The sequence below is a fragment of the Streptomyces sp. NPDC047072 genome (assembly GCF_040643855.1).
Lineage (GTDB): Bacteria > Actinomycetota > Actinomycetes > Streptomycetales > Streptomycetaceae > Streptomyces.
The window spans coordinates 1-56,972 of record NZ_JBEYVC010000037.1; the positions used below are offsets into that span (position 1 = coordinate 1).

General features: G+C 70.4%; 50 protein-coding genes and 2 pseudogenes (1 of these 52 running past the window's edge). 19 read left to right on the forward strand and 33 right to left on the reverse strand.

Annotation, left to right across the window (positions count from 1 at the left end; translation table 11 throughout):
* The 4 genes from ABZ896_RS18220 to ABZ896_RS18235 form a co-directional block, all read right to left on the reverse strand.
* The coding region (locus tag ABZ896_RS18220; protein ID WP_360929385.1) for a hypothetical protein at positions 1-5,253 on the reverse strand (5,253 nt) is incomplete at its 3' end.
* Positions 5,254-5,658: 405 nt separating this feature from the next.
* Positions 5,659-7,359: a methylmalonyl-CoA mutase family protein gene (locus ABZ896_RS18225; protein ID WP_360929388.1), complete on the reverse strand. Its 1,701-nt coding sequence runs from the start codon at positions 7,357-7,359 to the stop codon at positions 5,659-5,661.
* Positions 7,360-7,433: 74 nt separating this feature from the next.
* Entirely contained in the window at positions 7,434-7,772 is a 339-nt protein-coding gene (locus ABZ896_RS18230; RefSeq protein ID WP_360929391.1) for a DUF3817 domain-containing protein, read from the reverse strand.
* A gap of 43 nt (positions 7,773-7,815) precedes the next feature.
* Positions 7,816-8,325, reverse strand: a complete 510-nt coding sequence (locus tag ABZ896_RS18235; protein WP_360929394.1) for a MarR family transcriptional regulator — start codon at positions 8,323-8,325, stop codon at positions 7,816-7,818.
* A gap of 145 nt (positions 8,326-8,470) precedes the next feature.
* On the opposite strand from ABZ896_RS18235, the gene ABZ896_RS18240 reads away from it, so the two are divergent.
* Positions 8,471-9,460 (forward strand): glycoside hydrolase family 6 protein, encoded by a 990-nt coding sequence (locus ABZ896_RS18240; RefSeq protein WP_360929397.1) that lies wholly within the window; start codon positions 8,471-8,473, stop codon positions 9,458-9,460.
* A gap of 7 nt (positions 9,461-9,467) precedes the next feature.
* On the opposite strand, the gene ABZ896_RS18245 is transcribed toward ABZ896_RS18240, so the two are convergent.
* The 4 genes from ABZ896_RS18245 to ABZ896_RS18260 form a co-directional block, all read right to left on the reverse strand.
* Positions 9,468-11,423 (reverse strand): kelch motif-containing protein, encoded by a 1,956-nt coding sequence (locus ABZ896_RS18245; protein ID WP_360929400.1) that lies wholly within the window; start codon positions 11,421-11,423, stop codon positions 9,468-9,470.
* Between the two features lie 3 nt (positions 11,424-11,426).
* Complete coding sequence (locus ABZ896_RS18250) at positions 11,427-13,193, reverse strand: cellulose synthase catalytic subunit (RefSeq protein WP_360929402.1); 1,767 nt, start codon at positions 13,191-13,193, stop codon at positions 11,427-11,429.
* Between the two features lie 136 nt (positions 13,194-13,329).
* Positions 13,330-13,623, reverse strand: coding sequence for an MTH1187 family thiamine-binding protein (locus ABZ896_RS18255; RefSeq protein ID WP_360929404.1), 294 nt, complete (start codon positions 13,621-13,623; stop codon positions 13,330-13,332).
* Entirely contained in the window at positions 13,620-13,970 is a 351-nt protein-coding gene (locus tag ABZ896_RS18260; RefSeq protein ID WP_360929407.1) for a DUF3817 domain-containing protein, read from the reverse strand. Before ABZ896_RS18260 ends, ABZ896_RS18255 begins: the two co-directional genes overlap by 4 nt.
* A gap of 123 nt (positions 13,971-14,093) precedes the next feature.
* On the opposite strand from ABZ896_RS18260, the gene ABZ896_RS18265 reads away from it, so the two are divergent.
* The 5 genes from ABZ896_RS18265 to ABZ896_RS18285 all read left to right on the forward strand — a co-directional run bounded on the left by ABZ896_RS18265 (position 14,094) and on the right by ABZ896_RS18285 (position 17,143).
* Positions 14,094-14,408, forward strand: a complete 315-nt coding sequence (locus ABZ896_RS18265; RefSeq protein WP_360929409.1) for a DUF6191 domain-containing protein — start codon at positions 14,094-14,096, stop codon at positions 14,406-14,408.
* Between the two features lie 87 nt (positions 14,409-14,495).
* The gene (locus ABZ896_RS18270) at positions 14,496-15,128 is read left to right on the forward strand and encodes an AIM24 family protein (protein WP_360929538.1); all 633 of its coding nucleotides are present in this window, start codon (positions 14,496-14,498) and stop codon (positions 15,126-15,128) included.
* A gap of 1 nt (position 15,129) precedes the next feature.
* The gene (locus tag ABZ896_RS18275; RefSeq protein ID WP_360929412.1) at positions 15,130-15,780 is read left to right on the forward strand and encodes an AIM24 family protein; all 651 of its coding nucleotides are present in this window, start codon (positions 15,130-15,132) and stop codon (positions 15,778-15,780) included.
* Positions 15,777-16,574, forward strand: a complete 798-nt coding sequence (locus tag ABZ896_RS18280) for an AIM24 family protein (protein WP_360929415.1) — start codon at positions 15,777-15,779, stop codon at positions 16,572-16,574. Before ABZ896_RS18275 ends, ABZ896_RS18280 begins: the two co-directional genes overlap by 4 nt.
* A gap of 92 nt (positions 16,575-16,666) precedes the next feature.
* Positions 16,667-17,143: a MarR family transcriptional regulator gene (locus ABZ896_RS18285; protein WP_360929418.1), complete on the forward strand. Its 477-nt coding sequence runs from the start codon at positions 16,667-16,669 to the stop codon at positions 17,141-17,143.
* A 20-nt stretch (positions 17,144-17,163) separates the two neighbouring features.
* On the opposite strand, the gene ABZ896_RS18290 is transcribed toward ABZ896_RS18285, so the two are convergent.
* Together ABZ896_RS18290 and ABZ896_RS18295 are read right to left on the reverse strand one after the other, a co-directional pair.
* Complete coding sequence (locus tag ABZ896_RS18290; RefSeq protein WP_360929421.1) at positions 17,164-18,549, reverse strand: HAMP domain-containing sensor histidine kinase; 1,386 nt, start codon at positions 18,547-18,549, stop codon at positions 17,164-17,166.
* Entirely contained in the window at positions 18,546-19,214 is a 669-nt protein-coding gene (locus ABZ896_RS18295; RefSeq protein WP_360929424.1) for a response regulator transcription factor, read from the reverse strand. The genes ABZ896_RS18290 and ABZ896_RS18295 overlap by 4 nt, the downstream gene beginning before the upstream one ends.
* Before the next feature lie 126 nt (positions 19,215-19,340).
* On the opposite strand from ABZ896_RS18295, the gene ABZ896_RS18300 reads away from it, so the two are divergent.
* Positions 19,341-19,901 (forward strand): PepSY domain-containing protein, encoded by a 561-nt coding sequence (locus tag ABZ896_RS18300; protein WP_360929427.1) that lies wholly within the window; start codon positions 19,341-19,343, stop codon positions 19,899-19,901.
* 8 nt (positions 19,902-19,909) lie between these two features.
* On the opposite strand, the gene ABZ896_RS18305 is transcribed toward ABZ896_RS18300, so the two are convergent.
* The 3 genes from ABZ896_RS18305 to ABZ896_RS18315 all read right to left on the reverse strand — a co-directional run bounded on the left by ABZ896_RS18305 (position 19,910) and on the right by ABZ896_RS18315 (position 23,469).
* Positions 19,910-21,121 (reverse strand): MFS transporter, encoded by a 1,212-nt coding sequence (locus ABZ896_RS18305; protein ID WP_360929430.1) that lies wholly within the window; start codon positions 21,119-21,121, stop codon positions 19,910-19,912.
* 155 nt (positions 21,122-21,276) lie between these two features.
* A complete protein-coding gene (gene meaB, locus ABZ896_RS18310; RefSeq protein WP_360929433.1) occupies positions 21,277-22,233 on the reverse strand; it encodes a methylmalonyl Co-A mutase-associated GTPase MeaB in 957 nt (318 codons plus the stop codon).
* A 33-nt stretch (positions 22,234-22,266) separates the two neighbouring features.
* The gene (locus tag ABZ896_RS18315) at positions 22,267-23,469 is read right to left on the reverse strand and encodes an acetyl-CoA C-acetyltransferase (protein ID WP_360929436.1); all 1,203 of its coding nucleotides are present in this window, start codon (positions 23,467-23,469) and stop codon (positions 22,267-22,269) included.
* Positions 23,470-23,617: 148 nt separating this feature from the next.
* Here ABZ896_RS18315 and mce point away from each other — a divergent pair, with 148 nt between their 5' ends.
* The 7 genes from mce (at position 23,618) to ABZ896_RS18350 (ending at position 34,072) form a co-directional block, all read left to right on the forward strand.
* Positions 23,618-24,058, forward strand: a complete 441-nt coding sequence (gene mce, locus ABZ896_RS18320) for a methylmalonyl-CoA epimerase (protein WP_360929439.1) — start codon at positions 23,618-23,620, stop codon at positions 24,056-24,058.
* 380 nt (positions 24,059-24,438) lie between these two features.
* Entirely contained in the window at positions 24,439-28,317 is a 3,879-nt protein-coding gene (scy, locus tag ABZ896_RS18325; RefSeq protein WP_360929442.1) for a polarized growth protein Scy, read from the forward strand.
* A 182-nt stretch (positions 28,318-28,499) separates the two neighbouring features.
* A complete protein-coding gene (locus tag ABZ896_RS18330; protein WP_360929444.1) occupies positions 28,500-29,435 on the forward strand; it encodes a cellulose-binding protein in 936 nt (311 codons plus the stop codon).
* Positions 29,436-29,612: 177 nt separating this feature from the next.
* Positions 29,613-30,569 (forward strand): ABC transporter ATP-binding protein, encoded by a 957-nt coding sequence (locus tag ABZ896_RS18335; protein ID WP_360929447.1) that lies wholly within the window; start codon positions 29,613-29,615, stop codon positions 30,567-30,569.
* Positions 30,570-30,571: 2 nt separating this feature from the next.
* Positions 30,572-31,342, forward strand: coding sequence for an ABC transporter permease (locus ABZ896_RS18340; RefSeq protein WP_360929450.1), 771 nt, complete (start codon positions 30,572-30,574; stop codon positions 31,340-31,342).
* A 112-nt stretch (positions 31,343-31,454) separates the two neighbouring features.
* Positions 31,455-33,143 (forward strand): ATP-binding cassette domain-containing protein, encoded by a 1,689-nt coding sequence (locus tag ABZ896_RS18345; RefSeq protein ID WP_360929453.1) that lies wholly within the window; start codon positions 31,455-31,457, stop codon positions 33,141-33,143.
* Entirely contained in the window at positions 33,140-34,072 is a 933-nt protein-coding gene (locus ABZ896_RS18350) for an ABC transporter permease (protein ID WP_360929455.1), read from the forward strand. The genes ABZ896_RS18345 and ABZ896_RS18350 overlap by 4 nt, the downstream gene beginning before the upstream one ends.
* 19 nt (positions 34,073-34,091) lie before the next feature.
* Here ABZ896_RS18350 and ABZ896_RS18355 read toward each other — a convergent pair whose 3' ends face one another.
* On the reverse strand, positions 34,092-34,433 hold the full coding sequence (locus ABZ896_RS18355) for an ATP/GTP-binding protein (RefSeq protein ID WP_360929458.1): 342 nt from the start codon (positions 34,431-34,433) through the stop codon (positions 34,092-34,094).
* 222 nt (positions 34,434-34,655) lie between these two features.
* Here ABZ896_RS18355 and ABZ896_RS18360 point away from each other — a divergent pair, with 222 nt between their 5' ends.
* Positions 34,656-35,684 carry an LLM class flavin-dependent oxidoreductase gene (locus tag ABZ896_RS18360; RefSeq protein ID WP_360929461.1) on the forward strand — a complete coding sequence of 343 codons (1,029 nt, stop codon included), beginning with the start codon at positions 34,656-34,658 and terminating at the stop codon, positions 35,682-35,684.
* A gap of 72 nt (positions 35,685-35,756) precedes the next feature.
* Here the strand turns inward: ABZ896_RS18360 and ABZ896_RS18365 are convergent, their stop codons facing one another.
* Positions 35,757-36,149, reverse strand: a complete 393-nt coding sequence (locus tag ABZ896_RS18365; protein ID WP_360929464.1) for an SCO5389 family protein — start codon at positions 36,147-36,149, stop codon at positions 35,757-35,759.
* Between the two features lie 256 nt (positions 36,150-36,405).
* Between ABZ896_RS18365 and nucS the strand changes: the two genes are divergently transcribed.
* Positions 36,406-37,089: an endonuclease NucS gene (gene nucS / locus ABZ896_RS18370; protein ID WP_360929465.1), complete on the forward strand. Its 684-nt coding sequence runs from the start codon at positions 36,406-36,408 to the stop codon at positions 37,087-37,089.
* 75 nt (positions 37,090-37,164) lie between these two features.
* Here nucS and ABZ896_RS18375 read toward each other — a convergent pair whose 3' ends face one another.
* The 4 genes and pseudogenes from ABZ896_RS18375 to ABZ896_RS18390 all read right to left on the reverse strand — a co-directional run.
* A complete protein-coding gene (locus tag ABZ896_RS18375; protein ID WP_360929468.1) occupies positions 37,165-39,684 on the reverse strand; it encodes an ATP-binding protein in 2,520 nt (839 codons plus the stop codon).
* Positions 39,685-39,895: 211 nt separating this feature from the next.
* Positions 39,896-40,219, reverse strand: coding sequence for an STAS domain-containing protein (locus ABZ896_RS18380; RefSeq protein ID WP_360929471.1), 324 nt, complete (start codon positions 40,217-40,219; stop codon positions 39,896-39,898).
* A 162-nt stretch (positions 40,220-40,381) separates the two neighbouring features.
* Entirely contained in the window at positions 40,382-41,230 is an 849-nt protein-coding gene (locus ABZ896_RS18385; RefSeq protein WP_360929473.1) for a 3-hydroxyacyl-CoA dehydrogenase family protein, read from the reverse strand.
* A gap of 137 nt (positions 41,231-41,367) precedes the next feature.
* Positions 41,368-41,557: pseudogene (locus ABZ896_RS18390) on the reverse strand (TetR/AcrR family transcriptional regulator); the annotation flags it as partial.
* Between the two features lie 378 nt (positions 41,558-41,935).
* Between ABZ896_RS18390 and ABZ896_RS18395 the strand changes: the two are divergent.
* From ABZ896_RS18395 to ABZ896_RS18405, 3 genes and pseudogenes are all read left to right on the forward strand, one after another.
* Positions 41,936-42,034, forward strand: a pseudogene (locus ABZ896_RS18395) (ABC transporter permease); the annotation flags it as partial.
* 13 nt (positions 42,035-42,047) lie between these two features.
* On the forward strand, positions 42,048-42,620 hold the full coding sequence (locus ABZ896_RS18400) for a cob(I)yrinic acid a,c-diamide adenosyltransferase (RefSeq protein WP_360929475.1): 573 nt from the start codon (positions 42,048-42,050) through the stop codon (positions 42,618-42,620).
* A gap of 184 nt (positions 42,621-42,804) precedes the next feature.
* A complete protein-coding gene (locus tag ABZ896_RS18405) occupies positions 42,805-44,628 on the forward strand; it encodes a glycoside hydrolase family 18 chitinase (protein WP_360929541.1) in 1,824 nt (607 codons plus the stop codon).
* A 3-nt stretch (positions 44,629-44,631) separates the two neighbouring features.
* Here ABZ896_RS18405 and ABZ896_RS18410 read toward each other — a convergent pair whose 3' ends face one another.
* The 14 genes from ABZ896_RS18410 to ABZ896_RS18475 form a co-directional block, all read right to left on the reverse strand.
* Positions 44,632-45,078, reverse strand: coding sequence for a DUF2550 domain-containing protein (locus ABZ896_RS18410; protein WP_360929478.1), 447 nt, complete (start codon positions 45,076-45,078; stop codon positions 44,632-44,634).
* Positions 45,079-45,220: 142 nt separating this feature from the next.
* On the reverse strand, positions 45,221-45,595 hold the full coding sequence (locus ABZ896_RS18415; protein ID WP_360929481.1) for a F0F1 ATP synthase subunit epsilon: 375 nt from the start codon (positions 45,593-45,595) through the stop codon (positions 45,221-45,223).
* A 129-nt stretch (positions 45,596-45,724) separates the two neighbouring features.
* Positions 45,725-47,161, reverse strand: coding sequence for a F0F1 ATP synthase subunit beta (gene atpD, locus ABZ896_RS18420; RefSeq protein ID WP_360929484.1), 1,437 nt, complete (start codon positions 47,159-47,161; stop codon positions 45,725-45,727).
* Complete coding sequence (locus ABZ896_RS18425) at positions 47,161-48,078, reverse strand: F0F1 ATP synthase subunit gamma (protein ID WP_360929486.1); 918 nt, start codon at positions 48,076-48,078, stop codon at positions 47,161-47,163. Before ABZ896_RS18425 ends, atpD begins: the two co-directional genes overlap by 1 nt.
* A 21-nt stretch (positions 48,079-48,099) precedes the next feature.
* Complete coding sequence (gene atpA, locus ABZ896_RS18430) at positions 48,100-49,689, reverse strand: F0F1 ATP synthase subunit alpha (RefSeq protein WP_360929488.1); 1,590 nt, start codon at positions 49,687-49,689, stop codon at positions 48,100-48,102.
* 126 nt (positions 49,690-49,815) lie between these two features.
* Positions 49,816-50,631 (reverse strand): F0F1 ATP synthase subunit delta, encoded by an 816-nt coding sequence (locus tag ABZ896_RS18435; RefSeq protein ID WP_360929491.1) that lies wholly within the window; start codon positions 50,629-50,631, stop codon positions 49,816-49,818.
* Complete coding sequence (locus ABZ896_RS18440) at positions 50,628-51,176, reverse strand: F0F1 ATP synthase subunit B (protein ID WP_360929494.1); 549 nt, start codon at positions 51,174-51,176, stop codon at positions 50,628-50,630. Before ABZ896_RS18440 ends, ABZ896_RS18435 begins: the two co-directional genes overlap by 4 nt.
* Positions 51,177-51,215: 39 nt before the next feature.
* On the reverse strand, positions 51,216-51,452 hold the full coding sequence (locus ABZ896_RS18445; protein WP_186284969.1) for a F0F1 ATP synthase subunit C: 237 nt from the start codon (positions 51,450-51,452) through the stop codon (positions 51,216-51,218).
* Between the two features lie 76 nt (positions 51,453-51,528).
* Positions 51,529-52,299 (reverse strand): F0F1 ATP synthase subunit A, encoded by a 771-nt coding sequence (gene atpB, locus ABZ896_RS18450; protein WP_360929544.1) that lies wholly within the window; start codon positions 52,297-52,299, stop codon positions 51,529-51,531.
* Between the two features lie 273 nt (positions 52,300-52,572).
* Positions 52,573-52,986, reverse strand: coding sequence for a hypothetical protein (locus ABZ896_RS18455; RefSeq protein WP_360929498.1), 414 nt, complete (start codon positions 52,984-52,986; stop codon positions 52,573-52,575).
* A 309-nt stretch (positions 52,987-53,295) separates the two neighbouring features.
* Complete coding sequence (locus ABZ896_RS18460; RefSeq protein WP_360929501.1) at positions 53,296-54,594, reverse strand: MraY family glycosyltransferase; 1,299 nt, start codon at positions 54,592-54,594, stop codon at positions 53,296-53,298.
* 129 nt (positions 54,595-54,723) lie between these two features.
* Positions 54,724-55,965 carry a serine hydroxymethyltransferase gene (gene glyA, locus ABZ896_RS18465; protein ID WP_360929504.1) on the reverse strand — a complete coding sequence of 414 codons (1,242 nt, stop codon included), beginning with the start codon at positions 55,963-55,965 and terminating at the stop codon, positions 54,724-54,726.
* A gap of 119 nt (positions 55,966-56,084) precedes the next feature.
* On the reverse strand, positions 56,085-56,765 hold the full coding sequence (locus ABZ896_RS18470; RefSeq protein WP_360929507.1) for a protein-tyrosine-phosphatase: 681 nt from the start codon (positions 56,763-56,765) through the stop codon (positions 56,085-56,087).
* Positions 56,762-56,972, reverse strand: partial view of an L-threonylcarbamoyladenylate synthase gene (locus tag ABZ896_RS18475; RefSeq protein WP_360929509.1) — the final stretch only. It continues 437 nt past the right edge of the window; only the last 211 of its 648 coding nucleotides appear in the window; its start codon lies off the right edge, out of view; it ends in the stop codon at positions 56,762-56,764. Before ABZ896_RS18475 ends, ABZ896_RS18470 begins: the two co-directional genes overlap by 4 nt.

A 56,972-nucleotide genomic window follows, 5' to 3' on the forward strand; every position in this document is an offset into this window, starting at 1 on the left:
GGCATCGCTTCCGAATCTCTGGAGGACATCGAGCCGTTGGGAGAGATCTCCCGGCGACGGGCCGAGGCCATCCTGGCTGACAGCCGTACGCTGTGCCTGGGTCGCCGCCTCGCGCGCGTTGACGGCGGCGGCCGTGGCCGCGTTCGCCGACGCGCGGGCGTTGGTGGCCGCCGTGGTGGCGGTGTCCGCGGCCGAGCGGGCGTCGGTGGCGGCGGCACGGGACGCCGTGGCCGCCTCCGTCCCCTCGTCGGCGGCGGCGTTCGCCTCCAGGGCCTCGGCCTTCGCGATCAGCGAGTCGCGCCGCTGCTCCGCCTCCAGGGCGTTGTCGCGAGCGGCGACGGCATCCTTCTCTGCCTGTTCGGCCACCTTCCGCTTGTCGGAGGCGACCGTGCCGGACGCCTCGGCCGAGTCGCGGGCATCGCTCGCGATCCGGCCCTGGGCGACGGCGTCGGCCTCGTGGCCGGCGGCGATGTCCCGCTCACGCTCGGCGGTGGCCCGGTAGGCCGCCGCGTTGGCGCGCTCCAGCTCGGCGACGGCGCGGGTCCGCTGCGCGTCGGCGGCGGCCTGGCGGGCCTTCTCCTCCTCGCGGGCCGCGTCCTCCTTGGCCTTCTTCGCGATGGCCGCGTTGTTGGCGGCGGAAGTGGCGTACGCGTCGGCGCTGTCGGCGGCGGCCTTCGCCTGGGCGGCGGCCTCCTGGGCGGCGATGCGGCGGAACTCGGTGTTGATCGCGTGCGCCTCGGTCTTCGCCAGCGCCAGCAGCGCCTGCGAGGTGGAGACCGTGGCGTTGGCCGCGTTCAGGGCCGTCTCCGTCGCCTTGGCGGCGGCGGTCGCGGCGGCCCCGGAGGCCCGGGCGACCTGCACCGACTGCTGGGCGTACATCAGACCTCGGCCGCGCGGCACTTCGGCCGCGTCCGCGATGTCGTACGCCTGCTTCTGCGCGGTCACCGCACGCGTGGCGGCGGTCGCAGCGGCCGTGGCCTGCTGCTTGGCCGTGGTGACCAGTGCCTGCACCTTGCCCCGGGCGCGGGCCAGGTCCGTGTTGGCCTGGTCGAAGAGCGCCTTCTTGGGCTTGAGGATGCTCTTCGGGTCGGCTTCGAGCTCGTCGTGCCAGTACTTATGCCAGAGCAGGATCTGCTCGGCGAGCCATGCCTGGCCGATCGCCTCGATCATGGTGTCGGTCGCCACGCGGGTGGCCGCCGCGGCGTCCGCTTCCGCCTGGAGGATCGCGGCACGCGGGGCGGCCTGGGCGGCGTACTCCGCGTCCCACTCGGCGGTCGCAGTGGAGAGGACCGCGCCCAGGGCGTTGTTCGGGTCGACCGGGTCCTGGTGGTCACAGGACGACCAGGCCTGCTTGAGGTTCTCGACCTCGTGGCGGAACTCGGCCGAGTCCGCGGCCGGAGCCTCACTCAGGAAGCCACCGTGCCGGAGGTACGAGGCGACGTCCGTGGCGGTCGTGCCGCCGGCGAACCTCGTCTGCTTGACGGCCGTGTCGCGGAGCATCTGGTCCGCGGCCCAGTCGTTCCAGATGGCCTGGCCGCGGTTCTCCTCGGTGATCTGGCGGGCTCGCGCGACGGTCTCCGCGCTCGCGTTGCTGTGCCCGTCCCAGCCGAGACGGCCCGCGAGTTCCTCCTGCGTGAACAGGGTGAACTGAAGGACCTCCGCGTCGAACTTCGGCGCGTGCAGCGAGATCTCGTCGCTGAACGAGCTGAGTGCGTACGGGCGGTTGGCGTCCTCCAGACCAGAGGTACGGGCGTACGAGGCCTGCCCGTAGGCGATGCCCGCGGTACGGTCCTTGTCGCGGGCCTGGCCCAGCGGTTCCAGTCCGATCAGGCCGCTGTCGCCGACGATGGTGTGCAGTTGCTCGGCCGTACCAGTCAGGCCCTCGATGGCCTTGGCCTTCATGTTGGCGCCGCCCACGTGCAGGGCGACACCGGCGATGCACTGCTCCCTACGGGGCGTGCTGCGCTTGTCGCTGATGAGCTGGGTCAGCTCGACCAGCTTGGCCCGGCCCGAGTAGGCGTCCAGGAAGATCTGCCGGATTCCGGTGCTGACCTTCTCGATGGCCTCGGCGAGGGCGGGGATCCGGCCGACGGTCCCCACGGAGGACGCGATGTCGACGAGGGACCACAGGCAGTCCTCGGTGCCGCCCAGGGCCAGGCACTGCTTGACCTTGGCGGTGCCGAACTCGTCGAGGAGGATCTGCCCGCCGTTGGCGGCGGTCCACTCCACGACGTCGACCGAGACCGCGGCGAGCGCGTCCTGGTAGGCGTCGAGGCAGGTCTGACCACAGGCGTCCAGGAGGATCTGCTTCTCCTGCGCGCCCAGCACGGCCCAGTTGGCGGACCCGCCCTCGATGGGCGTGTTGCCGTCCTTGAGAGCGTCCTGCCGCTCGGCCTCGTTCTGTTCGCGCTGTTCCTGTTCGGCCTGGGCGGCGGCGTCCTCGGCCGCGTTGCTGTCGGCGTCGGCGTCGGCCGCCTTCGCCTCGGCGTCCTTGGCGTTCTGCTCGGCCTCGGTCGCCTCGTTCGCGGCATCGCTCGCGGCACCGGCCGCCCGTGAAGCGGCTTCCTCGGCCTGCGCCGCACTGCGCTCGGCCTCGGTGGCCTCGCGGTCGGCCTGCGTGGCCTCGGTCTCCGCCTCACCCGCGGTGTTGCGGGCGCTGAGGGCGTCGGCACCGGCCTGCTGGGCATAACCGGAGGCGGACTCGGCTGCCTTCTGGGCGGACTTCTGCGCGTTCTGTGCCTCGGTCGCGGACGCCTGGGCACGGGCCACGGCTTGCGTTGCGCGGACCGAGTCCGCCGCCGCCTGCGCGGCGGCTTCGGCGGCCAACTTGGCGTCTCCGAGCGCCTGTTCGGCCGCCTGCTGCGCGGCCTCGGCTGCGTCCGCGGCCTCGGCCGCCTTCGCCTCCGCTGCCGCGGCCTGCTGCTCGGCCAGGGTCTTCGACTTCTGTCCGACGAGTACGGCGAACGCGGCGGACGCGTCCTTCTCCTGGTACGGGGTGCCGATGGCCACGGCCTCGTTGGCGGCGGCGATGGCCTGGCCCGCACTGTCCCGGGCGGCCAGTGCAGCCTGTCCGGCGGCGTAGGCGCGACCGGTCGCCGTGGCGGCCGTGGTGACGGCGGACGCGGCCTCGATACCGGCGGCGGAGGACTCCTCGGCGGCCTTCTTCGCCGACTCGGTGGCGTTCTCCGAGGCGGTGGCGGCGTTGTCGGCGCGCAGGGCGGCGTCCTGGGCCGCGTCGAGGGCCTTGGCGGCGGCGGAGTGCGCGTTCGCGGCGGCACCGGTCGCCTTCAGGTACGAGGACCACGCCTCGTCGGCGCTCGCCTGGGCACGCTCGGCGGCTGCTTCCGCCTTGGTGGCGGCGGAACGGGCTGCGACCGCGGCGGTCTTGGCCTCGTCGGCGGCGGTCTGCGCGGCGGTGGCGGCGCTCGTGGCCTCGGAGGCGGCCGTACGGGCCTTGTCTGCGGCCTCGCGGGTCTCGGCCGCGGCTGCGGTGCCCTCGGCTGCCGTCGCGGCTGCCTGGAGTGCGGCAGCGCGGGCGGCGGTGGCCTGCTTCTTCTGGAGGGCGGCCGCGGCGGTGGAGCGCGCGGTGGCCGCAGCCTTGGCCTTGGCGTCGGCGGCGGTCCGCTTCTCCTTGGCCGTGGCTGCCGTCGTCGTGGCGGCCGACTTGGCCTCCTCGGCGGCGGTCTGCTTCGTGGCAGCCTCGCCCTCGGCCTGCTGAGCCTTGGCACGCTCGGCGGCAGCGCTGACACGGGAGGCGACAGCCGTGGCCTTCTCCAGCTCGGCAGTGGCGCGCTGCGTCTGCGCGGTGGCCGCTGCCTCGCGGGCTTCGTCGCTCTGCTTCTCGGCGGTGGCCTGAGCGCTCTTCGCCTCGGCGGCGCTGTCCGCGGCAGCCTTAGCCTCGCTGTCCGCGGTGTCGGCAGCGGCCTTCGCCTGCGCGGCCGCCTCCTCGGCGGCGATCCGGCGGAACTCCGTGTTCACCGCGTGCGACTGGGTCTGCGCCTTGGCCAGCAGGGTGTCGCTGTCGGCGACGGTGGCCTTGGCGGCTTCCAGTGCGGTACGGGTCGCCTTGGCGGCGGCCTCGGCGGCCGCGCTGGAGGCGCGGGCGACCTGGACCGACTGCTGGGCGTACATCAGCCCGCGTCCGCGCGGCACGTCGGTGGCGTCGGCGATGCCCCACGCCTCCTGCTGCGCGGTCGCCGCCTTCTGGGCCGCGGTGGCGGCGGCAGCGGCGTGCTGCTCGGCCGAGGCGACCAGCGCGGGAATCTTGTTCCGGGCGGCGGCGAGGTCGGCGTCGGCCTTGTCGTAGAACGCCTGGTCCGGTTGGTTGAGGGCACCCGGGTCGGTGGCGATCCGGTCCTGCCAGTACTTGCGCCAGGTCAGGATCTGCTCGGCGAGCCACGCCTGACCGATGGCCTCGATCATGTCGTCGGTGGCTTCACGGGTGGCGGTGGCAGCGTCCGCCTCCGCCTGGATGATCGTGGCGCGGGAGGCAGCTTGGGAGGCGTACTCCAGCTCCCACTCGCCCATCGCGGTCGTCACCGGGCCGTTGAGCACGCGCCGGAGGTCGACCGGGTTCTGGTAGTCACAGGCCGCCCAGGCCTGCTTGAGGTCCTCGACGACGATCCGGTACTGCGCGGACCCCTCGGCGGGCGCCTCCTTCAGGAAGCCGCCATGCTTGAGATAGAGGGCGATGTCACTGGCCGTGGTCCCGCCGGAGAACTGCTTCTGGTTGACGGCGGAGTCCGCCAGCATGTCGTCGGCGGCCCAGTTCTCCGCCCACTCGTACTCTTCCTCGTTCTCCGCTGTGATCTCGCGGGCCCGAGCGATCGCCTCGGTACTGGCGTTGCTGTGCCCCTCCCAGCCGAGCCGACCCGCCAACTCCTCCTGGGTGAAGAGGGTGAACTGCCGTACGTCCGCGTCGAACTCCGGCGGATCCCACAGCATGTCGTCGCTGGCATAAGCCGATTGGACGTACGGCGTGTTGGCGGCATCCAGCGCCGTGGTGCGGGCATTGGAAGCGTCCCGGTAGGCGATGGAGGCTTCCTTGTCCGCATCCGCTGCCTGTCCAATGGGCTCCAGCCCGATCATGCCGCTGTCGCCAACCAGGGCATGCAACTCCGTGGCGGTGCCCGTCAGACCTTCGATGGCCTTGGACTTCATGTTCGCGCCGCCGTAATGCAGCGCCACGGCTACCAGGCACCGGTCGAGCCGTTGCCGTTCACCGATGCTGTTCCGGAAGAGCCCGTCATCCACTTCGGGCTCTGTGTCCGCCGTGGCCGGTACGGCCTGAACCACACCCATCAACACGGCGGCCGCGGTGAGGAGGGCTGTCCCGCTGACGCCCCTCGTCACCGCCTCGCGCAAGCGTCGTCGGCGTCTGCCCACGTCTCTGAACGATGGCATGTCCGTCTGCCCAACAATCTCTTCGACGTTCGGCAGCACAAACCATGGGCATGACAGACGTCGGTTGTCGCCACAGCGACTCCCCCGTGCGGCATGCGCCGGAGCTCGCCCCCCATGAGCACGCGCCGCCGCTAACTCGACGACGCTCTCACGGGGTGATCTTCACGGGAAGGTCAAAGAATTCTCATGAACCCCTCAGAGCGCACCACTAACGGACAAAAAGATTCAACGCTTGATCACATCGTTACCTAATGCCTAGAACCCGGCCGGCTCCGTATACGTCCCCCACTCCTCCCTGAGCACCCCGCAGATCTCCCCCAGCGTCGCCTCCGCGCGGACCGCGTCCAGCATGGGAGGGAGCATGTTGGAGCCGTCGCGGGCTGCCGTGAGCATCGCGGTCAGGGCTGTGGTCACCGCGGTCTCGTCGCGGGCGGACTTGCGGTCCGCCAGTACGCGCACCTGCTCCCGCTCCACCTCGTGGCTGACCCGCAGGATCTCCAGGTCGCCGGTGACCGAGCCGGTGTGGACGTTGACGCCGACGACCCGCTTGTCGCCCTTCTCCAGGGACTGCTGGTAGCGGAAGGCGGACTCGGCGATCTCGCCGGTGAACCAGCCGTCCTCGATGCCGCGCAGGATGCCGGAGGTGACGGGACCGATGGGATGCTTCCCGTCGGGGTGGGCGCGCAGGCCCCGCTCCTTGATCTGCTCGAAGATCTTCTCCGCGTCCGCCTCGATCCGGTCCGTCAGCTGCTCGACGTACCACGAACCGCCCAGCGGATCCGCCACGTTGGCGACCCCGGTCTCCTCCATCAGCACCTGCTGGGTGCGCAGCGCGATCTCCGCGGCCCGCTCGGAGGGGAGCGCGAGGGTCTCGTCGAGGGCGTTGGTGTGCAGGGAGTTGGTGCCGCCCAGGACGGCCGCCAGCGCCTCCACCGCCGTACGCACCACGTTGTTGTACGGCTGTTGCGCGGTCAGGGAGACCCCGGCGGTCTGCGTGTGGAAGCGCAGCCACTGCGCCTTCTCGGACCGCGCGCCGTACACGTCCCGCATCCAGCGGGCCCAAATGCGGCGCGCCGCGCGGAACTTGGCGATCTCCTCGAAGAAGTCGACGTGCGCGTCGAAGAAGAAGGAGAGCCCCGGGGCGAAGACGTCGACGTCCAGGCCTCGGGACAGGCCCAGTTCGACGTACCCGAAGCCGTCCGCGAGCGTGTACGCCAGCTCCTGCGCGGCCGTCGAGCCGGCCTCGCGGATGTGGTAGCCGGAGACGGACAGCGGCTTGTAGGCGGGGATGCCGGCGGCGCAGTACTCCATGAGGTCGCCGATCAGGCGCAGATGGGGCTCGGGTTGGAAGAGCCACTCCTTCTGCGCGATGTACTCCTTGAAGATGTCCGTCTGGAGCGTGCCGTTGAGGACGGCGGGGTCCACGCCCTGGCGTTCGGCGGCGACGAGGTACATGCAGAAGACGGGGACGGCCGGGCCGCTGATCGTCATGGAGGTGGTGACGTCGCCCAGCGGGATGTCCTTGAACAGGACCTCCATGTCGGCGGCGGAGTCGATGGCCACCCCGCAGTGCCCGACCTCGCCGAGCGAGCGCGGGTCGTCGGAGTCGCGGCCCATCAGGGTCGGCATGTCGAAGGCGACCGACAGGCCTCCGCCACCGCCCGCGAGGATCATCTTGTAGCGCTCATTGGTCTGCTCGGCGTTCCCGAACCCGGCGAACTGCCGGATGGTCCAGGTGCGCCCGCGGTAGCCGGTCGGGTACAGGCCGCGCGTGAAGGGGTACTCCCCCGGCCACCCGATCCGCTCGAAGCCGTCGTAGGCGTCCCCTGGCCGTGGCCCGTACACCGGCTCCACGGGGTCCCCCGAGAGCGTGGTGAAGTCCGCCTCCCGCTTGCGCGAGGCGTCGTACCGGGCCTGCCAGCGGCGGCGGCCCTCTTCGATGGCGTCAGCGTCCATACCTTCGAATTTACTAGGACGTCCTAGTAAATGTCGATGGACAACCGCCGTACGCGACTCGTACGGCGGTGGGGTTACGCCTTGACCGGCTCCGGAGACGCGTCCACGATCTTGCCCTCCAGCTCGCGGCTGATCTTCCGCTCGACGATGAACGCGGCCGTCGGAATCGTCCCCGCCAACAACACCCAGACCTGCTTGAGGATGGGCCAGCGCGCCTTGGAGCCCAGGTCGAAGGCGAAGACGAGGTAGACCACGTACAGCCAGCCGTGCGCGATGGCGACGACGCGGGTGACGTCCGCGGCACCGTCGATGTCCAGGCCGTACTTGGCGATCATGCTCAGACACAGCAGGACCAGCAGCACACCGGTGACATAGGCCAGGACGCGGTAGCGGGTCAGCACGCTCTTTTTCATGCCTACGAGCGTAACCACGCGTTCCGGGCGATCTTCTCGCGGGTCAGCTCTCGTCGAAGTCCTTCGCCGCCACCCTCAGGGGCCGCAGCATCGCGAAGATCTCCGCGCACTCCTCCGCGTCGTAGACGCCCAGCCCGAAGTCCATCGCCATGAGATCGCGGGTCGCGGCCTCGACCGCCTCGCGGCCCTTGTCGGTGATGGAGGCGAGCGTGCCGCGGCCGTCGTTGGGGTTGGGGCGCTTGTCGACCAGGCCGGACCTCACCAGGCGGTCCACGGTGTTCGTCACGGACGTGGGATGCACCATCAGCCGCTCGCCGATCTTCGACATCGGCAGCTCGCCCGCCTTGGAGAAGTTCAGCAGCACCAGCGCCTCGTAGCGCGCGAACGTCAGCCCGTACGGCTTCACCACCGCGTCGACCTCGCCGAGCAGGATCTGGTGGGCGCGCATGATCGAGGTGATCGCGGCCATGGACGGCACGTTTCCCCAGCGCTGCTTCCAGAGCTCGTCGGCGCGGGCGATGGGGTCGAAGGGAAGACTGAGCGGCTTCGGCACGGCATCGACCTTACCGGCCGGTCACATGCTGGTCAGCCCCGTCTCGCCTTTCGGTCGGGGCGGCCCGGCCATGTCTATTCCGTGGCGTTTCATTACGTTATGCAACTATTGGTCACCGACCGTCACTCTCGCGCAAGGGAGCAGCATGTCCCGGCTGACCCACACCCTCGCCGCCCTCGCGGTCCTCGGGCTCGCGGCGGGCTGCTCGTCCGCCCCCGGTGTCGACGAGGCCTCCGTCGCCGGCGCCGCCTCGAAGAGCCCGGGGGCCGGTGCCCGCTTCTGGGTCGACCCGGCGAGCTCCGCCGCCGAGCAGATCGAGCTGTGGCGGCGGCAGGGCCGTACGAAGGACGCGGCGCTGCTGAAGCGGATCGCCGACGAGCCGGTCGCGCTGTGGCCGGCCGGCGAGCTCGACCCGACGGCGACCGTGAAGGCGGCGACGGCGGCCGCGGCGCACGAGGGGCGTACGGCGCTCTTCGTGGCGTACAACATCCCGCACCGGGACTGCGGCCAGCACTCCGCGGGCGGGGCGGCGGACGCGGACGCCTACCGGGCCTGGATCGGGCAGTTCGCCGCGGCCCTCGGTGACGCGCGGGCGCTGGTGGTGCTGGAGCCGGACGCGGTGGCCCACATCGTGGACGGCTGTACGCCCGAGGAGGACGCGGGCGAGCGCGAGCAGCTGCTCGGCGAGGCGATCGCCCGTCTCAAGGAGCAGCCGCACACCAAGGTGTACCTGGACGCGGGCAACCCGGCCTGGATCCGCGAGCCGTGGAAGCTGGTCGAGCCGCTCAAGCGCTCCGGCATCGAGCGGGCCGACGGCTTCTCCCTGAACGTCTCCAACTTCCAGACGGACGCGGCGACGAGGAAGTACGGCCTCCAGCTCTCCGGCGACCTCGGCGGCAAGCACTTCGTCGTGGACAGCAGCCGCAACGGCAACGGGCCGCTGCCCGGCGCCTGGTGCAACCCGCCGGGCCGGGCCCTCGGCAAGCGCCCGACGACGGACACCGGGGTGCCCGCCCTCGACGCCTATCTGTGGATCAAGCGCCCCGGGGAGTCGGACGGCACCTGCGAGGGCGGGCCGGACGCCGGCAAGTGGTGGCCGGAGTACGCGCTCGGGCTGGCCCGCAACGCGCGCTAGCCGACACCTACTTCACCTGGATCCACTTCGCCTCGGACGGCGTGCCGTCCGCGTCCGTCACGAACAGCATGTACCAGCCGGGCGGCACCAGCGCCGGGTCCCGCGGCACCTCGACGGTCACCGAGCGGGTGCCCTTGGTCAGACCCAGCGCGATGGAGCGCTGCTCGACGTCGGTGGTGTGGGTGACCGCGCTGGGCCGCATCAGCCGTGCCTTGACGATCCGTTCGGGGTGGTCGGTGCGGTAGGTCGCCCGGCGCCGTGAGTCCAGCAGCTGCGAACCGTCCTTCAGTACGGGCCTGTTGGCGCCACCCTTGTGCAGCGCGGGCGGGGTGAAGATCTCCATGCGCTGCTCGAAGTGGCCGAGCTTGGTGTTCTGCTGGTCGTCGTAGAGCGGGTCGGAGCCGAAGGTGGCGACCCTCCCGTCGGGCAACAGCAGTGCCTCGGAGTGGTAGTTGCGGCCGACCGTCGGGGACGCGGCCTCCCGGAAGACGTTGCCCTTGGGGTCGTAGAACTGTGCCTTGAGGATGTTGCTGGCGCTGCGGCCGCGGTAGTCCTCGGAGCCGTTCGAGGTGAAGACGGTGTCGTCCGGCATGATCACGCTGTTCAAGTACCGCGTGCCCTGAGGGAGGTTGGGGCCGTCCTCGAAGGCGGGGTTGTCCTTCTTGAGGTCGACTACGGCGGTGCGCGGGCTCGACTTCTTGGACTCGCCGACGCCTCCGCCGCCCAGGATCATCACCTTCTGGTCCTGCGCGGGCGGCAGCAGCAGGGAGGCCGAGGTCTCGGTCTCGTCGGCGTCCCGCAGCCCGGGCACCTTCTGGAAGGTGTTGTTCTTCAGGTCCCACAGGCCCGGCTCGCGGCCCTGGTCGGCGGGCCCGTAACCGGCGTTGGAGGCCGGGTAGAAGAGCTTGCCGCCCTTGGTGAGGAAGAGGGCCGGGTAGGTCGGGAAGTAGCGCTTGGGGCCCGGCGACCACTTCTTGGTCTTCGGGTCGTAGATCTCGTTGTCGCCGGGGTCGATCATGCCGACGTCGTCGAGACCGGAGACGGCGAGGACGCGGCCGTCGTCGAGGCCGACCAGGGTCGGGTACCAACGGGCCTTGTCCATCGGGTCGACGGGGATGTACCGCTCGGCGACCGGGTCGAACTCGTAGGCCGCGCGGATGCCCTGGAAGTCCTGCTTGCCGAGGGTGATCTCCTCGGAGAGGCCGTACGTGTTGTTCGCGTCCTTGCCCTTGAGGCCGACGACCTCGTACTGCGCCTGCTTCTCGGTGACCGACAACGGGCCCTTCTCGACGGCCTCCACGAACACCCGGGCCTCGCTCGCGGTGACCGTCGTCTTCCACGGCTGCATGACCCCGCGGGCGTTGTAGGTGACCTTGAAGGCCTTCTTCGCCTTGGGGACGGTGACGTCGAACCTCGTGACGTACTCGACGCCGGCGGGCGAGCGGAAGCGGGTGCCCTTCTTCAGGAACACCGCCTTGTCGGGGTTCTCGTTCTTCACCCGCATCCCGCCGCCGGCCCGCTTCACCTCGCCGTCGAGGAGCTCGTAGCGGGCGGTACCGCCGGCCACCAGCATGCGGCCGTCGGGGAGTTGGGCGTGTCCGGAGCAGAAGAAGTCGTCGGGGGTGGGGATCTTCTTGAAGGTGTCCGCCTTCGGGTCCCACAGGATCGTGTCGAAGGAGCCCTCGTCGAACTTCTTCTGCTCGTTGCCCGACCCGGCCACGATCAGCACCTTGCCGGTGTGCAGCAGGGCCGCGTGGATGGCGTTGGTGCGGTACTGCTCGGGGATGCCGACCTTGCTCCAACTGCCGTACTTCGCCTGGTACTCGGGCCGGGAGATCTCGTACGCGTGGTACTTCTCGCTCGCGAAGTCGAGCGCGGCCGGGGCGTTGAGACCGGCGAGGAGCGCGATGCCGCCGATGCCGAGGACGGTCTTCTTGGTCTTCTGGGACGGCTGGTAGGCCATGGCCTAGTTGCCCCCTGTCGAGGTGCCGGGAGAGGTGGTGGCGAGGGCGGGTTCGTCGACGACCCGCGCGGGCACGGTGCGCGTCTGCCGTTCCCGGCGCTCCTTGAGCTGGGTGGAGACCCACACGCCGACCGGCGCGAGGGAGATGGCCATCGCGAGGACGGCCCAGGTGCGCATGGCCACATGGGTGTGGTCGAGGACGACGGAGGCGGCGAGCGAGATCGCGAGCAGTGCCGCCCAGAAGAGGTGGATCCGGAAGGTCAGCAGCCGGTCCGGGCTCGCGTCCCCGCCCTTGGGGGTCACGACGAACCGGCTGGGCATCCGGATCAGCGCCTCGCCGAAGGACTTGAGGTAGATGGGCGCGGACAGCGCCGACATCGCCATGCCGGCGAGCCCGCCGGAGCCCTCGGGTTCGTGCGGGGAGACGTTGTGCCGGCGGTTCCAGAGGTAGAGGCCGATCTGGAGGGCGGCCGCGTCGCTGTAGAGCATCAGCCAGACGGAGGCGGCGACCTGGGTGCCGGAAGCGCCGAACCAGAGGAAGAGGAAGCAACTCAGGATGCCCAGCAGCCAGTTGACGGCCGTCATCGGGTAGTAGACGAGCATCAGCGTGTACGAGAAGAGGCGGCCGGGGGGCATGGTGAACGGCGCCTTCCAGTACTGCTTGAAGAGCGTCTCGTACGTCCCCCTCGACCAGCGCATCTGCTGGGTGAAGAAGTCGGTCCAGGAGGCGGGGCCCTCGCCCACGGCCAGCACGTCCGGGGTGTACACGGAGCGCCAGTGGCGCCGGGTCGCCGGGTTGCGGTGGCGGTGCAGCTCGAAGCCGGTGGCCATGTCCTCGGTGATCGAGTCGTACAGGCCGCCGATCTGCCGTACGGCCTCGATGCGGACGACGTTGTTGGTGCCGACGAACATCGGTGAGCGGTAGCGGTTGCCGGCCCGCTGGATCAGCGCATGGAAGAGGAACTGCTGGGACTCGGCGGCCTTGGTGACGGCGTTGTGGTAGTTGCCGTAGACCTGCGGGCCGACGACGAAGGCGACGTCCGCGTCCCGGAAGTACCCCATCATCCGCTCCAGGAAGGCGGGGTGGGGGACGTGGTCGGTGTCGACGGAGGCGAAGAAGTCGTAGTCGTCGCCGTGGGCCGCGAGCCAGGCGTTGTAGTTGCCGTGCTTGGTGCGGGCCTTGTGGACGCCCTTGGAGCGGTTCCACGCCTCCACCCCGTGCCGGGTGAAGTGCCGGACGCCCAGTTCCGCGCACAGGGCCTTCGCCTGTTCGTCGTCGCCCTCGTCGAGGAGCCAGACGTCCAGGGGGCCGACGTGGGTGACCCTCGTGGCGCCTTCGAGAGTGGCGCGGACCATGGCGAGGGGTTCCTTGCCGGGGACGTACGTGGTGAGGAAGGCGACCCGGGTGCCGGGTTCGGGCATCACGGGGACGGGGTCGCGGGCGACGAGGGTGGCGTGGGCCACGGAGGCGACGTTGACGACCATGAACAGCTCGATGAGGCCGATGGCTATCAGCATGACCACGTCGAGGTGGACCATCCAGGCGTCGCCGCCCTCGCGTTCGACCCAGTGGGTCGGCCAGACGAGGTAGACGAGGAGAACGCCGGTCAGCAGGGGCGCGAGGCTCATCAGCAGGACGGCGCGTATTCGGCGGGGCTCGCGGGAGAGCAGCGAGGTGTACTGCACCTGGTACGCCGCCCCGGCCTCCGGCTCCGTGAGCGGGCCGGCGAGTCGGCTGTAGGTGTCGTAGTCGTAGCCCTCCGGCCGCACAGCGCCCTCCAGTTGAGTGAGGAGTGATCGGCCTCGCAGGGTTTCCTCGGGGGCCGATATCAACACAAAAGTGGAGATTTAGGACATATGCGACTCGGGGGCGGCCAGGTGGGTGGGTAGCGTGAGCGCTGGTGCCTTATCCGGCGAGGTGGCGTTCCACCGTCGCCACCTTGGAGGTCATCCCGTCCGTCACGCCGGGCCGGATGTCCGCCTTGAGGACCAGGGAGACCCGGGGCGCCCGCGCCTCCACGGCGGCCACCGCGCGCCTGACGACGTCCATGACCTCGTCCCACTCGCCCTCGACCGACGTGAACATCGCGTCCGTACGGTTCGGCAGGCCGGACTCCCGTACGACCCGCACGGCGTCGGCGACGTACTCGCCGACCTCCTCACCGACCCCGAGCGGTGTCACCGAGAACGCGACGATCATGCGTTCACGACCCCTTCCTTGCGGGCACGGGAGGCGATGACCGCGTCCTCGGCCTCACGGCGGAGCTTGCGCTCGATGACGAAGCCGCCGCCCGGGATCACCGAGTACGCGAAGTAGAGCGCCGCCTTGCCCTTGGCCCACTTGGTGCGGTTCCAGGCGTCCGCCCAGAAGACCACGTAGAGGACGAACAGCACGCCGTGGATGGGGCCGAGCACGGGGGCCACGTCGAAGCCGGAGTTGACCGTGTACTTGATGACCGTACAGGTCGCGAGAATGATCCAGGACACCCCCTCCGGCACGGAGACGAGGCGCAGGCGGCGGATGGCGGAGGCTGTCTTGAGGTCCACGGATCACCTTCGGTGGGAGTACGGACGGTTTGTGAACGCAAGCACAAACTTTCGTCCATTGTGGCAAACGGGCGAACGGAGAGAAGGTGGGGGGTCCATGGTGCGGCGTCCCGAGGAGCCCGCGTGCAGTTCGTCTTCTTCATGACCCTGCCGGGCCTTGTGGTCCTGCTCACCGTCCTGGCCTTCGTCGACCAGTTCCTGCTGCGGGCCGGCCGGGCCGGGGTGCTGCCCTGGCGCAACGCCGGCCGCCAGGGCCAGGTCTCGGCGACCGGCTTCGAGCAGCTGCACGCGGCCCTGTCCCCCGGCAAGCAGCACGAGCTCAAGGAACGCCAGAGCTCCCTGGTGATGCGCGACGACGAGGAGGACGGCGCCCCGCCCCACTCCACCGTCGACCTGACCTCGGGCAAGGCCGTCATCCGGCTTCCGCAGAGCCCCTAGGAGCTGCCTGGGGGGCAGGTCAGGGTCAGTCTCCTCCCTCAGGATCTGTCGGCAAGGGCTTCCTACGGATACCTTCCCTCCGTGGCGATGTTTCGACTTCAAGGCAGCAAGGTGCTCGCCGTCGACATGACCGGGGACGCCGTGAAGGCGAAGAACGGCTCGATGGTCGCGTACGACGGGCAGATGCACTTCAAGAAGCTCAGCGGGGGTGGTGAGGGGATCCGGGGCATGGTGACCCGGCGGATCACCGGTGAGCAGATGACCGTGATGGAGGTGTCGGGGCACGGCACGTGCTGGTTCGCGGACCGCGCCTCGGAGATCAACCTCGTGAGCCTCCAGGGCGACCGGCTGTTCGTGGAGTCGAGCAACCTGCTCGCGACCGACGCGGGGCTCAGGACCGGCACCAGCTTCACCGGCCTGCGCGGCGCGAGCCAGGGCAACGGCCTGTTCACGACCACCGTCGAGGGCCACGGCCAGGCGGCGATCATGTCGGACGGCCCCGCGGTCGTGCTGCGGGTCAGCCACCAGTACCCTCTGACCGTCGACCCCGGCGCCTACATCGCCCACCAGGGCAACCTCACCCAGTCCTTCCAGTCCGGTGTGACCTTCCGCACCTTCATGGGCGAGGGCGGCGGCGAGGCCTTCCAGATCCGCTTCGAGGGCGACGGCCTGGTCTACGTCCAGCCCAGCGAGCGGAACACGATCGCGGGGGATGTGTGACATGGCCTTCCGTGAGATCAACTCCAAGATGGTCGAGGCGACGGTCCTGCCCGGCCAGCGGCTGTTCAGCCAGCGCGGCGCGATGCTCGCCTACAAGGGCGAGGTGTCCTTCACCCCGAACATCCAGGGCGGCCAGGGCGGCATCACCTCGATGATCGGGCGCCGGGTGGCCAACGAGGACACCCCGCTGATGACCGTCGAGGGCAGCGGCACCGTCCTCTTCGGACACGGCGGCCACCACGTCACGGTCATCAACCTCACCGGCGACACCCTGTACGTCGAGGCGGACCGGCTGCTCGCCTTCGAGGGCACCCTCCAGCAGGGCACCATGTTCATGGGCTCGCAGGGCGGGGTCATGGGCATGGTCCGGGGCCAGGTCACCGGCCAGGGCCTGTTCACCACCACCCTCAAGGGCCACGGCTCGGTCGCGGTGATGGCCCACGGCGGCGTCTTCGAGGTCCCGATCACCCCGCAGCGCCCGGTCCATGTCGACCCGCAGGCCTACGTCGCCCACCACGGCGACGTCCGCAACAAACTCTCGACCGCCCTCGGCTGGCGCGACATGGTGGGCCGGGGCTCCGGCGAGGCCTTCCAGCTGGAGCTCAGCGGCCACGGCGCGGTCTACGTCCAGGCCTCGGAGGAGAAGCTGTGAGCCAGTACCCGGGCGCCGGGCCGACGGTCTTCGACCCCATGACGCTGCCCTCGGACGACAACGTCAACAACTACACCTTCTGCGTGGAGCTCAAGGGGAGCCAGTGGTTCCTGCAGAAGGGGAAGATGATCGCCTACTACGGGCAGATGGATTTCAACGGCATCGGACACGGCCGCCTCGACGGTCTCGTCCGTACGTCCTTCCATTCGCCTTTGCACGCGAGCGACTGGGTCGTGGCACAGGGCTCGGGCAAGATGCTCCTCGCCGACCGGGCCTTCGACGTCAACTCCTACGACCTCGAAGACGGCAACCTGACCATTCGCTCCGGCAACCTGCTCGCTTTTCAGCCAAGTCTCGCGCTCAAGCAGTCGATCGTGCCGAGTTTCCTGACCCTCATCGGAACCGGAAAGTTCGTGGCCGCGTCCAACGGTCCGGTGGTGTTCATGGAGCCCCCGATCCGGGTGGACCCGCAAGCGCTTGTGGGCTGGGCCGACTGTCCCTCGCCCTGCCACCACTACGACCACGGGTACATGACGGGTCTGATGGGCGGTCTACGTGCGATGACGGGCCTCGGCGGGGCCTCCGGCGAGGAGCACCAGTTCGAGTTCGTGGGGGCCGGTACGGTCCTGCTCCAGTCCTCCGAGACCCTGATGGCCGAGCAGGCCACCGGGACGGTCCCGAACGAGCCCGGCGTACCCGGTGGCCATGGGGTTCCCACAGGCCATCCACAGCAGCCGGGGGTACCGCGCCTTCCCGGACAGCTGGGGGACCTCCAGCGTCGCTTCGGGCTGTGAGCGGTAGTCTGCGGAGTGTGACATCGAACGTGTGCGCACTGTCACACCACCCTCATTAGTTCACCTTTCAACCTTTTAGGTAGACTTCATTCATGGAGACCGAGACGGCCACGCGCTGGCTGACCGATGCGGAGCAGTGCGCCTGGCGCACCCATCTGGAGGTCAACAGGCTGCTGACGTATCAGCTCGAGAAGGACCTCCAGCCGTTCGGCCTGACGATGAACGACTACGAGATCCTGGTCAATCTCTCCGAGTCGGAGGGCGTACGGATGCGGATGAGCGACCTCGCGTCCGCCACCCTCCAGTCGAAGAGCCGCCTCTCGCACCAGATCACCCGCATGGAGAACGCGGACCTGGTCCGCCGCGAGAACTGCGAGTCCGACCGCCGGGGGCTGTACGCGGTCCTGACCGAGCACGGCATGGAGACGATGAAGAAGGTCGCGCCCCATCATGTGGCGTCTGTGCGGCGGCACTTCATCGACCTCCAGACCGAGGATTCCCTGACGGAACTGAGCAAGGCACTGAAGCCGGTGGCAGAGCATTTGCGGGGCCACCGGGGCCGCCCGTAGGGCGGCTTTCAGCAGCAGATTCACGCGATCGGCAGGCGGAGCTCGAACAGAGCCCCGCCTGTCGGCGCATCGCGCACAGTCAACGTCCCCCCATGACGCACAGCCACATCCCGAGCGATCGCAAGCCCCAGCCCCGCACCCCCGTCGTCCCGGGCCCGGGCCTCATCGAGCCGCACGAACCGCTCGAACACCCGCTCGCGGTCCTCGACCGGCACCCCACTCCCGTCATCGGCGACTGACACAACTGCCCAGTCCCCGTCCCGCCGCACGGTCACAGCGACAGCCGCCCGCGCATGCCGCTGCCCGTTGTCGAGCAGATTCCCGAGCACCCGCTCCAACTGCCCCCGGGACCCGGCCACTTCCACGGCCGAGGCCTCGACCGTCACCCCGTCCCGCCCCCGGGCACAACGAACGGCCAGCTCCCCGAGGTCGACCAGCTTGTCACCGACCCCCTCCCCCGCGTCCAGCCGGGCCAGCAGCAACAGATCCCCGGCCAGCCGCTGCAACCGCACCGTGTCCTCGACGGCCCCGTCCAGGTCCAGCAACTCAGGATGCGCGACGGCGACCTCCAACTGCGTCCGCAGCGAAGCGATCGGGCTGCGCAGTTCGTGCGAGGCGTCCGCGACGAACCGCCGCTGCCGCTCGACGGACGTCTCCAGCGCGGCCAGCGTCTCGTTGGTGGTGCGGGCGAGACGCGCGACCTCGTCATGGGTGCCGGGGACAGGGACCCGGCGCGCGAGGTCCTCGGACGCGGTGATCGCGGCCATCTCCCTGCGGATCGCCTCGACGGGCCGCAGGGCCCGCCGCGTGACCGTCCAGGTCACCCAGGCGACGACCGCGAGCAGCAGGGGCAGGCCGATCAGCATGACGGTGGCGGCGGTGTGCACCGCGTCCTGCTGGGCCTGGAGCGAGGCACCCGCGTACACGAGGACCGTCTCGTCGCGCTGATCGGTGACCTCGACCTGGGCGAACCGGTAGGCGACGCTCTCCCCGTCCACGGTGGCCCGCCCCTGCCCGTGCCAGGTGACCTCACCGACCTCCCCGGCCTCGGGGAGGTCCTCGTCATCGCCCTGCCGGGCGTCGGGACTCGCCACCGGGGTGACGTCCCGGACGCCGGTCCCGCTGATCGACTCCAGGTCCTCGCTCGCCGCGAGCACCCGCCCGTTCTCGTCGACCACCTGCACGGGGTGGTCGTCGTCCAGGTCCAGTTCCCGGTACGGGACACCCCGCGCGACCTGCGACGCCACGCCCCGGGCGGCACTGTCGGCGGCCGTGTCCGCCTGGCCCGCGAGGTTGCTGCGCAGCGACAGCAGGACGACGGCGCCCGCGGCGACCAGGGCCACGGCCACCACCGCGGTCGCGGCGAGCGTGGCCCGCGCCCGGACCGACCCGAACAGCCGCCTCATCCGCCCGTCTCCAGCCGGTACCCGGCGCCGCGGACCGTCCGGATGAGCCCGGCGTCCAGCTTCCGGCGCAGCGTGCTGACGTACACCTCGACGATGTTGGGGTCGCCGTCGTACGCGAAGTCCCAGACGTGCTCCAGGATCCGCGCCTTGGACACCACCTCGCCGGCCCGCACGGCGAGCTGTTCCAGGACGGCGAACTCCTTGGCGGTCAGGGTGACTTCGGCGCCGTGCAGGAAGACCCGGCGGGCAGCGGTCTCGATGCGCAGACCGCCGAGTTCGAGCACCGGGGAGGCTCCGGCACCCTGGCCGCGGCGGCGCAGGAGCGCCTTCACGCGGGCGACGAGGACGACGTAGGAGAAGGGCTTGGTGAGGTAGTCGTCGGCGCCGGTGTCCAGGCCCTCGGCCTCGTCGTACTCGCCGTCCTTGGCGGTGAGCATCAGGATCGGCACCTCGTGGCCGGCCGCGCGCAGGGCGGCGCAGACCCGGTAGCCGTTGAGGCCGGGCAGCATGATGTCCAGGATCACCAGGTCGTACGACCCCTCGGAGGCCCGGTGCAGCCCCTCCCGGCCGTCGTGGACGACGTCCACGGCGTAGCCCTCGGCGGTGAGGCCCTTGGCGAGGGACACGGCGAGACGCTTTTCGTCCTCCACGATCAGCAGGCGCATGCGTACAGGGTGGCAAAGCGAACCTGAAGACGCCTTCAGGAGGCTTCAGGTCTGCTTCAGCGTCGGTCCGGCAGCGTGGTTGTCGTCGAAAAGCGAACGAAGCCGACCCGCTCGGGAGGAACCCTCATGAAGCGCAACATCGTCATCGCCACCCTCACCGCCGCCGCCCTGGCCACCGGCGGCACGGTCACCGCGTTCGCGGCGGGGAACGACGACGACCGTACGGCGACCTCCACCTCTGCCTCCACCGTCACCGCCGCCGACGCGATCTCCGCCGCCCTGAAGCACACCTCCGGCACCGCCCTCTCCGCCGACCTGGGCGACGACGGCGCCGACGCCTGGGAGGTGACCGTGGTCAAGGGCGACGGCACCGAGTACGACGTCCGGGTCGCGGCGGACTCCGGCAAGGTGCTCGGCGCCTCGCGCGACACCGACGACGGTGACGACCGGGACGGCGACGACCGTGCCGAGTTCGCCGCGGTGAAGGGCGCGAAGACCGACGCCCGTGAGGCGGCTCTCGCGGCCGCGGCGCACGGCACGGTCACCGAGGTGGGCCTCGACGACGACAAGGGCTCCGTGACCGCCTGGTCGGTGGACACCGTGAAGGACGGCAAGCAGGGCGAGTGGACGGTCGACCTCGCCACCGGCAAGGTCACCCAGGACCACGAGGACGGCGACGACGACTGACGCGACCGTCAGACACCGCTGGGCACGGTCTCCGCCACGGCGGCCGTGCCCTTCGCCGTGACCAGGCCCGCCAGGAGTACGGCCGCCCCCGTCACCGCGAAGCACACGCCCACCGGCAGCCGGCCGGCCAGCGCGCCCGCGAGCGCCGTACCGCCCGTACTCCCCGCGTTGACGGCCGTGTTGACCCACGCCCCGGCCCGGGTGCGTGCCTCGGGCGCGACGGAGGCGTCGGCGATGAGGTAGCCGGTGGTGAGCGCCGGGGAGACGAACAGCCCGGCCACCGTCACGGTCAGCGCGAGGCCGATCAGGCCCGGGGCGAACCCCGCGGCGACGAGCGTGAGCCCCAGTCCCGCCGTCGTCAGGGTGACCCGGGTCCGGGGCGGGATCCGCCAGTTCAAGGCGCCGTTGAGCATCCCGCCGACCGCGCTCCCGGCGGACAGCGCGGCCAGCACCCAGGCCACGCTCGCCCCGCCGTACCCATGCCGCTCGGTGAACGCCACGACCAGCAGGTCGAGCACCCCGAGCCCGAGCCCGACCCCCGCGACGGCCGCGACGGGACGCCCGATCCGCGGCAGCACCCGCCGCTCCCCCGTGGCCCGCCGCACCACCCGGCCGGCGGGCGGCGCGTTCCGTACGGCCGGAGACCGCACGAAGACCGCCGTCCCCGTCGCCATCAGCGCCGCCCCCACCACGATCCCCGCCTCCGGTGTCGCGACGGCCACCAGGACGCCGACCAGCAACGGGCCCGAGACGAAGAGCAGTTCCTCGGCCACCCCGTCGAGGCTGTACGCCCGCTGGAGGAGCCCCTGGTCGCCGTCGGCGAGGCGGCTCCACACCGTGCGCATCGTGGGCCCCAGCGGTGGCGCGCAGGCGCCCGCGAGGGCCGTGAGGGCGCCCAGGACGTACGGCGGTGTGCCCGGGTGCCGCAGGGCCGCCGTCAGGACGGCGAGCAGCAGGACGTGGGACAGGAGCAGCGGTACGAGCGCGCGGCGCGGGCCGTGGCGGTCGATCAGGTACGCCCGTGCGGGCGCCAGGAAGACCACGGTGGCCCCGAACAGCGCCATCACGGTCCCGGCCACCGCGTAGGACCCGGTGGCCCGGGTGACGGCGAGCATCACGGACAGCGGGACGACGCCGTAGGAGAGGCGGCCGAGCAGGGCGGCGGCGAAGGTGCGGCGGGCGTGCGGAAGGCGCAGCACGCGTGCGTAGGACGCGGACATGGTGGGTTCCTCGGAGTGAGGCGGAAGAGGGGACACCGAGGGGCCACGGGAGCGGTGTGCTCGACCGTGGCCCGGTGTGCGCCTACGCCAAGGAGGGGAACATGCGCGTCACCCTATCGGGGGTTCGGCCGCGCGCCAGCGCCTTTTCCGAGGGCTCAGCCCCGCGTCAGCCCTTCCACCAGTTCGTCCGCCGCCCGGTACGGGTCCAGTTCGCCGGCGACGATCCGTTCCGCGAGGGTGTCCAGGCGGCGGTCGCCGCTGAGGTCGCCGATGCGTTCACGCAGGGCCGTGACGGCGATCGTCTCGACCTCGCGGGCGGCGCGGGCGCGGCGGCGCTCGGCGAGGACGCCCCGCTCCTCCATCCAGGCCCGGTGCTTCTCCAGGGCCTCGACCACCTCGTCGATGCCCTCGGCGCGCGCGGCGACCGTCTTGACGATCGGCGGCCGCCAGTCGCCGGGGCCGCGGGACTCGCCGAGGCCCAGCATGTGGTTGAGCTCGCGCGCGGTCGCGTCGGCACCGTCGCGGTCGGCCTTGTTGACGACGTACACGTCGCCGATCTCCAGGATTCCGGCCTTCGCCGCCTGGATGCCGTCGCCCATGCCGGGGGCCAGCAGGACGACGGAGGTGTCGGCCTGGGAGGCGATCTCCACCTCCGACTGGCCGACCCCGACGGTCTCGACCAGGACGACGTCGCAGCCCGCGGCGTCCAGGACGCGGATCGCCTGCGGGGCCGCCCAGGCGAGGCCGCCGAGGTGGCCGCGGGTCGCCATGGAGCGGATGTAGACGCCCGGGTCGGAGGCGTGCTCCGACATCCGGACGCGGTCGCCGAGCAGGGCGCCGCCCGAGAACGGCGAGGACGGGTCGACGGCCAGGACGCCGACCCGCCTGCCCTGCTTGCGGTAGGCGGTGACCAGCGCCGAGGTGGACGTCGACTTGCCGACGCCGGGCGAGCCGGTCAGGCCCACCACATAGGCGTTGCCGGTGAGTGGCGCCAGGGCCGCCATGACCTCCCTGAGCTGCGGGGACGCCCCCTCCACCAGGGAGATCAGCCGCGCCACGGCCCGCGGCCGGCCTTCCCTGGCCTGGGCCACCAGGGTGGAGACGTCCTGCATCACAGCTCCGTTCGGATCGGCTGGAAAGAGACTTCAGGCCTTGGGTACCCGCACGATCAGCGCGTCACCCTGGCCGCCGCCCCCGCACAGGGCGGCCGCGCCGACCCCGCCGCCGCGCCGCTTGAGCTCCAGCGCCAGGTGCAGCACCAGACGGGCGCCGGACATGCCGATGGGGTGGCCGAGGGCGATGGCACCGCCGTTCACGTTCACCTTTTCGGTGGACACCCCGAGGTCCTTCATTGACTGGACCGCCACGGCGGCGAAGGCCTCGTTGATCTCGATCAGATCGAGGTCGGAGACCTCCAGGCCCTCCTTCTTGAGGGCGTGCAGGATGGCGTTGGAGGGCTGCGACTGGAGGGAGTTGTCCGGTCCGGCCACATTGCCGTGGGCGCCGATCTCGGCGATCCAGTCCAGGCCCAGCTCCAGCGCCTTGGCCTTGCTCATCACGACCACGGCCGCCGCGCCGTCGGAGATCTGCGAGGCGGAGCCGGCGGTGATGGTGCCGTCCTTGGTGAACGCGGGGCGCAGCTTGCCGAGCGACTCGGCGGTGGTGTCGCCGCGGATGCCCTCGTCCTTGCTGAACAGGACCGGGTCGCCCTTGCGCTGCGGGATCTCCACGGGGGTGATCTCGGCCTCGAACAGGCCGTTCTTCTGGGCGGCCGCGGCGCGCTGGTGGGAGAGGGCGGCGATCTCGTCCTGTTCGGGACGGAGGATGCCGAGCCGCGTGTTGTGCTTCTCCGTCGACTCGCCCATGGCGATGTTCTCGAAGGCGTCGGTCAGACCGTCGTACGCCATCGCGTCGAGCATCTCGATCGCGCCGTACTTGAAGCCCTCGCGGGACTTGGGCAGCAGGTGGGGGGCGTTGGTCATGGACTCCTGGCCGCCCGCCACGATCACGTCGAACTCGCCGGCGCGGATGAGCTGGTCGGCGAGCGCGATCGCGTCGAGGCCCGAGAGACACACCTTGTTGATGGTCAGCGCCGGGACGTTCATCGGGATGCCGGCCTTCACCGCGGCCTGGCGGGCCGGGATCTGGCCCGCGCCGGCCTGCAGGACCTGGCCCATGATGACGTACTGCACCTGGTCGCCACCGATCCCCGCACGGTCGAGGGCGGCCTTGATCGCGAAGCCGCCGAGGTCGGCTCCCGAGAAGGACTTCAGCGAGCCCAGCAGCCGTCCCATGGGCGTACGGGCGCCCGCGACGATCACCGAGGTCGTGCTGTTCGATCCAGACATGAGGTGCGATCCCCTTACCGGCTGCACTGCCGAGGAGTGAACGAGGGTTTACTTCAAAGGTACTGAGTGGCACTCCGTGCCGTCATCGCTCCGTCGGTGTGATCGCGCGCACGTTGCGTAACCGTTTCGCGAGCGCTGCACTGACTACATGCTGACGCGAATCGACCACATCGGGATCGCCTGCTTCGACCTCGACAAGACCGTCGAGTTCTACCGGGCGACGTACGGCTTCGAGGTGTTCCACTCCGAGGTCAACGAGGAGCAGGGCGTGCGCGAGGCCATGCTCAAGATCAACGAGACGTCCGACGGCGGCGCCTCCTACCTGCAGCTTCTCGAACCCACCCGGCCGGACTCGACGGTCGCGAAGTGGCTCGACAAGAACGGCGAGGGCGTCCACCACATCGCTTTCGGTACGGCGGACGTCGACCAGGAGGCCGCGGACATCCGCGACAAGGGCGTACGCGTTCTGTACGAGGAGCCGCGACGCGGCTCCATGGGGTCACGGATCACCTTCCTGCACCCAAAGGATTGCCACGGCGTACTGACAGAACTGGTCACTTCGGCGCCTGTTGAGTCACCTGAGCACTGACCCTCGTACATATGGGCCGGTAGGGTTGGGGGCGGTCGCCCCCGGAAGGGTGGTGGCCCGGTCCTGGCGTCAGAGGTGGCGCCTGCCGTGCAGCGTCTGGCACGCACGCTCGCCGCGTTGCCGAAAGGCCCTAGTAGCGCCGCTACGAGGACCTTTCGGCGCCTTGCGATCGCACGCACCAGACGCCGCACGGCCCGCCTTCGGCGGACGACGCCACCTCTGACGCCAGGACCACCGGGGTCCGGGTTTCGGGGGACGAGCACCGGGCAGCAGCCCATGCTCCGCCGTTGATCTGACACCATTCCCCGGGGGCCCCGTTCGGCGGATGGACAGGGCTCGTTCGGAAAGACTTGCGACCAGGGGACGGATGGGACCGCGCAGTGCGGGGCTACGAACGCCAGGAGCGAGAGCCGGCGGCTGACGTCGACCACCTCTCTCGGTTCGAGGCCGAGATGGATCGGCTGAAGACCGAGCGGGAGAAGGCGATCCAGCACGCCGAGGACCTCGGCTACCAGGTCGAGGTGCTGCGCGCCAAGCTGCACGAGGCGCGCCGCACCCTCATGTCCCGCCCCGACTTCGGCGGCGGCGACATCGGCTACCAGGCCGAACAGATGCTGCGCAACGCCCAGATGCAGGCCGACCAGCTGCGTCAGGACGCCGAGCGCGAGCTGAGCCAGGTCCGCGCCCAGACCCAGCGCATCCTCCAGGAGCACGCCGAACAGGCCGCGCGCCTCCAGGCGGAGCTGCACCAGGAGGCGGTCACCCGCCGCCAGCAGCTCGACCAGGAGCTGGCCGAGCGCCGCCAGACCGTCGAGTCGCACGTCAACGAGAACGTGGCGTGGGCCGAGCAGCTGCGCGCCCGCACCGAGTCGCAGGCCCGCCGGCTCCTGGAGGAGTCCCGCGCGGAGGCCGAGCAGGCCATGGCCGCCGCCCGCGCGGAGGCCGAGCGGCTCACCACCGAGGCCCGCCAGCGGCTCACCGCCGACTCCGAGGCGGCCCGCGCGGAGGCCGAGCAGCTGCTGCGCCGGGCCCGTGCGGACGCCGAACGTCTCATCGAGACCGCCTCCACGCAGGCCCAGGAGGCCACCGACCACGCCGAGCAGCTGCGCACCTCCACGGCCACCGAGTCGGACTCCGCCCGCCGCCAGGCCACCGAGCTGAGCCGGGCCGCCGAACAGCGGATGACGGAGGCCGAGGAGGCGCTGCGCAAGGCGCAGGCCGAGGCCGAGAAGCTGCTGACCGAGGCGAAGACCGAGGCGGAGAAGACCCTCGCCGGCGCCAAATCGGCCAACGACCAGCGGATGCAGACCGCCAAGGAGCAGGTCGCCCGGCTGGTCAACGAGGCCAACGAAGAGGCCGAGGCGACCAAGTCGGCAGCCGAGCAGATCGTCGCCGACGCCCGCGCCGAGGCCGAGCGGATCGTCGAGGAGGCCTCCGAGAAGGCCCGCACGATCACCGCCGAGGAGAGCGCGACCCAGCTCTCCAAGGCCGCCAAGACCGCCGAGGACGTCCTCAACAAGGCGGCCGAGGAAGCCCGTAACACCACGAAGTCCGCCGCCGAGGAGGCCGAGCGGATCCGCACCGAGGCCGAGGCCGAGGCGGACCGGCTGCGCGCCGAGGCGCACGACATCGCCGAGCAGCTCAAGGGCTCCGCGAAGGACGACACCAAGGAGTACCGCGCCAAGACGGTCGAGCTCCAGGAGGAGGCCCGGCGGCTGCGCGGCGAGGCCGAGCAGCTGCGCGCCGACGCGGTCGCCGAGGGCGAGAAGATCCGCGCGGAGGCCCGCAAGGAGGCCGTCCAGCAGATCGAGGAGGCCGCCCGGACCGCCGAGGAGGTCCTCTCCAAGGCCAAGGCGGACGCCGACGAGCTGCGCCAGAGCGCGACCGCCGACAGCGAGAAGGTCCGCACCGAGGCCATCGAGCGCGCCACCACGCTGCGCCGGCAGGCCGAGGAGACCCTGGAGCGCACCCGCAAGGAGGCCGAGCGGCACCGCGCGGAGATCGTCGAGCAGTCCGAGGGCATCAAGAACGACGCCGAGCAGGCCGCGCGCGAGCTGCGCGAGGAGACCGAGCGGGGCATAGAGGCCCGGCGCGCCGAGGCGGCCGACGAGCTGACCCGGCTGCACACCGAGGCCGAGGAGCGCCTCGCCGCCGCCGAGCAGGCGCTCACCGAGGCCCGCGAGGAGGCCGCGCGGATCCGCCGCGAGGCCGGCGAGGAGAGCGAGCGGCTGCGTTCGGAGGCCGCCGAGCGGATCCGCACCCTGCAGCAGCAGGCCGAGGCGGAGGCCGAGCGGCTGCGCGACGAGGCCGCGTCCGACGCGTCCGCCTCCCGCGCGGAGGGCGAGGCCGTCGCCGTACGGCTGCGCAGCGAGGCCGCCGCGGAGGCGGAGCGGCTCAAGTCCGAGGCGCAGGACACCGCGGACCGGGTCCGGGCGGAGGCGCAGGCCGCCGCCGAGCGGCTCGCGACCGAGGCGTCCGAGACGCTGGCCGCCGCCCAGGAGGAGGCGGGCCGGCGGCTGCGCGAGGCCGAGGAGTACCTCGGCTCCGCCCGCCAGGAGGCCGACCAGGAGCGCGAGCGGGCCCGCGAGCAGAGCGAGGAGCTCCTCGCCTCCGCCCGCAACCGCGTCGAGGAGGCCCAGGCCGAGGCCGTACGGCTGGTCGAGGAGGCGGACCGGCGGGCCACCGAGATGGTCTCCGCCGCCGAGCAGCACGCCCAGCAGGTCCGCGACTCCGTCGCCGGGCTGCACGAGCAGGCGCAGGAGGAGATCACCGGGCTGCGCAGCGCCGCCGAGCACGCGGCCGACCGCACCCGGCGCGAGGCCCAGGAGGAGGCCGACCGGGTCCGCGCGGACGCCTACTCCGAGCGGGAGCGGGCGAGCGACGACGCGAGCCGGATCCGGCGCGAGGCGGCCGAGGAGACGGACGCCGCCAAGGCGCTCGCCGAGCGCACCGTCTCGGACGCGATCGCGGAGGCCGAGCGGCTGCGCTCGGAGTCCGCCGAGCACGCCCAGCGGGTGCGCACCGAGGCCTCGGACACCATCGCCCAGGCCGACCAGGACGCCTCCCGCGCCCGGGCGGACGCCCGTGAGGACGCCAACCGCATCCGCTCGGACGCGGCGACCCAGGCCGACACCCTCATCACCGAGGCGCGCGCCGAGGCGGAGCGGCTCACCGAGGAGACCATCACCGACACCGACCGGCTGCGCACGGAGACGGTCGCCGAGGCGGAGCGGGTGCGCGCCGAGTCGGTGGCCCAGGCCGAGCGGCTGATCGGGGAGGCCTCCGGGGACGCGGAGCGGCTGCGTGCCGAGGCCGCCGAGACGGTGGGCCAGGCCCAGCAGCACGCGGAGCGGATCCGCAGCGAGTCCGAGCGGGTCAGGGCGAAGGCCGCGGCCGACGCCGAGGAGCTGGTCAACTCCGCGCGAGAGGAGGCCGAGCGCACCCTCGACGAGGTCCGCAAGGACGCGGCCAAGCGCCGCCAGGACGTGGCCGAGCAGGTCGACACGCTCATCACCGAGACCACCGCCGAGGCGGACAAGCTGCTCACCGAGGCGCAGCAGCAGGCACAGAAGACCACCGCGGACGCGGAGGCGCAGGCCGACACCATGGTGGGCGCGGCCCGCAAGGAGGCCGACCGGCTGGTCTCCGAGGCGACGGTCGAGGGCAACTCCATGGTGGAGAAGGCCCGTACGGACGCGGACGAGCTGCTCGTCGGCGCCCGCCGGGACGCGACCGCCATAAGGGAGCGCGCCGAGGAGCTGCGCGACCGGATCACCAGCGAGATCGAGGCGCTGCACGAACGGGCCCGCCGTGAGGCCGCCGAGACGATGAAGTCGACCGGCGACCGCTGCGACGCGCTCATCAAGGCCGCCGAGGAGCAGCTCGCCAAGGCGCAGGCGAAGGCGAAGGAGCTGGTGTCGGAGGCCAACTCCGAGGCCGGCAAGGTGCGGATCGCCGCCGTCAAGAAGGCCGAGGGTCTCCTGAAGGAGGCCGAGCAGAAGAAGTCGATGCTCGTGCGGGAGGCCGAGGAGCTCAAGGCCGAGGCGATCCGCGAGGCACGGCGCACGGTCGAGGAGGGCAAGCGCGAGCTGGAGGTCCTCGTCCGGCGCCGTGAGGACATCAATGCGGAGATCTCCCGTGTCCAGGACGTCCTGGAGGCGTTGGAGTCTTTCGAGGCCCCTTCGGCGGGCAAGGACGGTGGCGTCAAGGCGGGCGCGACGGTCGGCGCCCCTCGTTCGGGTAAGCCGTCGGACAGCTGACTGACAGGCTGGATCCGGTGTCTTCTGGGGCCTTTGACCAAGTTTTTGGCAAGCCGTCCAGGGGTCAGCCACTCAAAAGGGGTGTCATTCTCCAGATCAAACACGTATCCGCTCGATGACACACCGCTTCGGCCCCTAGGATTCCCCCTATCACCTCACCGGTCTCATTTGACAGGAACCCCATGAGCGACACTTCCCCCTACGGCTTCGAGCTTGTGCGGCGTGGGTACGACCGCGCTCAGGTGGACGAACGGATCTCCAAGCTCGTCTCCGACCGTGACAGCGCTCTCTCCCGCATCACCGCCCTGGAAAAGCGCATCGAGGAGCTCCACCTCGAGACGCAGAACGCCCAGGCCCAGGTAAGCGACGCCGAGCCGTCGTACGCCGGCCTCGGCGCGCGTGTCGAGAAGATCCTCCGCCTCGCCGAGGAGGAGGCCAAGGATCTGCGCGAGGAGGCCCGTCGCGCCGCCGAGCAGCACCGCGAGCTCGCCGAGTCCGCGGCCCAGCAGGTCCGCAACGACGCAGAATCGTTCGCTGCGGAGCGCAAGGCCAAGGCCGAGGACGAGGGCGTCCGGATCGTCGAGAAGGCGAAGGGCGACGCCTCCCAGCTGCGTTCCGAGGCCCAGAAGGACGCGCAGTCCAAGCGCGAGGAGGCGGACGCCCTCTTCGAGGAGACCCGTGCGAAGGCCGCGCAGGCCGCCGCCGACTTCGAGACGAACCTCGCCAAGCGCCGGGAGCAGTCCGAGCGCGACCTGGCGTCCCGTCAGCAGAAGGCGGAGAAGCGCCTCGCGGAGATCGAGCACCGCGCGGAGCAGCTGCGCCTGGAGGCCGAGAAGCTGCGTACCGACGCCGACCGCCGCGCCCGCCAGACGGTGGAGACCGCGCAGCGCCAGGCCGAGGACATCGTGGCCGACGCCAACGCCAAGGCGGACCGCATCCGTTCGGAGTCCGAGCGGGAGCTGGCGGCTCTGACGAACCGTCGCGACTCGATCAATGCCCAGCTGACGAACGTCCGCGAGATGCTCGCCACGCTCACGGGTGCCGCGGTGGCCGCCGCCGGTTCCCCGGTCGAGGACGAGCCGATCTCCCGTGGGGTTCCGGCCCAGCAGTCCCGGTAACACCGCCTGACGGCACCACGAAGGCCCGTACCGTCTCCCCCGGAGGTGCGGGCCTTCGTCGCGCCCGGGGCGCGGGAGGGGCCCGCGGGGCGGCTTTCTCGTTTCTTGCCGTGTTCGTCGGTCTCCGTTTGCCCATACGAGTGGCATCCGCCGAGGCCCGCACCTAGCGTGGTCGGCATGATCGAGCTGACGGGACTGACGAAGCGCTACGGCGAGAAGGTGGCGGTCAACAACCTCACCTTCACCGTCAGACCGGGCATCGTCACCGGCTTCCTCGGCCCCAACGGCGCCGGCAAGTCGACCACCATGCGCATGATGCTGGGCCTGGACCGGCCCACCGCCGGCGACGTCCGCATCGACGGCAAGCACTACGACCAGCTCAAGGACCCGCTGACGTACATCGGCGCCCTGCTGGACGCCAAGGCGATGCACGGCGGCCGCAGCGCCTTCAACCACCTGCTGTGCCTGGCGCAGAGCAACGGCATCCCGCGCAGGCGGGTCCACGAGGTGCTGGACACCGTGGGCCTGACCGCCGTGGCGAAGAAGAAGGCCAAGGGCTTCTCGCTCGGCATGGGGCAGCGGCTCGGGATCGCGGGCGCGCTGCTCGGCGACCCACGGATCCTGATGTTCGACGAGCCGGTCAACGGCCTCGACCCCGAGGGCATCCACTGGATCCGCAATCTGATGAAGTCCCTTGCCGCGCAGGGCCGTACGGTCTTCGTCTCCTCGCACCTCATGAGCGAGATGGCGCTCACCGCCGACCACCTCGTGGTCATCGGACAGGGGCGGCTGCTCGCCGACACCTCCATGGCCGACTTCATCGCGCAGAACTCCCGTTCCTACGTGCGGATCCGCACCCCGCAGCGCGAGCGGCTGCTCGACGTCCTGCACGGCGCCGGGGTCACCGTCGTGGAGAGCGGCAACGGCACGCTGGAGGTCGACGGCGGCAAGTCCGAGCAGATCGGCGAGCTGGCCGCGCAGCACCAGATCGTGCTGCACGAGCTGAGCCCCCAACAGGCCTCCCTGGAGGAGGCGTTCATGCAGCTGACCGCCGAGTCGGTCGAGTACCACGCGCACAGCGACACGCCGCCCGAGCAGCAACAGGCCTGGGGCGACGCCTGGAAGGGGAAGTGACCATGGCGGCGACCCAGGTCATCCGCTCCGAGTGGACCAAGATCCGGTCGGTGGCGTCCACGGTGTGGACGCTCTCCCTCGCCGTGGTCGTCACCATCGGGCTCGGCATCCTGATCTCGGCCCTGTCGAAGAACGAGTTCGACTCCATGAGCCGCAAGGACCAGCTCTCCTTCGACCCGACCTTCATCAGCTTCGCCGGAATGAGCCTCGGCCAGCTGGCGATGATCGTGTTCGGGGTGCTGGTCGTCTCGAACGAGTACAGCACCGGCATGATCCGCACCTCGCTGGCCGCCGTGCCGCAGCGCGCCACCTTCCTGTTCAGCAAGATCGCGGTGGCCACCGGGCTCTGCCTCGTCGTCGGCCTGGTCACCAGCTTCGTCACCTTCTTCGTCGGACAGGCGATGCTCGGCTCGCACCGGGCGGAGATCGGTGACACCGGAGTGCTGCGCGCGGTCATCGGCGGCGGCCTCTACATGACCCTCATCGCGATGTTCTCCATGGGCGTGGCCGCGATGCTGCGCTCGCCGATGCTGTCGCTGGGCATCCTGATGCCGTTCTTCTTCCTGATCTCCAACATCCTCGGCAACGTCTCGGCGACGAAGAAGATCGGCCGGTTCCTGCCGGACCAGGCGGGCAGCAAGATCATGCAGGTGGTCACGCCGATCGACGACGACACTCCCTACGGTCCCTGGGGCGGGCTCGGGATCATGGCGCTGTGGGTGGTGGCCGCCCTGATCGGGGCGTATGTCCTGTTGAAGAAGCGGGACGCGTGACGCGGGAAGCCTTTGCTTTCATTTGAGCGGAACCGTCAGCGCCCCGATAAGCTCCTAACCCTTACGGGGGGCGTGTGCCCCGCTGTCCTGAACCTTGCGATGGGTGCGGAGCATGATCGAGGCAGTCGGCCTGACCAAGCGCTACGGCGACAAGACCGCTGTGTACAACCTTTCCTTCCAGGTACGTCCCGGTTCGGTGACCGGCTTCCTGGGCCCCAACGGCTCGGGCAAGTCCACGACCATGCGGATGATCCTGGGCCTGGACAACCCCTCGGCGGGTCAGGTCACGATCGGCGGCTACCCGTACCGCAGGCTGCCCAACGCGGCCCGGCAGGTCGGCGCGCTGCTCGACGCGAAGGCCGTGCACGGCGGACGGGCGGCCCGTAACCACCTGCTGTGCCTGGCCCAGCTCTCCGGGATCCCGGCCCGCCGGGTCGACGAGGTGCTGGGTGTGGTCGGCCTCCAGGACGTGGCCAGGAAGCGCTCCAAGGGCTTCTCGCTCGGCATGGGACAGCGGCTCGGCATCGCCGCCGCGCTCCTCGGCGACCCGCAGGTGCTGCTCTTCGACGAGCCGGTCAACGGGCTCGACCCCGAGGGCATCCTGTGGGTGCGCAACCTCATGAAGGCGCTGGCCGCCGAGGGCCGTACGGTCTTCGTCTCCTCCCACCTGATGAGCGAGATGGCGCTCACCGCGGACCATCTGATCGTCATCGGGCGCGGGCAGTTGCTGGCCGACATGAGCGTGCAGGACTTCATCGCCGCGAACTCCGCGGGGTTCGCGCGGGTGCGGACGCCGGACACCGAGCCGCAGCTGCGGGAGAAGCTGGCGGCCGCGCTCACCGAGGCCGGCGGGCATGTACTGCCGGAGCAGGACGGGGCGCTGCGGGTGACGGGGCTGGTCCTCCCCCGCATCAGCGATCTCGCGCACGAGGCGGACGTACGCCTGTGGGAGCTGTCGCCGCACCAGGCCTCGCTGGAGGAGGCGTACATGCGGATGACGCAGGGCGCGGTCGACTACCGCTCCACGATCGACCAGAAGGAGGGCCTGATGCAGCCCCTCCCTCCGGGGGCTCAGCCACCCATGCCGGTACCGGGCCAGGGCCAGCCGGGCTGGTACGCACCTCCGCCACCGCAGGGCGGCCCGCCCCACATGGGGCAGCCGGGAGGCCCGGGACCACAGGGTCAGCCGGGCGCGCCGATGTTCCAGGGGCAGCCGGGTGGTCCGGGGGCACAGGGACAGGCTGGTGGTTCGGTGGCGCAGGGACAGGCTGGTGGTTCGGTGGCGCAGGGACAGGCTTCCGCGCCGATGCTCCAGGGGCAGCCGGGTGCTCCGGTGGTGCAGGGGCAGCCCGGTGGTCCGGTTGTGCCCGGACAGCCGTACCAGCCGCCCACGGGCCCGTACGGCGGCCCCGGCGCCGCCGCCCCCAACCCGTACGCCCAGCCGGGCCCCGCGGCCCCGCAGACGCCCGCTCCGTCGGCCCAGCCGCCCGCTCCGGCAGCCCCGCAGGGACAGGCACCGGCCGGGAGGCAGGCACCCGTCGAGGGCCAGGCGCTCACCGCCGCCTCCGCCCCGCAAGGCCAGGGTCCCGCACCCGCCGTCGCCCCGCAGACCCCCGCACCGGCCTCCGCACTGCAGGGCCCCGCGCCCACCCCCGTTCCCGCCCCGCAGGGACAGGCGTCCGCGGGGACCCACAGTTCCCCGCCCCCGCCGCCGGCCGCTTCCGCTCCGCGGGACTCCGCCGCCCAGCCCGTCGCGCCTGCCCCGCAGGGGGTCGCGCCCAAGACCGAGGACGCCCGATGAGCAGCCCCCAGCCCCCCGCGCCGCAGGCCGTCGCGCCGCAGGCCGTCGCGCCGCAGGCCGTCGCGCCGCAGGCCGTCGCGCCGCAGGCCGCCGCTCCGCACTGGCAGGCGGCCGGTGGGGGCGCGTACCCCGGGTACACCTCGCCGATCCCCGTCGTGCGGACGCATCTCGGGCACGCGATCGCCTCGGAGTGGACGAAGATCCGGTCCGTGCGCTCCACGATCTGGACGCTGGGCGTGTTCGTGCTGCTCGTCGTCGGGATCGGCCTGGCGGTCGCCGCGCTCATCGCCGCCAACGCCTCCCCCGAGAGCATGCGCGACCAGAACCCGCTGTCCTTCGGCTTCTTCGGACTGCTGCTCGGCAGCATGTGCGTCATGACGCTCGGCGTCCTGACCACCGCCTCGGAGTACGGCACCGGCATGATCCGCACCACGACGGTCGCCTGCCCCTCCCGCGCCCGGATCCTCGCGGCGAAGGCGATCGTGTTCTCCTCCGTCGCCTTCGTGGTCACCTTCGTCTCGGTCCTCGTCGTCGCCTTCGCGGACGTGGCCCTGCTGGACGGCGCCCGCACCCCCTCCGGCCAGGAGTGGCTGAAGGGCACCGTCGGCATCTCGCTCTACATCGCCCTGCTCGGCCTGCTGTCGCTGCTCGTCGGCTCGGTGATCCGGCACTCCGCGGGCGCGATCACCCTCATGATCGGCCTGGTGCTGGCCCCGCTCGTCATCGCGCTGTTCATGGTCGCGGAGTCCCTCCAGGGCCTGCGCGAGGCGCTGTTCGAGTACTCCATCCCGAACCAGCTCAGCGTCTTCTACTCCAACTCCCTCACCGAGAGCGGCCCTTCGGGCTGGGACCCGCTGTGGATCGCGCTCGGCGTGACGGCCGCCGCGTTCGCCGGGGCGTGGGCGCTGCTGGAGAACCGGGACGTGTGACCCGCTCTCCGGAAACCCTCTAGAACTTCGGCGCGTTACGGGACCGCTGCACCCGCGTGGTGCGGCGGTCCCGCGCGTTCCAGCAGGCCTTGTGCCAGTGCCGGCGCTCGTCGACGCCCGAGTGGTCGGGCCAGGCCACCACGTGCGGGACGCCGTCCGGGATCATCTGGTCGCAGCCCGGGCAGCGGTACGACTTGCCCTGCGCACTGGCCCCGGCGACATGCCGGACGTTCCACTCCTCGCCCTGCCAGTTCGTCGAGGACTGGAAGCCGCCGTAGCGGCCCGACCCGTCCGCGTCGGCGCCACGGCCGGACGGGTCCGACGAGCCGGAACCCTTGGGTCGGTTGCGACGCGGGGACACGGGACACCTCACGGGGCTATACAGGAAGCAGGGACCGTGTCCAGCCTACGCGGCGGGAGACGGGGTACGCGTAGGGAACCAACCCCCACAAGTCCCCCTCCGGGGCGACCCATTCTGAAGACAATCGGCAAATCTCTCCGCCAGGCCGTGTCCTCGGCACGTGTCAGGCGGTTATGCGGGTGGGGGAGCTCCGCGTCGGAGCCAAGGAAGCAGGAAAAGCACATGCACGTAGGAAGTTTCGTGTTGGCGGCCCAGTTCCCGGGACAGGGCCAGGGGGAGGCGCTGCACCGCGCGGTCCGCTCGGCCGAGGTCGCGGAGGAGGCCGGCCTGGACGCCGTCTGGCTGGCCGAGCACCACTTCGTGCCGTACGGCACCTGCCCGTCGGCGATCACCCTGGCCGCGTTACTGCTGGGCCGCACCCGGCGGATCCGGGTCGGCACCGCGGTGAGCGTGCTGCCCACCGTCCATCCCGTCGCCCTCGGCGAGCAGGCCGCGCTGCTCCACATGACGAGCGGCGGGCGCTTCTCGCTGGGCGTGGGGCGCGGTGGGCCGTGGGTCGACCTGGAGGTGTTCGGCTCCGGTCTTAAGGCGTACGAGAAGGGGTTCCCGGAATCACTCGATCTGCTGGTGCGCTGGCTGCGCGAGCCCTCCGTCGGGGCCGCCGGCGAGCGCTACCGCTTCCGTGAAGTGCCCGTCGTACCCAGGCCGTCGGAGTCGCTGACGGACGCCGAGGGGCCCGAGGTGGTCGTCGCCTGCACCTCCCCGGCGAGCGTCCGGCTGGCCGCCGAGCGCGGGCTGCCGATGCTGCTCGGGATGCATGTCGGGGACGAGGAGAAGGCCGAGATGGTCGCCCTGTGGCGCAGGCTCGCGCGCGCGGCGGGACGGTCACCGGAGGAGACCGAGAAGGCGGCCCATGTCTCCGCCGGGGTCTGCCAGATCGCGGACCGCCGTACCGACGCCGTGGAGGCGCTGGTGAAGGCGATGCCGGGCTGGCTCAGGCAGGGGCTCGGCGCCCATGTCACGGTGGACGGCCGGGCCCGGCAGATGCGCGATCCGGTGGCCTACACCGAACTCCTCTGCGGGCTGCACCCGGTGGGCACCCCGCGGCTGTGCGCCGACCGCCTGGCGGCCACCGCGGAACGGACGGGCATCTCCCGCTTCGCCCTGCTGGTGGAGGGCTCGGGAGACCTCGCGGCCACCGAGGAGAACGTACGACGGCTCGGTGCCGAAGTGCTCCCGCACCTCGGGTGAGCGCCACGGAAAGCTTGCCGCCCCGGACTGATCGCACCTCCCGCGTCCGGAGCGGCAAGCAGGCGGCACTGCTCAGCAGTCCCTGAACTCCGGGGACTGGTTGAGCAGTTGGCTGCGCACCGAGGTGAAGCGGGCCAGTGTCTCGTCGACCGAGGCATCCAGCGGGAACACCGCCACCCGGTGGCAGTTCTGGAAGGCCAGCCGCACTCCGAAGTGCCGCTGCAGGGCGCCGCGTATCGCGTCACTCGCGAGCGCACGCAGCAGCTGACCGCGTGCCTGCTCGTCCGGCGGGGGCGTCTGGTTGTCGGCGAACGCTCCGCCGTCGACCTTCAGCTGGGCCACCAGGGAGCCGATCATCTCCCATGCGTAGGGCAGGGAGGTCCGGACGCAGTCGACGAATTCCGCTTCGTCGACCTCGCCTCGCTCGGCCTTCTCGAGTAGGGCCGGTGAGACGTCGAGCGACATGGGTTCTCCTCTCGCACCCCCGAGTTCCTCAGGGGTTGCCGGACAGATAAGGGAGTCCGCGCTGCTGGACACTCTCAGTACACGCATCGCGACCTCCCGTTTACTACGGTAGGCAACGGACCGTGACGGCACCAGGAGAATGCGCACATAGGGCGCTCCCAATAGGCACACAATCGGCCACAAGTGAACAGGGGTCTTCCGGAGTCCTCTGGGCCGAATCGCGTGGACATGCGCCCGTCGAGTAGCGTTGCCGACCATGCGTCTCGTCATTGCCCGGTGTTCCGTCGACTACGCGGGCCGGCTCACCGCCCACCTGCCCTCGGCCCCCCGTCTGATCCTGGTGAAGGCCGACGGGAGCGTCTCCATCCATGCGGACGACCGCGCCTACAAGCCTCTGAACTGGATGTCGCCGCCCTGCACGTTGAAGGAGGGGACCGGGGACTTTCCCGAGGGCGCCGTCGGCGTCTGGACCGTCATCAACAAGGCGGGCGAGAAGCTCATCATCACGATGGAGGAGATCCTCCACGACTCCTCGCACGAACTCGGCGTGGATCCCGGCCTGATCAAGGACGGCGTGGAAGCACACCTCCAGGAGCTACTCGCCGACCGCATCGAAACCCTCGGCGAGGGCTACACGTTGATCCGGCGCGAGTACATGACGGCCATCGGGCCCGTCGACATCCTCTGCCGGGACGCCGAGGGGCAGACCGTCGCGGTCGAGATCAAGCGGCGCGGCGAGATCGACGGCGTGGAGCAACTCACCCGCTACCTCGACCTGTTGAACCGCGACCCCCATCTCGCCCCGGTCCGCGGCGTGTTCGCGGCGCAGGAGATCAAGCCCCAGGCCCGCGTCCTCGCCACGGACCGCGGCATCGGCTGCGCGGTCCTGGACTACGACGCGCTGCGCGGGATCGAGGACGACAAGCTGCGGCTGTTCTGAGACCGAGTTCTTTCCGTCCTACGACGACGAAGGCCGGGTCCGTGACGCGGACCCGGCCTTCTTTGCGCCTGTACGTCAGATGATCTGCTGCGAACTGCTCGGCGAGACGGCGGTGCTGGTCCCCGGGGCGGCGGAACTGCTCGTCTCGACCGGGGTGGTGGGCGCCGTGCCGCTGGCGTTGTCGGAGGTCGACGGGGTCACGGTCGGGGTCGCGGGGTCGGTCGGCGACTGAGACGTCTCGGACTCCGTCGGTGTCGGCGTCCCGGGATCGGACGAACCGCCGGACGGTGTCGTCGTAGGCCTGGTCGAGCTCGACGACGGCCTCGGTGTCGTCGGCCGGGTAGAACTCGACGAACTGCCGCCCTGCGTCCCACTCGGCCGCCCCGAAGGCCGCGCCGCATCCGTGGGCGTCGGATCATCGGACGTCCCCCACGTCCCGTCCGGTCCCGGATCCGTCGGCCGGGACGTCGCCGTCCCCGTGTCTCCGGATTCCCCGTCGCTCGGCGCGTCCGCGCCCAGGTTGCCGTCGTCGATGCCCACACTGGCCGAAGGGTTCACGCTGACCTGGTCGGACGGGTTGTTGGCGTCGTTGTCGGAGGTCGCGCCGAGTGTGACCACCGTGCCGAGCACGGCGACCAGCAGGGCGCCCGCGCCGGCCGCGACGAGGTTGCGCTTGGCGAGCCCCTTCAGGCCGCCCCGCAGCTTGTTGTGCGCGGCCGGTCCGGGCGTGGGTGAGGCGACCGTGCGGTGCACGACCACCGTCTGGGACTCGCCGACCGGCGGGAAGGCCGTACGGATGCCTCCCGGCGGGGACGCCGACTCCTCGTGGCGCGCGTCGGGCACCTCCTCCCCCGCCGTCGCGCCGAGTCCGAGCGGCACACCGGAGCGGTCGGCGACCAGCGCGAGGGCGCGGCGACCCGCCACGGTGCCCCGCTTGTCGGCGAGCGCCCCGCGGAGCCCGAGGGCGGCCTCCAGCTCGGCCCGGGCCCGGTCGTACTGTCCGTCGCAGAGCGCGAGGACGCCCAGTTCGTGGTGGAAGTAGGCCTGTTCGGACACCTCGCCGGCGAGCTGTGCGGCCTCCGTACCGGAGCGCAGCACCCGCTCCCAGGCGCCCCAGTGGCCGCCCGAGGCGAACGCGGGCGCGGCCGTGCGGGCCAGCTGCACGGCGACGCTCTCCTCGCCCTCGGCGGGCGGCACGGTCGCGGGGACGAGGACCGCGAGCGCGGCGAGCAGGGCGTCGGCCTCGGCGCACACCCGCTCCGGGGTGACCGAGGGGTGCCCGGCCCACCAGGCGTAGTGCTGGGCGGCGGTGCGGGCGGGGGTCTCGACGTCGTCGCCGTATCCGGCGGCCTCCAGCTGGGCGAGGACGCCCGCGGCGAGCCGGTAGCGGGCGCCGACCGGGGAGACGAGCCCGCAGTCGGCGAGTTCGCCGAGGGCGGCGTCCGCGTGGGTGTCGCCGACCAGCGCGGGCAGGTGGGCCTGGTGCGGCACCTCGCCGCCGAGCGCGACGGCGAACCGCAGGGTGGCCCGCGCGGACTCGCTCAGCCGGGCGGCGAGCAGGGGTGCGGGCGCGGCGGCCTCGCCGAGCGCCGGCAGGGGTATCCGCTCCTCGTCCTCGGCGGCGAGCGGCGCGTCGACCGGGCCCAGGGCGTCCGCGAAGACGCCGAACTCGTCGACGGCCCGGGCGTCGGCCCGCTGCCGGTCGCGCTGCCCGAGCAGGGCGCCGGCCTGGACGAAGCGCAGCGGCAGGCCCTCGGACTCGAACCAGAGGTCGCCCGCCCAGTTCGACTCCTCCTCGGTGAGCGCGCGGCCGACCACGCGCTCCAGGATGTCCACACAGTCGGCGCGCTCCAGTCCGGCGAGGAAGACCTCCTCGACGGCGGACTCGGCGGACGGCGCGGGCACCTCCGGCGTGGCGCCGAGCAGGAAGGCGCACTCGGGCGTGGCGTCGAGCAATTCGTCGAGCCGGGCGCCGCCGAACGCCAGGTCGTCCAGGACGACGACGGCGCCGATCTCCCGGACATGGCCGAGCAGTTCGTCCGGGTCCGGCCGGTACAGCGGCGAGTCGAAGACGGCGTAGAAGAGGTCGTACAGCAGCTCCTGCGCGGTGCGGCCGAAGCCGTTCAGGCGGACGACGCCGTCGGGAGCGAGGTCCGCGCAGTCCTCGGCGACGAGGTCGAGCAGGCCCGTGCGGCCGGAGCCGGCCGGGCCGGTCAGCCGGACCGAGCGGCCGCGCGCGAGCAGCCGTACGAGACGTTCGCGGTCGTCCTGGCGGGCCAGGAGCGGCAGGGCGGTGCGGGTGGGGCCGGGCGGCACCGGCGGCCGGGCCGCGCGGTCCACCTCGGCACGCTGGGCGGCGCCGTACTTCTCGGGACGGGCGGGCCGCTCCCCGGGCGGGCAGGCCTCGATCTCGCTGCCGTCGACGGGGTTGACGGTGAGCAGGTGGTCGCCCACGACGAGCTGCACGGTGCGGGCGAGCGTGGGCGAGTGCTGGCCGAAGTCGGTTGTCAGGGGGTCCCTGGGCGGGCGCTGGCGGGGCGCGTCGGCGTCTCCGTCATGGCCGTACTCCTCAGGTCCCCGGTTGTTCGGGTCCATAGGTCAAGCCCCCCAAAAGCGTCTCGTGTGCCGTCAGTGGCCCCTCCCGGCCTGCAGCACACAGCGCTGTCGCTTCTGGTCCGGGCCCGCCGACCGGTATGCAGGCAGCGGGCGACCGAACCCTAAACCTTCGCACAGTATCTACGACAGCCCGGGGTACCGCGCCGTCCGAGACGTCACAGTCTCGTGAGAATTGCGCGCGCCGCGTGGTTCACACGCGGGGCAGCGCCTCCGCGTGGATGCCGCCCTCGATCGCCAGGATGCGGTGCAGCCGGGTGGCGACCAGCAGCCGCTGCATCTGCGGCGGTACGTCGCGCAGCACCAGGCGGCGGCCGCAGCGGCCGGCCCGGCGGTGTGCCCCCATGATCACTCCGAGACCGGTGGCGTCCCAGGAGTCCAGCTCGGACAGATCCAGCACCAGGTCGCCGGCGCCGTCGTCGACGGCCGAGTGCAGGACCGTACGGGCGTCCGCCGCGCTGCGGACGTCGAGGCGGCCCCCGACGACCAGCTCGGCGTGGTCGCCCCTGATGTACATATGCGCTCCCCGAGAGTGCGTGTCGTACTCCGCGAATGTGATGTCCAGTGATGACACCTCTGACTGCGGGAAGCAGCCGGAGGTTGCCGTCTGTAAGCGAACCGATACCGAATTCACCCTCAGGAGCGAGACCTGTGGGGCGTGTGCGGTTTCGGTAAGCGATCAGTACGTGTAGAAGCCCTGCCCGCTCTTGCGTCCGATGTCACCGGCGTCCACCATCCGGCGCATCAGCTCCGGCGGGGCGAACTTCTCGTCCTGGCACTCGGTGTAGATGTTGCCGGTGGCGTGCAGCAGGATGTCGACGCCGGTCAGGTCCGCCGTGGCCAGCGGGCCCATCGCGTGGCCGAAGCCCAGCTTGCAGGCGAGGTCGATGTCCTCGGCGCTCGCCACGCCCGACTCGTAGAGTTTGGTCGCCTCGACGACGAGCGCCGAGATGAGCCGGGTGGTCACGAACCCCGCGACGTCGCGGTTGACGACGATGCAGGTCTTGCCGACCGACTCGGCGAACTCCCGCGCGGTGGCGAGGGTTTCGTCGCTGGTCTTGTAGCCGCGGACCAGCTCGACGAGCTGCATCATCGGCACGGGTGAGAAGAAGTGCACGCCGACGACCCGCTCGGGCCGTTCGGTGGCCGCCGCGATCTTGGTGATCGGGATGGCGGAGGTGTTGGAGGCGAGCACGGTGTCGTCCCGCACGATCCGGTCGAGCGCGCGGAAGATCTCGTGCTTGACCTCCAGCTTCTCGAAGACCGCCTCGACGACGACGTCGGCGTCCGCGGCGGCGTCCAGGTCGGTGGTCGCGGTGATCCGGGCGAGCGCGGCGTCGGCGTCGTGCGCCTCCATCCGGCCCTTGCTCACGAACTTGGCGTACGACGCCTCGATGCCGTCGGTACCCCGCTTCAGCGCCTCGTCGGTGACGTCACGCAGGACGACGTCCCAGCCCGCCTGAGCGGAGACCTGGGCGATCCCGGAACCCATCAAGCCGGCGCCGATGACGGCAAGCTTCCGTGCCACTGTTGCGACTCCCCTTTGAAACGCACGCACCCGTGTTGACATTGCCTCTTTCGCGGACACTAGCGCTCGTGAGGTGCTGTGTGACCGGTAAGTAATGCGCGTCACGTCTCATCTGACGGACATCACACCGGATGGGGTCAGGAGCGGTCTCGTACGGCGTAGTTGAGGACCTTCTCGCTCAACGGCTCCTCGATGTCGTCCAGAAGGACGAACACCTCTCGGCACACTTCGTCCGAATTGCGCCCGGCGACCGTCTCAGCGGATCCAGCCGATCTGACCGCCGATCAGTCCGACCAGCGGGTCACGGGGAGCGGCTCCGGTCTCCTCGTGGATGCAGCGCATGAAGCGGCCACACTGCTCGCGCCGGCCGACGGTCTGGTGATCGTCGACAAGGGCGTGGTCGTGGCGGAGGGCACCCCGACCCGACCGCGCTGAAGCTGCGGTACGGCGGCTCGATCGACGCCCCCTCCAGGACACCTTCCGCGCCATCACCGGCGTAGCCGTACAGGAAACCCATGCTTCTCCACGACACCGCACTCATGTACGGCCGCTACCTCCGCCAGTCCCTCCGCTGATGCCGCTGCCGTACCTGGAGAAGAGCGCGGGCATCGTCGACCGGATGCGGGTCACGCCCGTCAGCCGGCCCGGGCTGCTGCTGGGCCGGGCCGTGCTGCTGGTGCCGGCCGCGCCGGCGATGAAGGTGCGCGAGACGCGTGCGTCGGCGCGTACACGACCGGTCACATGCTGTACGGCGTGCTCGCCGTGACGGTCGGCACACGCGTGTTCCGTTCCGCCGGGTCGTAATTACGCTGGGCCCATGGTCAATCTGACGCGCATCTACACCAGGACCGGCGACAAGGGCACCACCAACCTCGGCGACATGAGCCGGGTCGCCAAGACCGATCCCCGGATCTCCGCGTACGCGGACGCCAATGAGGCGAACGCCGTGATCGGTACGGCGATCGCCCTGGGCGGGCTCGGCGAGGAGGTCGTCAAGGTCCTCACCCGCGTCCAGAACGACCTGTTCGACGTGGGCGCGGACCTGTCGACGCCGGTGGTGGAGAACCCGGAGTTCCCGCCGCTGCGGGTCGAGCAGTTCTACGTCGACAAGCTGGAGGCGGACTGCGACCGCTTCAACGAGCAGTTGGAGAAGCTCCGCTCCTTCATCCTTCCGGGGGGAACTCCGGGCGCGGCCCTGCTCCACCAGGCCTGCACGGTCGTACGACGCGCCGAGCGCTCCACATGGACGGCCCTGGAAGCCCACGGCGACACCATGAACCCCCTCACCGCGACCTACCTCAACCGCCTCTCCGACCTCCTGTTCATCCTGGCCCGCTACGCCAACAAGGAGGTCGGGGACGTGCTGTGGGTGCCGGGCGGGGAGCGCTGAGCGCTGCGCGGCCGGGTCCAAGCGCCCGTGTCGGCACAGGAGTTGGGGGTCTGAAACCCCGAAGCACCGCCGTATACAAGAGTGGTCCAGACCTATTGACCGCTGGTCCAGACCTTTCTATTCTCACGGCACCGTGGGTGTGAAGGCTCAGTCACGCCCCCAACTCCCCGTGAGGAGGCGCATGATGCGCTTCAGACACAGAGCCGCGGCCGCTCTCGCGACCCTGTTGCTCCCCTTCGCCGGGCTGGTCGGGCTCGCCAGTCCCGCCCAGGCGGCGGCCTCCGCGACCGCCACCTACGCCAAGACCCAGGACTGGGGCACCGGCTTCGAGGGCAAGTGGACGGTGACCAACACCGGTACCACCAGCCTCAGTTCATGGACCGTCGAGTGGGACTACCCCTCCGGCACCTCCGTCACCTCCGCCTGGGACGCCGACGTCACCTCCTCCGGCACCCACTGGACCGCCAAGAACAAGTCCTACAACGGCACCCTCGCCCCCGGCGCCTCCGTCTCCTTCGGCTTCAACGGCGCGGGCTCCGGCTCCCCCTCCAACTGCAAGCTGAACGGCGGCAGTTGCGACGGCGGCACCACCAACCCCGGTGACAGCGCGCCCAGCGCCCCCGGCACCCCCACCGCCTCCGACATCACCAACACCTCGGCGAAGCTGAGCTGGAGCGCGGCCACCGACGACAACGGCGTCAAGAACTACGACGTGCTGCGCGACGGCACCAAGGTCGCGACCGTGACGACGACGTCGTACACGGACACCGCGCTGACCGCCGGCACCACCTACTCGTACACGGTCCAGGCCCGGGACACCGCCGACCAGACCGGCCCGGCCAGCGGCGCGGTCTCGGTGACCACCACCGGCACCACCGACCCGCCGCCGAGCACCGGCGACAAGGTCAAGCTCGGCTACTTCACCGAGTGGGGCGTCTACGGCCGCAACTACCACGTCAAGAACCTGGTCACCTCGGGCTCGGCGGCGAAGATCACCCACATCAACTACGCCTTCGGCAACGTCAAGGACGGCAAGTGCGTCGTCGACGACACCTACGCCGCCTACGACAAGGCGTACACCGCCGACCAGTCCGTCTCCGGTGTCGCCGACACCTGGGACCAGCCGCTGCGCGGCAACTTCAACCAGCTGCGCGAGCTGAAGGCCAAGTACCCGAACATCAAGGTGCTTTACTCCTTCGGCGGCTGGACCTACTCCGGCGGCTTCGCCCAGGCCGCCGCCAACCCGGCCGCGTTCGCGGCGAGTTGCAAGTCGGTCATCGAAGACCCGCGCTGGGCCGACGTGTTCGACGGCATCGACATCGACTGGGAGTACCCGAACGCCTGCGGTCTGACCTGCGACACCAGCGGGGCCGCCGCCTTCAAGAACCTGATGTCGGCGCTGCGCACGGAGTTCGGCTCCAGCTACCTGGTCACCGCGGCCATCACCGCGGACGGCTCCTCCGGCGGCAAGATCGACGCGGCCGACTACGGCGGCGCCTCTCAGTACGTCAACTGGTACAACGTGATGACGTACGACTACTTCGGCGCCTGGGCCACCACCGGCCCGACGGCCCCGCACTCCCCGCTCACCTCGTACTCCGGCATCCCGACCGCGGGCTTCAACTCCGCCGACGCGATCGCCAAGCTGAAGTCCAAGGGCGTGGCCTCCAGCAAGCTCCTGCTCGGCATCGGCTTCTACGGCCGCGGCTGGACCGGAGTCACCCAGGCGGCCCCCGGCGGCACGGCCACCGGACCCGCGCCCGGCACCTACGAGCAGGGCATCGAGGACTACAAGGTCCTCAAGACGTCCTGCCCGGCCACCGGCACCATCGCGGGCACGGCGTACGCCTACTGCGGCAACAACTGGTGGTCGTACGACACTCCCGCGACCATCGCCGGCAAGATGACCTGGGCCAAGAACCAGGGCCTGGGCGGCGCGTTCTTCTGGGAGTTCAGCGGCGACACCAGCAACGGAGAGCTGGTGAGCGCGATCAGCAACAACCTGTGAGCACTACGCGACATTGACGCGCTGACCGGGCGGGGCTGCCTCAAGCCACGCGAGGAAACCGGTCAGCGCGTCTTCGCTCATGGCGAGTTCGAGACGCGTGCCCCGGTGCAGGCAGGTGAGCACGATGGCGTCGGAGAGGAGAGCCAGCTCCTCCTCGCCCTCGGGGAGGCGTCGGCCGGCCACCTCGATCGCGGCGCGCTCCAGGATCCGGCGCGGGCGGTATGCGTAGGAGAAGACCCGGTACCACTCGACGCGGTCGCCGTTGTAGCGGGCGACGCCGTAGCTCCAGCCTTTTCCGCTGGTGTCGGTCTTCTCCGGCACGTCCCAGCGCAGCGAACAGTCGAAGGTGCCGCCGGAGCGCTGGATGAGTCTGCGGCGCAGACCGAAGACGAACAGGCCCAGTACCACCAGGGCCACGACAATTCCGCACACAGTCAGAGCGAGGACCATCGACACCGACCTCCTCGTCTCCTAGGTACCGAAAACAGATAACGGAACGGAAAAAACATCCAGATCTGCCACAGCCGCGGTCGGCTCCGGATCGCTCCGGTGCCGACCGCGGCTGAGTGACGTCATACAGCTCCGCGCTGATTCAGCGCGCCGTCGCCGCGCGCAGTCGTACGTCCGCGCGGCGCTCGGCGACCTCGTCGCCCTCCGCCTTCGCGCGCTCCAGCTCGCGCTCCGCGCGCTGGACGTCGATCTCGTCCGACAGCTCGGCGATCTCGGCCAGCAGCGACAGCTTGTTGTCGGCGAACGAGATGAATCCGCCGTGCACCGCGGCGACGACCGTCCCGCCGTCGCTCGTACGGATGGTCACCGGGCCCGACTCCAGCACACCGAGCAGCGGCTGGTGACCGGGCATGACGCCGATGTCGCCGGACGTGGTGCGCGCGACGACCAGGGTGGCCTCGCCGGACCAGACCTCTCGGTCGGCCGCGACCAGGGCGACGTGCAGCTCAGCAGCCAAAGTGGCTCCTCGGGTCACCACCCGGCGGTTGTGCCGGGTGTTGGTTACAAGTCTAGTAGGCATGGATGAGGGGGCGGGACGTGCCCCGCCCCCTCATCAAGAGCTCAAAGGCTCACGCGGACCCGTGCGTCAGGAGACGCCCAGCTCCTTGGCGTTGTTCTTCAGGTCCTCGATACCACCGCAGAGGAAGAACGCCTGCTCCGGGAAGTGGTCGAAGTCACCGTCGATGATCGCGTTGAACGCGGTGATCGACTCGTCCAGCGGCACGTCCGAACCGTCGACGCCGGTGAACTGCTTGGCGACGTGGGTGTTCTGGGACAGGAAGCGCTCGACGCGGCGGGCACGCTGGACGACCAGCTTGTCCTCCTCGCTGAGCTCGTCGATGCCGAGGATCGCGATGATGTCCTGGAGGTCCTTGTACTTCTGGAGGATCCCCTTGACGCGCATGGCCGTGTTGTAGTGATCGGCCGCGATGTACCGCGGGTCGAGGATCCGGGACGTGGAGTCCAGCGGGTCCACGGCCGGGTAGATGCCCTTCTCGGAGATCGGACGGGACAGAACCGTCGTCGCGTCGAGGTGGGCGAAGGTGGTGGCCGGGGCCGGGTCGGTCAGGTCGTCCGCGGGGACGTAGATCGCCTGCATCGAGGTGATCGAGTGACCACGGGTCGAGGTGATGCGCTCCTGGAGGAGACCCATCTCGTCGGCCAGGTTCGGCTGGTAGCCCACCGCGGAGGGCATCCGGCCGAGCAGGGTCGAGACCTCGGAACCGGCCTGCGTGAAGCGGAAGATGTTGTCGATGAAGAACAGCACGTCCTGCTTCTGCACATCGCGGAAGTACTCCGCCATGGTCAGACCGGCGAGGGCCACGCGCAGACGGGTGCCCGGGGGCTCGTCCATCTGGCCGAAGACCAGCGCGGTCTTGTCGATGACGCCCGAGTCGGCCATCTCCTCGATGAGGTCGTTGCCCTCACGGGTGCGCTCACCGACACCGGCGAACACGGAGACACCGTCGTGGTTGTTGGCGACGCGGTAGATCATCTCCTGGATGAGCACCGTCTTGCCGACGCCGGCACCGCCGAACAGACCGATCTTTCCACCCTTGACGTACGGGGTGAGAAGGTCGATGACCTTGACGCCGGTCTCGAACATCTCGGTCTTCGACTCGAGCTCGTCGAAGTTCGGGGCCTTGCGGTGGATGCCCCAGCGCTCGCCCTCGTACTTCTCGTCGGCGTTCAGCACCTCGCCGAGGGTGTTGAACACCTTGCCCTTGGTGAAGTCGCCGACCGGCACGGTGATGGAGGTGCCGGTGTCGGTGACCGGGGCCTGGCGGACCAGACCGTCGGTGGGCTGCATGGAGATGGTGCGGACCAGGCCGTCACCCAGGTGCTGGGCGACCTCCAGGGTCAGCGTCTTCTTCGCGCCGTCCTGGGCCGGGTCGGCCACCTCGACGTGAAGGGCGTTGTAGATGTCGGGCATGGCGTCGACGGGGAATTCCACGTCGACGACCGGGCCGATGACCCGGGCGACGCGGCCCGTGGCAACGGCCGTCTCAACTGTCGTCGTCATTACCTGTCACTCCCCGCGGTCGCGTCGGCCAGGGCTGCGGTGCCACCGACGATCTCGCTGATTTCCTGGGTGATTTCGGCCTGGCGGGCCGCGTTGGCAAGTCGGGAGAGCGTGGTGATCAGATCTCCCGCGTTGTCGGTGGCCGACTTCATCGCGCGGCGCGTGGCGGCGTGCTTGGAGGCAGCCGACTGGAGCAGCGCGTTGTAGATACGGCTTTCGACGTAGCGCGGCAGCAGGGCGTCGAGGACGTCCTCCGCCGAGGGCTCGAAGTCGTACAGCGGGAGGATCTCGCCCTTGGGCGTGGCCTCCGCCGCGACCTCGTCGAGGCTGAGCGGCAGCAGCCGGGCGTCGAGCGCCGTCTGCGTCATCATCGAGACGAACTCGGTGAAGACGATGTGGAGTTCGTCCACGCCGCCCTCGGCCGTGTCCTTCTCGATGGCCTCGATCAGCGGACCCGCGACCTTCTTGGCGTCCGCGTAGGAGGGGTCGTCCGTGAAGCCCGACCACGACTCCACGACCTTGCGCTCGCGGAAGTTGTAGTGGGCCAGACCACGGCGGCCGACGATGTACGTGTCGACCTCCTTGCCCTCGGCCTCAAGACGCTCGGTCAGCCGCTCCGCCGCCTTGATGGCGTTGGAGTTGAAGGCGCCGGCCAGACCGCGGTCGCTCGTCAGGAGCAGCACCGCGGACCGCGTGACCGTCTCGGCCTGCGTGGTCAGCGGGTGCTTCGTGTTCGAGCCGGTACCGACGGCCGTGACCGCGCGGGTGAGTTCCCGCGCGTACGGCGCCGAGGCCGCCACCTTGCGCTGCGCCTTGACGACGCGCGAGGCGGCGATCATCTCCATCGCCTTGGTGATCTTCTTGGTCGCGGTGACGGATCGGATGCGACGCTTGTAGACCCGGAGCTGGGCTCCCATGAGTCAGGTCCCTTCCTTACGTCACTTGGCCGCGGCCGGGGCGTCCTCGCCGAGAAGCTTGCCGTCCGAGGTCTCGAACTGCTTCTTGAACTCGGCGATCGCGTCGGCGACAGCGGTGAGGGTGTCGTCCGACATCTTGCCGCCCTCCTTGATGGAGGTCATGAGGCCCTGCTCCTTGCGGTGCAGGTACTCGAGCAGCTCCTTCTCGAAGCGGCGGATGTCGTTGACCGGGACGTCGTCCATCTTGCCGGTGGTGCCGGCCCACACGGAGACGACCTGGTCCTCGGTCGGCATCGGCTGGTACTGAGCCTGCTTGAGCAGCTCGACCAGGCGCATACCGCGCTCCAGCTGGGACTTCGAGGCGGCGTCCAGGTCGGAACCGAAGGCGGCGAACGCCTCCAGCTCACGGTACTGGGCGAGGTCCAGACGAAGGCGGCCGGCGACCTGCTTCATCGCCTTGTGCTGCGCGGAACCACCGACTCGGGAGACGGAGATACCGACGTTCAGCGCGGGGCGCTGACCGGCGTTGAAGAGGTCCGACTCCAGGAAGCACTGGCCGTCGGTGATGGAGATGACGTTGGTCGGGATGAACGCCGAGACGTCGTTGGCCTTGGTCTCGACGATCGGCAGACCGGTCATCGAGCCCTTGCCCATCTCGTCCGAGAGCTTCGCGCAGCGCTCCAGCAGACGGGAGTGCAGGTAGAAGACGTCACCCGGGTAGGCCTCACGCCCCGGCGGACGACGGAGCAGCAGGGACACGGCGCGGTAGGCGTCGGCCTGCTTCGAGAGGTCGTCGAAGATGATGAGGACGTGCTTGCCCTCGTACATCCAGTGCTGGCCGATGGCCGAACCGGTGTACGGCGCCAGGTACTTGAAGCCGGCCGGGTCGGACGCCGGGGCGGCGACGATGGTCGTGTACTCCAGCGCGCCGGCCTCTTCCAGGGCGCCCCGCACGGAGGCGATGGTCGAGCCCTTCTGGCCGATGGCGACGTAGACGCAGCGGACCTGCTTGTTCACGTCGCCGGAGCGCCAGTTGTCGCGCTGGTTGATGATCGTGTCGACGGCCAGGGCGGTCTTGCCGGTCTGGCGGTCACCGATGATCAGCTGACGCTGACCGCGGCCGACCGGGGTCATCGCGTCGACGGCCTTGTAGCCGGTCTCCATCGGCTCGTGCACCGACTTACGGGCCATGACGCCCGGAGCCTGCAGCTCCAGGGCGCGGCGGCCGGTGGTCTCGATCTCGCCGAGGCCGTCGATCGGGTTGCCGAGCGGGTCGACGACACGGCCGAGGTAGCCCTCGCCGACGGCCACGGAGAGGACCTCACCGGTACGGGAGACCGGCTGCCCCTCCTCGATGCCGCTGAACTCACCGAGGACGATGGCGCCGATCTCGCGCTCTTCCAGGTTGAGCGCGAGGCCGAGGGTGCCGTCCTCGAACTTCAGCAGTTCGTTGGCCATGGCCGAGGGGAGACCCTCGACCTTCGCGATGCCGTCGCCGGCAAGGGTGACCGTACCGACCTCCTCGCGCGAGGCCGCGTCCGGCTTGTACGACTGGACGAAGTTCTCCAGCGCGTCCCGGATCTCCTCCGGCCGGATCGTGAGCTCCGCCATCTGGGTTCCCTGCTCTCCTTGTTGGGCCCGAAGTTTCACTTTGGGGGTCTGGGGGCGACCCCCAGGATTCTTCATGTACGGCCCAACCAGGGCCGTCGATAAGTACGTACTGCTATGAAGTTGCTGCTAGCCCGCCACGCGGCGGCCGGCGTCCTCGATACGGTCCGCGATCGAGCCGTTGATGACCTCGTCACCGACCAGCACCCGGATCCCGCCGAGGACCTCGGGGTCCACGTCGAGGTTGAGGTGCATCCGGCGGCCGTAGAGCTTCGCCAGGGCGTCGCCCAGGCGCTGCTTCTGCCCGTCGCTCAGCGGAACCGCCGAGGTGACGACGGCCACCATGCGCTCGCGACGCTCGGCGGCGAGCTTGGACAGGGACTCGAGGCCCGACTCCAGGCTACGTCCCCGCGGCGCGGCGACAAGGCGCGCGACCAGACGCTCGGTCGCCTGGGCGGCCCGGCCGCCGAGCAGGCTGCGCAGCAGCTCGCCCTTGGCCGACGCCGGGGCGGCGCGGTTGGTCAGTGCGGCGCGCAGCTCGGTGTTCGAGGTGACGATCCGGCCGAACCGGAACAGCTCGTCCTCGACGGAGTCGAGCTTGCCCGCCCGCTGCGCACCGGTGAGGTCGGCGAGGTTCGCCAGCTCCTCCAGCGCGTCCACCAGGTCACGCGACTGCGACCAGCGGGAGCGCACCATGCCGGCGACCAGGTCCGCGGCGGGGCCGCCGACCTGCGAACCGAGCAGGCGCTGGGCCAGTTCGGCCTTGGCCTCGCCGGGCTGCGCCGGGTCGGTCAGGACCCGACGCAGCGACACCTCGCGGTCGAGCAGCGCGGTGACGGCGGCCAGCTCGTCGGCGAGCGAGCCGGCGTCCACGGACGTGTTGTCCGTCAGCGCGTCGAGACGCTCGCGTGCGGCTGCCAGGGCCTCGCGGCTCGCTCCGTTCATCGGGACGCCTCGGCCTTCTCCTCGAGCTCGTCGAGGAAGCGGTCGATCACACGGCTCTGCCGGGCGTGGTCCTCGAGGGACTCGCCGACCAGCTTGCCGGCCAGGTCGGTGGCGAGCTTGCCGACGTCCTGGCGGAGCGCGGAAGCGGCGGCCTTGCGGTCGGCCTCGATCTGCGTGTGGCCGGCGGCGACGATCTCCTCGCGCTGCCGCTGGCCCTCGGCACGCATCTCGGCGATGAGCTCGGCGCCCTGCTCCTGCGCCTCCTGGCGCAGCCGCGCGGCCTCGTGCCGGGCTTCGGCGAGCTGTGCCTTGTACTGCTCAAGGACGCTCTGGGCCTCGACCTGAGCGGCTTCGGCCTTCTCGATACCGCCTTCGATCGCCTCGCGGCGCTCCTCCAGAACCTTGTTGATGGTCGGGAGCAGCTTCTTCCAGAAGAAGAAGAACACGATGGCGAAGGCGATGGTGCCGACGAGCAGCTCGGGGCCCGGAGGAACGAGCGGGTTCTGCTCCTCCTCGGCCGCCAGCTGTACCAGGTTGGCGATCACATCAGTGCCTTTCGTCGAAACGTGTCAGGTAAGGGGTGATTACTTACCGAACACGAACGGCATAACGATGCCGATGAGGGCGAGCGCCTCACAGAAGGCGAAGCCGAGGATCTGGTTGGCGCGGATCAGGCCGGCAGCCTCGGGCTGACGGGCCAGGGCCTGGGTGCCGTTACCGAAGATGATGCCGACGCCGACGCCGGGGCCGATGGCGGCGAGACCGTAGCCGATGGAACCGAGGGAACCGGAGACCTCAGCGGCAAGCTGCACAGCGGACATGCTGTAACTTCCTTCTCTTTGCGGACCGGTGGGGGTTGGCCACCGGACGACTGGGGGGTGTGCGGGCGGGTGGCGCTCAGTGGTGCTCGGCGAGAGCGCCCTGGATGTACGAGCAGGCGAGGAGCACGAAGACGTACGCCTGGACGGCCTGCACGAAGAGCTCGAAGAGGATCATGACCATGGTCATGACGAAGGAGACACCGGCCGCCGGGATCATCGCGCCGTTCAGCAGGTACCAGGAGGCGACGGTGAACATGACCAGCATCAGGTGGCCGGCGAACATGTTGGCGAAGAGCCGGACCGCGTGCGTGAAGGGCCGCACCAGCAGGTTCGAGAAGAACTCGATGACCATGACGAGCGGCAGCACCGCACCGAGCGACTTGTCGTAGCCGGTGACGTTCTTGAAGAAGCCGACGAAGCCGTGCTTCTTGAAGGTCAGCGAGACCCAGGTGATGTAGACGATGGCCGCCAGCACGATGGGGAAGGCGATGATCGACGACACCGGGAACTGGGCCAGCGGGATCACGGACCAGACGTTCATGATCCAGACGAAGAAGAACAGCGAGACCATGAGCGGGACGTACTTCTCGCCCTCGCGCTTGCCGAGCGTCTCGTAGACGATGCCGCGGCGGACGAAGTCGTAGCCGGCCTCACCGATCATCTGGAGCTTGCCGGGAACGACCTTGGCCTTGCCGAACGCCACCGTGAAGAAGGTGACGACGATCAGGGTGGTGAGCAGCGCGAGCAGCATCACCTTGTTGAACTCGAACCCGCCGACCGTGACGATCGGCTTGAAGAGGAACGAGTGCAGGCCCGGAGCCGGGAAGCCACAGCCGTTGTCGGACAGGATGCGGCAATCCCACTCAAAGGCGAGCTGGGTCGGGTCAGCACTCACCGCGGGCTCCTTCGGCGTGACGCATGGGTTCGGCAACCTCGTTGTGTCGGCGCGGCACGCGGCCGCGGTTCGGCACCGGACTGGTGTGACGGATGTGGGGGCGGCAGGGGGGCATCAAGCCTCGCGATTGAGCAGGCGTCAGCTCAGATGCCCGCGCCCGCGATGCCGCAGTTGGCACCGGACGATAGCAGGAGATCTCGCACGGCTTTATCCCGGCCCTACCTCTCACGACGAGGACCCGGTTTTCTCGGGATCGACGTAAAAAATCTTGGCCTTCATGTGCGCCCGCGCCTGCGCGGCCATCCACACGACGGTGGACAGGACCAGCGCGAGTGCGAACGCCCTCGGGTTGAAAAGAGTGGTGTCCTTGAACAGGGCCACGAAGATCAGGAGAAGCAGGAGCTGGGCGACATAAAGCATCAGCCCCATGGCCTGGAACAACTGCGGGAGCGTTTTTGCCGTCCACTGCAGGACGTACAGGCCGATCCCCATGAACAGGATGGCCAGTACGGTGCCGACGGCCGCTCCGATCGCGCCCTTGCCTCCGGCAACCACACCGCTGACGGCAACGGTGACCGCGCCGACCGCGGCCGTGGGCACGGCGGTCTGCAGAAGGTTCCGGGCGTCATTGGACGGCATGGCGGCAACTCCGCTTTCACAGGGGGCAGGTGTCGTCATGGACGAGCGTAGTCCCGGGTCGAGTGTCGAGACCTCGCGCCAAGAGACCGTCGCACTACGGTCCTTCGGCTCTGTCCGGGGTTCTCGTGAACCGTATCACAAACTATTTGATGCGGTCTTTACCTAGAAGGTGTGCCTGCTGTCACACATGAGAGTGAAGGTGCGCGTCTGTGCGGAATCACGGTCGACTTGTCTGCTATAAGGGCGCTTTGTCCGCCTGGCGGAGTCCCACGCGTTGGCAATGCTTTAGTCAGATTCTTACCTTGGGCGTCAGCGCGAGGTTCCCGCTTTACGCCTCTCCGGCAGCGGCGAACGGGCGGTCAGCGCCGTCGCGCCGTTGACACCGGACACTCCGGCCGCCACCGGGGCCCGGTGTTCCACCGGCTCCGGCACCACCGGGCGGCGACGCCGGTAGCGCGGCGGCACGACGGCCTGGGCCCACATCGGCGCACGCGGCGTGAAGCGCGGCAGCAGCAACAGGATGAGCCCGATCGCGCTGAAGAACACCACACCGAGGACGATCCACATGGACGCGGAGTTCACGGAGTAGGCGAGCGAGCCGAAGGCGATCAGCGCCGACCAGAAGTACATGATCAGCACCGCCCGGCTGTGCGAGTGGCCGATCTCCAGGAGCCGGTGGTGCAGATGCCCGCGGTCCGCGGCGAACGGCGACTTGCCGCGCCAGGTGCGCCGCACGATCGCCAGGATCAGGTCGGCGGCCGGCACCGCGATGATGGTCAGCGGCAGCAGCAGCGGGATGTAGACGGGGACCGTCTGGTGCACCGCCGCCTTCTCGGACCCGGCGAACAGCCGGAGCGCGTCCGGGTCGATCTGCCCGGTGATGGAGATCGCGCCGGCCGCGAGGACCAGGCCGATCAGCATCGAGCCGGAGTCGCCCATGAAGATCCGCGCCGGGTGCATGTTGTGCGGCAGGAAGCCCAGGCACATGCCCATGAGGATCGCCGAGAACAGCGTGGCCGGGGCGGCCGCCTCGATGCCGTACGAGTACCAGATGCGGTAGGCGTACAGGAAGAACGCGCCGGCGGCGATGCAGACCATGCCGGAGGCGAGGCCGTCGAGACCGTCGACGAAGTTCACCGCGTTGATGGTGATGACGACCAGCGCGACGGTGAGCAGGGTGCCCTGCCACTGGGTCAGCGCGACCGAGCCGACACCCGGGATCGGCAGCCACAGGATCGTCAGACCCTGCATGACCATCACACCGGCGGCGATCATCTGGCCGCCGAGCTTGATGAGGGCGTCGATCTCGAACTTGTCGTCCAGCACACCGATCAGCCAGATCAGCGCGGCACCGCTGAGCAGCGCCCGGGGCTCGTTCGACTTGGCGAAGACCTCGTTGAGGTTGGTGAGGTGGTCGGCGACCAGCAGGCCCGCGCACAGGCCGAAGAACATGGCGATACCGCCGAGCCTCGGAGTCGGTTCCCGGTGCACGTCACGGGCCCTAATCTCCGGCATCGCTCCGGCCACGATCGCGAACTTCCGTACCGGCCCTGTCAGCAGATACGTCACCGCGGCCGTGATGCAGAGCGTCAGCAGGTATTCACGCACAGGCTTCCCCACAGGTCTCGCTGGCCATCTCAGCCACACACCCTAGCGACGGACGCATATGGATGTGGACTTCCGGGTAGCGACGATGGTTGCACGTGTGCCTGTGCACGCAGGTGCGCCTACCCCCGTTCAGCGGGGATACGGCGGAAATCCGTCGACGAGATCCCGTACTTCTTCACGTGCCTTCGCGGTCTCCGCCTCTCCACGCACCACCCCCGCGAGCAGCGCGGCGATCCGCGCCATCTCCGGCTCGCCCATGCCCTGGGTGGTCACGGCGGCCGTGCCCAGGCGCAGTCCGCGCAGGTCGGCGTGGGGCAGGGCGCAGCAGTCGAGGACCATTCCGGCGGCCGCGAGCCGGCCCCGCGCGGTGCGTCCGTCGACGCCGAGGGGCGCCGGGTCGACCGTCAGGAGATGGGTGTCGGTCCCGCCCGTGGTGACCACGAACCCCTCCCCCGCGAGCCCGGCCGCCAGGACCCGTGCGTTGGCGACCACCTGATGGGCGTACGCGGCGAAGGCCGGTGTTGCCGCCTCCCCGAACGCGACCGCCTTGGCGGCGATGGTGTGCATCTGGGCGCCGCCCTGGGTGAAGGGGAAGACGGCCCGGTCCACCCGCTCGGCGAGCTCCGCGCCGCACAGGATCATGCCGCCGCGCGGGCCGCGCAGCACCTTGTGGGTGGTGGCGCAGACGACATCGGCGTACGGCACCGGACTGGGCGCCGCTCCCCCGGCGACGAGCCCGATGGGGTGGGCGGCGTCGGCGATGAGGTACGCGCCCACCTCGTCGGCCACGTCCCGGAAGTAGGCGTAGTCGATGTGCCGGGGGTAGGCGATGGAACCGCAGACGATGGCCTTGGGCCGGTGGTTGACGGCCAGCATGCGCACTTGCTCGTGGTCGATGATCCCGGTCTCGGCGTCGACGCCGTAGGGGACGAAGTCGAACCAGCGGCCGGAGAAGTTGGCGGGCGAGCCGTGCGTGAGGTGGCCGCCGTAGGGCAGGCCGAGGGCGAGGACGGTGTCGCCGGGGCGCAGCAGGGCCGCGTACGCGGCGAGGACCGCCGAAGAGCCGGAGTGGGCCTGGACGTTGGCGTGTTCGGCGCCGAACAGGGACGTGGCCCGCTCGACGGCGAGGCGTTCGGCGACGTCGACGATCTCGCAGCCGCCGTGGTGGCGGGCGCCCGGATACCCCTCGGCGTACTTGTTGGCGAGCGGCGAGCCGAGCGCGGCCAGCACGGCGGGCGAGCAGAAGTTCTCGGCGGCGACCAGCTGGAGGGAGGACGACTGCCGGTCGAGCTCCCCGAGCAGCACCTCGGCCAGCTCGGGGTCCTGCCGCCGCAGGACGTCGGCGGTCTGGGGCGCATGAATGACCGACATGGTGGGCTCCGGGGCGTCGACAATGACGTACACCCAATGTAGGCCGGGGTTGTCGGGGATGCCCGGTGTTACGCCCGTGCGGGCCGCTGCATGTGTGCAGGCACCCCCGCCGGCGGCCCCTACATGCGGGCCGGTACCCCCGTCAGGGCCGTGACCACCGGATCCAGGGCCTGGTTTATCTCGTCGCCGATGGAGCGGAAGAAGGTCAGAGGGGCGCCGTAGGGATCGTAGACCTCGTCCGCCTCGGCCGTCGGGGCCAGCAGCCAGCCGCGCAGCGCCGCCGCCGCACGGACCAGCGCGCGGGCGCGGACCACCAGGCCCTCCTCCAGGGGCGGCAGGGTCGCCGGGTCGATCGCGTTCACCAGGCGGGTGAACTCCTTCAGGGTGAAGGTGCGCAGCCCCGCCGAATGGCCCATGGAGATGACCTGCTGACGGTGGTCGCGGGTCGCGGTCAGCACGAGGTCGGCCATGATGACGTGCTCGTCGAGCAGCTCCCGTCCGACGAACCCGGAGGTGTCCGCGCCGAACTCGGCGAGCACGGCCTCCGCGTTCGCCTCCATGGGCGCGCCCTCGTGACCCCAGGTCCCCGCGCTCTCCACGATCAGCCCGCCACCGAGCACACCGAGCCGCTGCGTCACGAAATGCCGGGTCAGCCGCTCGGTGATCGGCGAGCGGCAGACGTTGCCGGTGCTGACGTGGAGGATGCGGAAGCTGTCACGCGGAAGTCCCACGAAGGTCGTCGTGATCTCCGCCGCGCGTTCCCCGTTGCCTATGCCACGCCCCGCGTCAGGGGCCGTCAATTCGCCACCTCGAGGTCGGGGACGACCTTCCGCAGCTCCTCGGCGGAGATCGCGCCCGCGCGCAGGAGCAGGGGCACCTCGCGGGTGACGTCGACGATCGAGGAGGGGATGTTGCCGGGAGTGGGGCCGCCGTCGAGGTAGACGGAGACGGAGTCGCCGAGCATCTCCTGCGCGGCGTCGCAGTCCTCCGGCGAGGGGTGTCCCGTG

Excerpts from the sequence above, each read along its gene's own strand:
- ABZ896_RS18350 (WP_360929455.1), top strand. The coding sequence starts at position 33,140 with ATGAGCAGCCCCCAGCCCCCCGCGCCGCAGGCCGTCGCGCCGCAGGCC.
- glyA (WP_360929504.1), bottom strand. The coding sequence starts at position 55,965 with ATGTCGGTCATTCATGCGCCCCAGACCGCCGACGTCCTGCGGCGGCAG.
- ABZ896_RS18225 (WP_360929388.1), bottom strand. The coding sequence starts at position 7,359 with ATGGACGCTGACGCCATCGAAGAGGGCCGCCGCCGCTGGCAGGCCCGG.
- ABZ896_RS18455 (WP_360929498.1), bottom strand. The coding sequence starts at position 52,986 with ATGCCGTCCAATGACGCCCGGAACCTTCTGCAGACCGCCGTGCCCACG.
- ABZ896_RS18300 (WP_360929427.1), top strand. The coding sequence starts at position 19,341 with ATGAAGCGCAACATCGTCATCGCCACCCTCACCGCCGCCGCCCTGGCC.
- ABZ896_RS18255 (WP_360929404.1), bottom strand. The coding sequence starts at position 13,623 with ATGATCGTCGCGTTCTCGGTGACACCGCTCGGGGTCGGTGAGGAGGTC.
- nucS (WP_360929465.1), top strand. The coding sequence starts at position 36,406 with ATGCGTCTCGTCATTGCCCGGTGTTCCGTCGACTACGCGGGCCGGCTC.
- ABZ896_RS18275 (WP_360929412.1), top strand. The coding sequence starts at position 15,130 with ATGGCCTTCCGTGAGATCAACTCCAAGATGGTCGAGGCGACGGTCCTG.
- ABZ896_RS18270 (WP_360929538.1), top strand. The coding sequence starts at position 14,496 with ATGTTTCGACTTCAAGGCAGCAAGGTGCTCGCCGTCGACATGACCGGG.
- ABZ896_RS18290 (WP_360929421.1), bottom strand. The coding sequence starts at position 18,549 with ATGAGGCGGCTGTTCGGGTCGGTCCGGGCGCGGGCCACGCTCGCCGCG.
- atpD (WP_360929484.1), bottom strand. The coding sequence starts at position 47,161 with ATGACGACGACAGTTGAGACGGCCGTTGCCACGGGCCGCGTCGCCCGG.
- mce (WP_360929439.1), top strand. The coding sequence starts at position 23,618 with ATGCTGACGCGAATCGACCACATCGGGATCGCCTGCTTCGACCTCGAC.
- ABZ896_RS18335 (WP_360929447.1), top strand. The coding sequence starts at position 29,613 with ATGATCGAGCTGACGGGACTGACGAAGCGCTACGGCGAGAAGGTGGCG.
- ABZ896_RS18400 (WP_360929475.1), top strand. The coding sequence starts at position 42,048 with ATGGTCAATCTGACGCGCATCTACACCAGGACCGGCGACAAGGGCACC.
- ABZ896_RS18245 (WP_360929400.1), bottom strand. The coding sequence starts at position 11,423 with ATGGCCTACCAGCCGTCCCAGAAGACCAAGAAGACCGTCCTCGGCATC.
- meaB (WP_360929433.1), bottom strand. The coding sequence starts at position 22,233 with ATGCAGGACGTCTCCACCCTGGTGGCCCAGGCCAGGGAAGGCCGGCCG.
- ABZ896_RS18365 (WP_360929464.1), bottom strand. The coding sequence starts at position 36,149 with ATGTCGCTCGACGTCTCACCGGCCCTACTCGAGAAGGCCGAGCGAGGC.
- ABZ896_RS18345 (WP_360929453.1), top strand. The coding sequence starts at position 31,455 with ATGATCGAGGCAGTCGGCCTGACCAAGCGCTACGGCGACAAGACCGCT.
- ABZ896_RS18305 (WP_360929430.1), bottom strand. The coding sequence starts at position 21,121 with ATGTCCGCGTCCTACGCACGCGTGCTGCGCCTTCCGCACGCCCGCCGC.
- ABZ896_RS18435 (WP_360929491.1), bottom strand. The coding sequence starts at position 50,631 with ATGAACGGAGCGAGCCGCGAGGCCCTGGCAGCCGCACGCGAGCGTCTC.
- ABZ896_RS18445 (WP_186284969.1), bottom strand. The coding sequence starts at position 51,452 with ATGTCCGCTGTGCAGCTTGCCGCTGAGGTCTCCGGTTCCCTCGGTTCC.
- ABZ896_RS18405 (WP_360929541.1), top strand. The coding sequence starts at position 42,805 with ATGCGCTTCAGACACAGAGCCGCGGCCGCTCTCGCGACCCTGTTGCTC.
- ABZ896_RS18315 (WP_360929436.1), bottom strand. The coding sequence starts at position 23,469 with ATGTCTGGATCGAACAGCACGACCTCGGTGATCGTCGCGGGCGCCCGT.
- ABZ896_RS18380 (WP_360929471.1), bottom strand. The coding sequence starts at position 40,219 with ATGTACATCAGGGGCGACCACGCCGAGCTGGTCGTCGGGGGCCGCCTC.
- atpA (WP_360929488.1), bottom strand. The coding sequence starts at position 49,689 with ATGGCGGAGCTCACGATCCGGCCGGAGGAGATCCGGGACGCGCTGGAG.
- ABZ896_RS18425 (WP_360929486.1), bottom strand. The coding sequence starts at position 48,078 with ATGGGAGCCCAGCTCCGGGTCTACAAGCGTCGCATCCGATCCGTCACC.
- ABZ896_RS18285 (WP_360929418.1), top strand. The coding sequence starts at position 16,667 with ATGGAGACCGAGACGGCCACGCGCTGGCTGACCGATGCGGAGCAGTGC.
- ABZ896_RS18230 (WP_360929391.1), bottom strand. The coding sequence starts at position 7,772 with ATGAAAAAGAGCGTGCTGACCCGCTACCGCGTCCTGGCCTATGTCACC.
- ABZ896_RS18375 (WP_360929468.1), bottom strand. The coding sequence starts at position 39,684 with ATGGACCCGAACAACCGGGGACCTGAGGAGTACGGCCATGACGGAGAC.
- ABZ896_RS18240 (WP_360929397.1), top strand. The coding sequence starts at position 8,471 with ATGTCCCGGCTGACCCACACCCTCGCCGCCCTCGCGGTCCTCGGGCTC.
- ABZ896_RS18410 (WP_360929478.1), bottom strand. The coding sequence starts at position 45,078 with ATGGTCCTCGCTCTGACTGTGTGCGGAATTGTCGTGGCCCTGGTGGTA.
- ABZ896_RS18360 (WP_360929461.1), top strand. The coding sequence starts at position 34,656 with ATGCACGTAGGAAGTTTCGTGTTGGCGGCCCAGTTCCCGGGACAGGGC.
- ABZ896_RS18330 (WP_360929444.1), top strand. The coding sequence starts at position 28,500 with ATGAGCGACACTTCCCCCTACGGCTTCGAGCTTGTGCGGCGTGGGTAC.
- ABZ896_RS18340 (WP_360929450.1), top strand. The coding sequence starts at position 30,572 with ATGGCGGCGACCCAGGTCATCCGCTCCGAGTGGACCAAGATCCGGTCG.
- ABZ896_RS18295 (WP_360929424.1), bottom strand. The coding sequence starts at position 19,214 with ATGCGCCTGCTGATCGTGGAGGACGAAAAGCGTCTCGCCGTGTCCCTC.